The organism is Mesorhizobium sp. M0051 (genome assembly GCF_040323235.1).
GTDB lineage: Bacteria > Pseudomonadota > Alphaproteobacteria > Rhizobiales > Rhizobiaceae > Mesorhizobium.
The window spans coordinates 56,462-111,366 of sequence record NZ_JAMYUT010000014.1 but is presented as its reverse complement, the minus strand read 5'-3'; the positions used below and the strand labels follow the sequence as shown (position 1 = coordinate 111,366).

The following is a 54,905-nucleotide window of genomic DNA, read 5'->3' as shown; positions in this document are numbered from 1 at the left end:
GGGCAAGCGCGGCGCGGACCTTGGCATAGCCGCGTTCGTTGTGGATCGAGGCAACCTCGAAATGCGGTTGGTCGGCAGCGTCGCCGAGCACGAAGAGCCGCCATTTCCGGATCAAACTCGGACTGAGATACTGGCGGATGAAGGACTCGTCGCGGTGATCTGCCCAGGCGTCGAGCAGGACCTCTAGCCAGTTGCCGCGGCCGGCGAAGTCGGGAAACCAATCGCGGTCCTCGGCCGTCGGTTCGGTCGAAATGCGCTTGATGTCCTGCATCATGTCGAGGCCGAGAGCGTAAGGGTTGATGCCCGAAAACCGCGGATCGTCGTAGGCCGGCTGGAAGACCACGTTGGAATGATTCCGCAGGATTTCCAGCATGGCGCCTTCACTGATCTGGCCGCGATCGTACAGCATGTTCATCAGCGTATAGTGGACGAAAGTGGCGCAGCCCTCGTTCATCACCTGCGTTTGTCGTTGTGGGTAGAAATATTGTGCTATGACGCGAACGATCCTGACGATCTCACGCTGCCAGGGCTCCAGGACCAGGCTGTTCTTTTCCAGGAAGTAAAGCAGGTTTTCCTCGGGAAGGTTGAGCGATTTCTTCCGCTCCGGGTCTTCTCTCTTGTCGTTAGCCTTTTGCTGCGACGGTGGCAGCGTACGCCACAGATCATTATAGGTTTGCTCTTCGTATTCGAGGCGCTCGCGAAGTCCTTCACGCTGCCGTTCCGACGACAGCTTCGGCGGCCTGTGATAGCGGAACACGCCCTGTGCCATCAGCGCATGGGCGGAATCAAGGACAGCCTCTACGGCGGCGAGGCCATGCCGCTCCTCGCAACGGACAATGTAGCCCTTGGCGAAATCCAGGTAGTTGAGGATCGCCCCGGCGTCCGTCCACTGCTTGAACAGCTGGTTGTTCTTGAAGAAATGATTATGCCCGAGCGCAGCATGGGCCGTCACCAAGGCCTGCAGGGCCATGGTGTTTTCCTCCATCAGATAGACGATGCACGGATTGGAATTGATGACCAGTTCATAGGCAAGCCCTCGACCGCCCTTACGATAGAGCAGGTCGTGGTGGAGGAAATGTTTGCCGAAAGACCAGTGACGGTACATCAGTGGCATGCCGACCGATGAATAGGCGTCGAGCATCTGCTGGGACGAGATGATCTCCATCTGCACCGGGTAGGTGTCGAGATGAAGCTCTTCGATCGCGATTGCCTCGATCGTGTCATAGGTCCTCGACAATGTCTTGAAATCCCAATCGGACCCTGAAAAAAGCAGGCTGGATTTACCGGCTTGTCTGGCCATTGAATCCCCTCATGCAACCTTGAGGGAAGCCGGCTGTCTGCCGAAGAGTTGGCGAAAAACCGGGTAGATATCCGCGGGCGTGGCGATGCGGCTCATCTGGAAGTTCGACCATTTCAGGTCGATTTCGCTATAGGCACGCCATAGCGATGTCCCGTTTTCGGTCGAGCCGAAGATATGGGCTTCACGCTCGTCGATGATCTCGACATAGGCAAAATACTGGCACAACCGCATGAGCTTGCCGTTGAGCAATGCTATGCATCGCTCGGAATCGCCGCCGAAATTGTCACCGTCGGAGGCCTGGGCAGCGTAGATGTTCCACTCGTGGGCGGGGTAACGTGCATCAATAATTCGGTGCATTTCCTCCAGCGCGGTGGAAACGACAGTGCCGCCACTTTGCGTGTTGTAGAAAAATGTTTCCTCATCGACCTCCTGGGCCAGATGCGTGTGGCGGATGAAGACGATCTCGATGCGCTCGTAGCGCCGTTTCAAGAACAGGTGCAGCAGTACGAAGAAGCGCTTTGCCAGATCCTTTTCGCGTTCACCCATCGAGCCGGACACATCCATTAGGCAGAACATGACGGCATTGGCATTCGGCACAGGTCGGGGATCGAAGCGGTTGAAGCGGATGTCGACCGGATCGACATAGGCAATTCGCCTGCGCCGCCGCTCCAGCCGGTCAAGCTCCTCCCTCAATGCCGCAATGCGCTGGCGCGCCGCCACGCTGGATGGCACCAACTCAAGCGCGGCGATTTCCTTGAGGATCGCGTCCAACTCCTCCTGCTTAGGACGCCTCAGCGCAATGCGGCGGCCGTGGCTGTTACGCATGGTGCGCACAACATTGATGTTGGTCGGTGAGCCGGTGGCGGCGAAGCCAGCCCGGCGCGACTTGAATGCAAGGATCTCCTTGAGGTTGAGCTTGACCATATCTGGGAGTTCGAGATCCTCGAAAAAAAGATCGAGCACCTCTTCACGCGACAGCACGAAACGAAAGTCGTCTTCAGACGCTGTATTCCCCGCGGACGCCCCTCCCGCGCCGCCGCCGCCGGGCTTAGGGAGCAGATCTCCAGGAGAGAAATGCCTGTTGCCCGGCAGGATGTGCTGGCGCCTGCCGCTGTTGCGGGCGTTGTTGAAACTCGGTTCGTCAGTGCCGCTCTCCGGCATGGGCACGGCGTGCTCGGCATCGGCGTCGGCGATCCTGCCGGTGCGGATCTGATCGCGTATGCTCCGCTTCAGTTCCTCGCGCGCACGCCTGAGAAAGCGCTGGCGATTGCCGAGGCTCTTGTCCTTCGGGTTCAGGCGACGGTCGATGAAGATCGGCATGGAACCACCCGGGCTCTCTCAACCCGCCCTGTTCACCCGCATGTACCAGTCCACAAGGCGACGCACCTGCCGCTGGGTGTAGCCGCGCTCGACCATGCGCTGCACGAATTCATTGTGCCGCTTTTCAGTGACGCTATCTTGCTTGGAGCCGAAGCTGATCACCGGCAGAAGGTCTTCGACCTGGCCGAACATGCGCTTCTCGATGACTTCCCGCAGCTTTTCGTAACTTGTCCAAGCCGGGTTGCGGCCATGGTTTCTTGCACGGGCGCGCAATGTGAACTTCACCACCTCGTTGCGGAAGTCCTTGGGATTGGCGATGCCGGCCGGTTTTTCGACCTGCGACAGTTCATTGTCCAGAACCTCGCGATTGAGGATTTGACCGGTGTCGGGATCCTTATAGTCCTGATCCTCGATCCAGGCATCGGCATAGGCGATGTAGCGATCGAAAAGGTTCTGGCCGTACTCGCTGTACGATTCCAGATAGGCCTTCTGGATTTCGTGGCCGATAAACTCGGCATACCGCGCCGCCAGCTCGGACTTGATGAATTCCAGGTAGTCCGCTTCCGTCTCCTTCGGAAACTGTTCGCGTTTGATTGCCTCCTCGAGGATGTACATGAGATGTACGGGGTCGGCAGCCACCTCCTCGGTGTCATAGTTGAAGGTCTGCGACAGGATCTTGAAGGCAAAACGCGTGCTGACGCCGGCCATGCCCTCGTCGACGCCGGCGGCATCGCGATATTCCTGAACCGGTTTCGCCTTGGGGTCGATTTCCTTGAGGTTCTCGCCGTCATAGGCGCGCATCTTGGTGTAGAGCGGCGAATTGTCGTGCTTGGCCAAGCGGGTCGAGACGGTAAATCGGCTGAGAATGTCCAGCACCTCGGGGGCACAGGAACTGTTGGCCAATTCGCTCTCCCGCAGCAGCTTTTCGTAGATATGTTTCTCTTCAGTTATCCGCAGACAATACGGCACCTTGACCACGAGGATGCGATCGAGGAAAGCCTCGTTGTTCTTGTTGTTCTTGAACTGCTGCCATTCCGACTCGTTGGAATGGGCCACGATGATGCCTTGATAGGGGAAGGCACCGAAATTCTCGGTACCGTTGTAGCTGCCCTCCTGGGTCGCGGTCAGCAGCGGATGCAGGACCTTGATGGGCGCCTTGAACATTTCGACGAACTCGAGCAGGCCCTGGGTGGTTCGGTTCAGTCCACCACTGTATGAATAGGCGTCCGGATCGGACTGGCTGAAATTTTCCAGTTGCCTGATATCGACTTTGCCGACCAGGGCCGAGACATCCTGATTGTTCTCGTCGCCAGGCTCCGTCTTGGCGATGGCGACCTGGCGCAGCCGCGAAGGCTTCAACTTGACCACGCTGAATTTCGAAATGTCGCCGGACAATTCGTCAAGTCGCTTGGCCGCCCAGGGTGAGATGAGCCCGTTTAGACGGCGCCGGGCTATCCCGTATTTATCTTCCAGCAGGTCGCCCATGCGATCGGGATTGAAAAGGCCGAGTGGCGATTCGAAAACCGGACTGACCTGGTTGCCGGCCTTCAGCGTGTAGATCGGGCGTTCCTCCATCAGTCTCTTCAGCCGTTCGGCCAGAGAGGATTTGCCGCCGCCGACAGGGCCGAGGAGGTAGAGGATCTGTTTGCGCTCCTCGAGTCCCTGGGAGGCATAGCGGAAATATCCGGCAATGCGCTCGATCGTATCCTCCATGCCGTAGAAGTCGGAGAAGGATGGATAGATCTTGACGGTGCGGTTCGAGAAAATGCGGCCTAGTCGCTCGTCCTTGCTGGTGTCGATCAGGTTAGGCTCGCCGATTGCCTCGACCATCCGTTCAGGCGCCGAGGCATACATCGATTTGTCCTCCCGGCAGGCAAGTAGGTACTGCTGGAGACTGATTTCCTCCTGGCCCTCGTTCGCATAAATCTCCGAAAACAGGTCGAAGACGTCGGACTGATTCTCGCGCATGATATTCCGCCCTCAAAGCCGTTCTGGCTGCCGGATGGTTCCTCAATCTATTCAACTATCGGAGTGCGTTGTGGTTCCCATCACATGAAGGAGAGAACGTGCGCCTGGCATCGGCGCGGAACAGCACCCGATGTGATTGGAATGCGTATCCAACAACTTAGGGTGGTGATGGTCGACTGAGGCGTCAAGGACAAAAATTGATTTCGTGAACTGAACCGTGAGCGTAGTGCATTTGACGTGGCGTGACCTGTGGCCCGATACGGGTTCGATGAGCCTGATCGATCTGGTCTCCTCTACAGCGGATGAGCGTCCAAAAAGGTTGAGAGCCCATTCGCGGTTCGGATCGATGGTCGATCGCCGAACCGGATCCATGTGCCATACTCAACTGGACGCTTGTGCCGCCCGCTGGCACTCTTGGTCGACATGGTCGGGAGACCACGATGATCGATCGACGAAGCTTCATTCTGGCTTCCGTGGCGGCGATGCTGCCGTCGGGAGCATCGGCCGTGTGGCGCTTGCGCCAACCGGCGCCAAAAACTTTCGACTACGGGCCAGCCAAGCTCGATATCTATGCGCCTGATGATGCAACCGGCCTGCCGGTCGTGTTCTTCGCCCACGGCGGCACCTGGCAATTCGGCAAACGCAGCCAGGTCAACGCCAAGCCGGCTTTCCTGCTGGCCAATGGCTTCTGCTTCGTCTCCATCGATTACCGGATGTTGCCTGAGGCCGATGTCGCCACCCAGGCCGGTGACGTCGAAATGGCCTATGCCTATATCAGAGCCAACATCGCCCAGCATGGCGGCGACCCCAAGCGCATTGTGGGCATGGGTCATTCGGCCGGCTGTCATCTGATTGCACTGAGCGGCATGCGCGGCGGGTTGCCGGACGTCGCTGCCTTGCTTCTCGATGACACCCGTGCCTACGATCTTGCAGCGCTCGCCAGGAATGGCGGCATGGTCCGGGCCTATGCTCGGGTCTTTTCCGACCCCTCGCAATGGGCCGCACTTTCACCGGCCAGCTACGTCGACGGCCGCAAGCATCCGCCGACCTTCATCGCCTATTCGCGAGCGCCAGGCCGTGGCGAAGCCTCGAAGACTTTTGCCGAACGCCTGCGCGCCACCGGCACCGAGGTCACCCTGTTCGACGGCAGCGCCTATACGCACATGTCGATCAATCGCGATTTCGGCGAGGACGGCGACGCGCTGACCGCGGCCGCGCTGGCATTCCTGAAATCGACGGTCGGCTGATCGAGGCTCGTGCGTCAGAGCTTTTTACCGTTTCACGGAAACGGCAAACCGCTCTAACTCTTTGTTTTAACGCAATGCCGGACGGAAAACCGCTTCGCACTTTTCCTGGGATTGCTCTAGCTACTGGATCAGACCACGTGCGAACGGCTCGGCGCATTGCTGGACAGCGCGCTATCTCAACCCGGACCGTTTCTGTTCGAGGTGGGCTCTGAGCGCGGCGAAAAGCGGGCGGCGGAACCGAGCTACCAGCGGGTCTTTTCGCCGGGCGCCGCCGGTTCGATCGCCAGCGCATGCACGCCGGCCTTCAACTCGTCGGCAAGCAGTTCATTGACGGCGCGATGGCGGTCGATGCGGCTCATGCCGGCAAAGGCGGATGAGACGACGCGCACGCGAAAATGCGTCTCTCCTGTGCCGTCATAGGCGCCATGATGGTCGGAGCCGTGGTGATGGTGGCCGGCATGGAGATGGCTCTCGTTGATGATGACCAGCCGGTCCGGCGAAAACGCCTTGTTGAGCTTGTCTTCCATGGTCGTCTGTATGGACATCGCCGTATTCCTTCACCACATATGGCCGGCATATCTGCCCGCAAAAACCGGAATCGGTCTGCGCAAAAGCCGCTGCCGCTCAACAAAATCCGCCATTCGCCTGTTTTATGCCGCGATTCAGCGGTTAGGGCGATCATCGCGAAAATGTCAATTCTTGTTTCGCATCTGCGAACGCCCCATAAATGGGTAAGATGAAGCCGTACCCCAAATATTTCGAGAAGATTCGCGTCCGCCCCGACAAGGACGCGGAGCTGAAGTCGCACTCGCCGATCTGCCAGTGGGACGGCTGCAAGGAGGCGGGCACACATCGCGCGCCGGTCGGGCGGATGAAGGAAGGCGAGTATTTCCGCTTCTGCTTCGACCATGTGCGCGAATACAACAAGGGCTTCAACTATTTCTCCGGCGTGCCGGACACCGAGGTCGCGCGTTTCCAGAAGGAAGCGATGACCGGCCATCGGCCGACCTGGAAGATGGGCGCCAACGGTGCCTCGACGCGGTCGTCGCCCGATATGGCGCAGATGCGTTCCGGCCGCGCCGGCTACTACAATCGCATGCGCGACCCCTTCGACCTGTTCAAGGGGCCGAAGGATCCGCGCGAGGCGCGCGAGCGCAAGGCCAAGCCGCTTGAGGCCAAGGCGCTGGAAACGCTTGGCCTTGATACAAAGGCGACTGGCAAGGAAATCAAGGCGCGCTATAAGGAACTGGTGAAACTCCACCATCCGGATGCGAATGGTGGCGACAGAGGTTCGGAAGACCGGTTCCGCGATGTGCTGCAGGCCTATCGCGTGCTCAAACAGGCGGGCCTGTGCTGAGCGACCATACGGTTCGCGTCGTTTTCCAACTTTCATAAGGTTGGAAAAGGCTCTAAGACCGCCCCCGGACAAAATCGATTGCCGGCGAAATCAGGCTTTTCGCCCGTGGAGACGTTGAGAGATATGAACAAGGTCGATCGCGACATCGCCAACCTGCCCGACACGACGGTGTCGGTGAAGGAGAAATTCGGTTTCGAGTCCAAGATGGTGGTGCCGGCCTATTCGGTGACATCAGAGCATGTGCCCGACATCGACCCGGACTATCTCTTCGACAAGAACACGACGATGGCGATCCTGGCGGGCTTTGCCTATAACCGCCGAGTCATGGTGTCGGGCTATCACGGCACCGGCAAGTCGACCCATATCGAACAGGTCGCCGCCCGCCTCAACTGGCCCTGCGTGCGCGTGAACCTCGACAGCCATGTCAGCCGTATCGATCTCGTCGGCAAGGACGCGATCGTCGTCAAGGACGGGCTGCAGATCACGGAATTCCGCGACGGCATCCTACCCTGGGCCTACCAGCACAATGTCGCGCTATGCTTTGACGAATATGACGCCGGCCGTCCGGACGTGATGTTCGTCATCCAGCGCGTGCTGGAATCGTCGGGCCGGCTGACGCTGCTCGATCAGAGCCGGGTCATCCGTCCGCATCCGGCGTTCCGGCTGTTCTCGACCGCCAACACGGTCGGCCTCGGCGACACCACCGGCCTCTATCACGGCACCCAGCAGATCAACCAGGCGCAGATGGACCGCTGGTCGATCGTCACCACGCTGAACTACCTGCCGCACGACAATGAGGTTGCCATCGTGCTGGCCAAGGCCAAGCACTATCGCGACGGCAAGGGCAAGGAAATCGTCAACAAGATGGTGCGCGTCGCCGACATGACGCGCTCGGCGTTCATCAATGGCGATCTGTCGACAGTGATGAGCCCACGCACCGTGATCACCTGGGCCGAAAATGCCGAGATCTTCGGCAATATCGGCATGGCGTTCCGCCTGACCTTTCTCAACAAATGCGACGAGCTGGAGCGTTCGTTGGTGGCCGAGTTCTATCAACGTGCTTTTGGGGAGGATCTGCCCGAGAGCGCCGCGAACGTGGTGCTGGGCTAAAGCAGAGTCTCGATGGCGGGTCCGGGCGACAACACGCGCAACAAATCGAAGACGGGGTCTGAAGCCGACAGCTTCAAGCGCGCCGTCACCGTCTGCATGCGCGCCATTGCCGGCGACAAGGAGCTTGAAGTCGGTTTCGCCAAGGATAGGCCGGCACTCGCCGGCAGCCGCGCGCGCCTGCCCGAACTGCCGAAGAAGGCTTCGAAGACCGACATCGCGATCACCCGCGGCCTCGGCGATTCGATGGCGCTGAAGCGTGCCTGCCACGATGTGCGCATCCACACTAAGCTGGCGCCGGATGGCAAGGCGGCCCGCGCCATCTATGACGCTGTCGAGCAGGCTCGTGTCGAGGCGATCGGCTCACGTGCCATGCAAGGCGTCGCCGACAATATCGGCTCGATGCTGGAAGACAAATACGCCAAGGCCAATCTCGTCGACGTGAGGGACAAGGCCGACGCGCCGATCGAGGAAGCACTTGCGCTCATGGTGCGCGAGAAGCTGACCGGTCGGCCGATCCCGAAGAGCGGCCAGCGGCTGGTCGAACTCTGGCGGCCCTGGGTCGAGGAAAAGGCCAAGGCGGATCTCGAGGGACTTTCCGCCAAGCTCGGCGACCAGCAGGCTTTCGCCCGCGTCGTGCGCGAGATGCTCGCCTCCATGGAAATGGCCGAGGAACTCGGCGACGAGCAGGAGACGGAAGACTCCGAGGACAATGACGACAACCAGCCGCAAGGCGACGAGCAAAGCGAGGAGGGCGGCGAAGAGGATTCGGGCTCCGAGCAGTCGCAGTCCGAGGATGCCGAGGCTTCGGCCGATGACGAGCAATCGGCCGAGACGGAAGCGTCCGATGCCACCGCCGACGATCTGTCCGACGATGACGATGCGGACGCCGAGACGCCCGGCGAGGCGCGCCGCAACGACAACCCCTTCACCAATCTGCCGAAGGAAATCGACTACAAGGTCTTCACCACCGCTTTCGATGAGACGGTCGGTGCCGAGGAACTTTGCGAAGAAGAAGAGCTCGACCGACTGCGCGCCTTCCTCGACAAGCAGCTTGCCAATCTGTCTGGCGTCGTCGGCCGCCTGGCCAACCGGCTGCAGCGCCGGCTGATGGCGCAGCAGAACCGCTCCTGGGATTTCGACCTGGAAGAGGGTTACCTCGATCCGGCGCGGCTGGTGCGTGTCGTTATCGACCCGATGCAGCCGCTGTCCTTCAAGCAGGAGCGCGACACCAAATTCCGCGACACGGTGGTGACGCTGGTGCTCGACAATTCGGGCTCCATGCGCGGCCGGCCGATCACGGTCGCAGCCACCTGCGCCGACATATTGGCGCGCACGCTGGAACGTTGCGGCGTCTCGGTCGAGATCCTCGGCTTCACCACCCGAGCCTGGAAGGGCGGGCAGGCGCGCGAGAAGTGGCTGAAGGACGGCAAGCCGCCGAACCCCGGCCGGCTCAACGATCTGCGCCACATCATTTACAAATCCGCCGACCATCCATGGCGACGGGCACGGCGCAATCTCGGCCTGATGATGCGCGAGGGCCTGCTCAAGGAAAACATCGACGGCGAGGCGCTGCTGTGGGCGCACAACCGGCTGATCGCCCGCCCGGAGCAGCGCAAGATTCTGATGATGATCTCGGACGGCGCGCCGGTCGACGATTCGACGTTGTCGGTCAATCCTGGCAATTATCTCGAGCGCCATCTGCGCGCCGTCATCGAGCTGATCGAGACGCGCTCGCCGGTCGAGCTGCTGGCCATCGGCATCGGCCACGACGTCACGCGCTATTATCGCCGCGCCGTCACCATCGTCGATGCCGAGGAACTGGCCGGCGCCATGACCGAGCAGCTGGCTTCGCTGTTCGCCGAGGAGAGCGCGAAGGATACGCGGCGTGGCGGCATGCGGCGCGCCGGATGATCTCTAGGCGCGGCGGCTTTCAGCAGACGATTTTCGCCGCCATCGCCCTGCTTTCCGGCGTGGCTTCGGCAGCAGCCGGTTCGCTCGGCTCAAGTTCGGTCGAACCGGTCGAAGTCTCGGCCAGGTCAATCGCCGAATTCCACATTGGCGGCGCCGACAAGCAGTTCGGTCCGCTCGAATTCGTCGGCGGGCTGGAGACGACCTCGCCAAGTCGCGATTTCGGTGCGCTGTCGGCGTTCCGATTCCTGAAAGCCGGCGGCGATTTCATCGGCGTCGCCGACACCGGGTTCTGGTTCTTCGGCACGGTGGTCCGCGACGCCGACAAGCGGCCGTCCGGCATCCAGAATTTCCGCATGCAGCAGATGGTCGACGAAACCGGTCGGCCAATCGACAAGAAGTGGGAGGTCGATGCAGAAGGCCTCGCGGTCAAGGACGGCGTTGCCACCGTCGGCTTCGAGCGCAACCACCGCGTCGCACAGTTCAAGATCGATCCGGCCGACATGAAGGCGCCGTTCAAGCAGCTGGATTTCGTGGTGCCGGCCGGGGAACTGCGCCAGAATCGAGGCTTCGAAACCGTCACCCACGCCAATGCCAACGGCCAGCATGAGGGCGGTCTGGTCGTGGTCTCCGAGAAGAGCCTCGACAAGGCCGGCAACATCTATGCCGCCATCATCGAAGGGCCGCATAAGGGCGTCTTCACCGTCAAGCGCAACGGCGACTTCGATATCACCGACGGCGCCTTCCTGCCGGATGGCGACCTCTTGCTTCTGGAGCGCAGCTTTTCGATGGCCAGGGGCGTCAAAATGCGGCTGCGACGCATTTATGGCGAGAGCGTCGAAAAGGGTGCGGTCGCCGACGGGCCGGTGCTGCTGGAAGCCGACATGGGCTACCAGATCGACAATATGGAAGGGCTCGACGTCTGGACCCGCGACGATGGTGCGCTGATGGTGTCGCTGATTTCCGACGACAACCACTCGATCCTGCAGCGCAACCTCTACCTGGAATTTATTCTCCACCAGGATTGAGCGCGCACCGACCTGCGATCAATAGAGCTATGACAGCGTCCGGTCAGGTTCGTGAGCCATTGGTGGCTATCCAGATAACATGGCGCGCGCCACGCTTGCCGTTAGCGCGTGTGTTGACCTCCTCGACCGCGAAGCCGGCCTGCTTCAGCCGCCGCGTGAAGCCGCTGTCGGGGCCTTGCGACCACACCGCCAGCACTCCGCCCGGCTTGAGGGCGGCGCGAGCAGCGCCGAGGCCCTGCAGGCTGTAAAGCGCATCATTGGATTTGTGGACAATGCCTTTCGGGCCGTTGTCGACGTCGAGCAGGATGGCGTCCCAAGCCGCGGGGCCCGACTGTATCAGCTGCCCGACATCAGTCCCGTGGATAATGACACGCGGATCGTCAAGACAGCCGCCAAAGATTTCGGTCATCGGGCCGCGTGCCCAGGCGACGACCGCCGGCACCAGCTCCGCGACGACAATGCTGGCATCATTGCCGAGTTCTGCGAGTGCGGCGCGCAGCGTAAAGCCCATGCCAAGCCCACCGATCAGGACCCTTGGCCGCCGATGGCCGGCAATCCGCTGGCAGGATAGTTTTGCCAGCGCCTCCTCGGACCCGCTGAGTCGGCTGTTCATCAGCTCGTTGGTGCCGAGCATGATCGAGAATTCGGAACCGCGCCGCTTGAGGCGAAGTTCCTGCGCACCATCCGGGGTCTTCGCCGAATCGAGCTGGACCCAGGGAATCATGATCTTTGTCCGACCATGATCTTTTCCGAAAACCCCGTCCCACTTTTCGGGATCATGGTTTAAGCCGCGACTGCCGGCTGGCTCCAGCGGGCAGCGAGCAGCCGGTAGGGGATCAATGCCACAACGGCGATGATCAGCTTCACACTGAGATCGCCGAGCGCCCACGAAATCCAGCGCATGGCGTCGACATGGAAGACGCCCATCAGCGGTGCTGTTTCGAGCGCAAAGCTGTCGTTCGGACCAGCGAAGGCAAACGCGGCCGAGAACGCGACGGTGAAGAAGACGGCGGTATCGAACACGGATCCGACCAGCGTGCCGACGATTGGCGCGCGCCACCAGCTCTGCCGGCGCAGCCGGTTGAAGACGGTCACGTCGAGCAATTGCGCGGCAAGGAACGCCGCGCCGGACGCCGCCGCGATCCGCACCAGCCGGTCGGCGGCGGTCTCGAACTCGATCAGGCCGTGACGGAACAGGAAAGGCGGGACGAGGATCGAGCAGACCACTGCCGTCATGAAGCCGACAAAGACGATCCTGCGCGCCACGGTTGGCCCATAGCGGCGATTGGCGAGGTCGGTGACCAGGAAGGAGAACGGGTAGGTGAAGGCACCCCAGGTCAAAAGGTCGGCCAGTGAGAGGCCGCCGACCTGGCCCTGCATCGGGAACTGCACGAGAATGTTCGAAGCCACGACTACAAATGCCATGGCGGCCACGAATGGCAGGTATCGCGAGAAGGAAGTCATTTTTTTATCCTGGGTAATGGAACCAGCGGAGCGCATGCCGAAACCGGATCACGCTCGCTCGTATTTGAGCATCGGGTTGCCGAAACCTTGCGGGCTCGATCCGATGTTCAGGCCAACAAGAGGTTGGCCAGGGCGGTCGTCCCCCGCCTTTGAACGATATCAGGCGGCGACCTGCTCGGCGATCTTCTTGGCGATCTGCTTCTTCAACAGACGCGCACGCTGCGACAATTCCTTGACGTCGGCCTTGGCCAGGAAGGCGTCGAGACCGCCGCGATGTTCGACCGAACGCAGCGCGTTGGCCGAAATGCGCAGGCGCACATTCTGGTTCAGCGCTTCTGAAATCAGCGTCACGTTGACGAGATTCGGCAGGAAGCGACGCTTGGTCTTGTTGTTGGCGTGGCTCACATTGTTGCCGGACATGACTGCCTTGGCAGTGAGTTCGCAGGTGCGGGACATGATTCTAACCTTCAGTTCTCGGGTCTGCCAAACATTCAAGCCCGCGCCGGGTGGCGCGCGGTTCTGGTCAGGCGGCCTTATGGAAAAGTTGGCGTTCCATAGTTGCATTTCGCCGAGGCGTCAAGCTCCGGGTTCCCCACGGATGCGCCCGGCATTTCATATTAAGGCCGGAATTCATCCTATAAGCGGTCTCATAGGGACATGCCAGACCGGAGTTGCCCGCCTCCGGCCGAAAATCAAGGACCGGATCCCGTCATGCTTCGTTTGTCTCTTGCCCTTGCTGCCCTGCTTGCGATTGCCTTGCCATCCGCCGCGTCCACTGCCTCGCCACAGTCATTCAAGGGAGAGTACACGGTCTCGTTTCTAGGCCTTTCGATAGCAAAATCAACGTTTTCCAGCCGCTATGAGAACGGCGCCTATGCGATCGAAGGAAGCGTCACCGCCGCGGGTCTGGCCAAGCTGTTCGACGACACGCGCGGCACGATCTCGTCGAAAGGCACGATTTCTGGCAAGAAGATGGTGCCGCAGGCGTTCCGTGCCGATTACACCTCTGGAAAGAAGGCATCGACGGTCGATATCCGCTTTGCAGATGGCGCGGTCACCTCGACGCAGGTCGTTCCGGCGCCGGGCAAGCGCGACCCCAAGAGCTGGGTGCCTATCGGTGCCGGCGATTTGGTCTCGGTGCTCGATCCGATGGCCGCGACGGTGATCCATGCCGACAGTCTCGACCAGGTCTGCGGCCGCACGGTGAAGTTCTATGACGGCGAGATGCGTGCCGATCTGTCACTAACCTACGCTTCGAAGGGGACGATCTCGGTGCCGGGTTATAAGGGCGACACCATCACCTGCCGAATGGGTTTCGAGCCGGTGGCGGGCTATCGCAAGGGCCGCAAGGCGCTGAATTATCTTAAGAACCGCAGCCGCATGATGGTGACGTTTGCACCGCTCGGCCAAACCGGCGTATATGCGCCGATCCGCGCCACGGTGGGCACGCAGATCGGCACCTTGACCATCAGCGCCAGGCGTTTCGAGGCAGTACAGTAGGGCAGGCGCCATACGCGCGCCACTGGAGGCGGAATGGGGCGCGCAACACTGATTGGCTTTTCGGCGGTCGCCATGTGGGCGTTGCTGGCGCTGCTTACCGATGGATCGGGCCAGGTGCCGCCATTCCTGCTGTCGGCGATCACCTTCTCGATCGGCACCGGGGTCGGGCTCATCGCGCGGCTGTTCATGCCGGCGCCCGACAAGAGCCAGAAAATACCACTGCAGGTCTGGCTGATCGGCATTGCCGGCCTGTTCGGCTACCACTTCTTCTACTTCACCGCGCTGCGCAATGCACCGGCGGTGGAAGCGAGCCTGATCGCCTATCTGTGGCCGTTGCTGATCGTGCTTGGTTCGGCGCTGATGCCGGGCGAGCGCCTGGCATGGAACCACGTCGTCGGCGCGCTGCTCGGCCTTGCCGGCACCATGCTGATCGTCACCAAGGGCGCCGGCATCGCCTTCGACGCCCGCTATGCTTACGGCTATGCCATGGCCGCCGTTTGCGCTGTGATGTGGTCGTCCTATTCGTTGTTGTCGCGGCGCTTCCCGTCGGTGCCGAGCAGCATCGTCACCTGGTTCTGCGCCGCGACCGCGGTGCTGTCGCTCGCCTGCCATTTGACCCTGGAACAAACGGTTCTGCCTGACGGCGCCGGCCAGTGGCTGGCCGTGGTCGGCCTTGGCCTGATGCCGGTCGGCGCTGCCTTCTATGCCTGGGACATAGGCGTCAAGCGCGGCAACATCCAGGTGCTGGGTGCTGCAAGCTATGCCGCGCCACTGCTGTCGACGCTGGTGCTGATCGCAGCCGGCGCCGCCGAGCCGTCACTGCGCATTCTTGCCGCCTGCGTGCTTATCACCGGCGGCGCGGCTCTGGCGGCAAAGTCACTGTTTCTGCGCAAGCCCGCCGTGACCGAGAGTGGAGCGCGGGCATCCGCAAGCGGAGCCGGGGCATCCGAAGGCGGAGCCCGGGCATGACGATGCCCTTCCCGGGCGGCATTGACGCCAATGCCAACGCGACGCTGATCTTTTCGCTGGCTGCTGCGGTGATCTATGCCTTCACGCTCGGGATGCCGCCGACGCTCGCCCGCTCGGCGGCAAAGACGCTTGCCGTGGCGATGCTTGCCGTGCTGGCGGCGCTGCAAGGCGGCCCGTTGCTGCTGGTCGCAGCCCTTGCGCTCAGCGCTGTTGGCGACGCCTTTCTGTCGCGCGACGGCGAAAAGGCGTTTCTCGGCGGGCTCGCCAGTTTTCTTGTCGCCCACATTGTCTATGCCGTGCTGTTCCTGCGCAGCGGCGGCGGCTTGGAGTTGCTGGGCGCCGAATCGTGGCGTGGGGCGATCGCGCTGGCCATGCTGGTGTTTGCGATCGTCATGCTGGCGGCGCTGTGGCGGCGCGTCGGCCCCGGCCTTCGTGTCCCTATCGCCGTCTATGTCGCTGCGATCCTCGCGATGGGTGTTTCGGCGCTGACGACAAGCAGCGTCTGGATTCTCGGCGGCGCCGTGTTGTTCATGGCGTCGGACGGGATGCTCGCCGCGGAGAAATTCCTGGTGGCCGCCATCTCGCCGCACCGCAGCTGGATGCGCTTTGCCGTCTGGTTACTCTATTACGCAGCCCAACTCGCGATCACGCTAGGCTTCTTATTGAATTGAGTTAGGATTGTTTCGGTTGCCAGCCCGGCTCGGCCAGCTCAAACGCCGCAAACTCAAAGCCCGGTGCGACGGTGCAGCCGACCAGCGTCCATTCGCCCAGGCTACGCGCCGATTGCCACCAGCCCGCGGGGACGACGATCTGCGGCCGCTCACCGGCTGGGAGATCGATGCCAAGCACCTGCTCGATAACGGCGCTGCTTTGTTCCCACATCGACAGCGCCAGCGGGGCACCGGCATGAAAATGCCAGACCTCGGCGGCGTCCTTGACCCGGTGCCAGGCAGACACCTGATGCCGTTCCAGCAGGAAATATATAGCGGTCGAATGGCCGCGCGCGCCGCCAGCGTCATCGCGAAAGGTCTCGGCGTACCAGCCGCCTTCCGGATGCGGCTTCAGGCCGAGCGTCGCGATGATTTCGGCGGAGCTGGTCATGGCTTCGACGATATCACCGGACTCTAGAAATTGTCCTTGCGCTTGCGGATTTCGGCAAAGACCTCGGCGTCCGAAGCTTTCTCCAGTCCAAGATGCTTGCGGACAGAAGGATCGTGCCAGCGCAGGAAGGGATTGGTCGACAGCTCCTCGCCGATCGTCGTCGGCAGCGTGGGCTTGTCGGCGGCGCGCAACGCCTCGATCTTGGCAGCGCGTTCTCTCAGCGCCGAGTTGGTCGGATCGACGGTCAGCGCGAAACGGGCGTTGGAGAGCGTGTATTCGTGGCCGCAATAGATGACCGTTTCAGCCGGAAGTGCCGCCAGCTTCTTCAGCGAATCGTACATGACCGGCGGCTTGCATTCGAACAGCCGTCCGCACCCCAGCGCAAACAGCGTGTCGGCGGTGAACGCCACTTTCGATCCAGGCAAATAGTAGGAGACGTGGCCGGCAGTGTGGCCGGGCGTGGCGATCACCTCGATCTTTTCATCGCCAAGATGGAGAACCGAGCCGTCTTCGACCGTTTCGTCGATGCCTGGGATCTTGGCCTTTTCCGCTTCCGGGCCGACGATGCGCAGCTTGAAGCGCTCCTTCAGCGCCAAATTGGCCTCGACATGGTCGACATGGTGATGCGTGGTCAGGATCATTGTCGGCGTCCAGCCGGTACGTTTGAGCGCGGCCAGGATGGGCGCTTCCTCGGGCGCGTCGATGATCGCGGTTTGGCCGCTTTTGGGGTCGTGCACCAGAATGCCGAAATTGTCGCTGCGGCACATGAACTGTTCGATTTCGACCGGCATCGCATCTCTCCATTATCGCCGCAGACATAGGGCGCTAGCGGGCCGCTGTCATCCCGGTTATCGATGCATTTATTGAAACCCGACGACATCACGGCTACATCCCTGCCATGCATTCCGACATCGTCGATCTTCGCTCCTTCTATTCGACAACACTCGGCCAGTTCGCCGAGCGTTCGATCACCATGGCGTTGTCGTCGATATGGGCAGCCGTGCCCAACGAGCGGCTGGTCGGTCTCGGCTACACCTTGCCTTGGCTGGAGCGCTTCGGCACCGATGCCGAGCGGGTCTTCGCCTTCATGCCGGCAACGCAGGGCGCCGTAGTCTGGCCGGCGACGGGGCCGACGGCGACGGCGCTGGTCTTCGACGAGGAACTGCCGCTGGTCGATTCCTGCATCGACCGCATGCTGCTCGTCCATTCGCTCGAACATGTCGAGAACCCGCGTGAGACGCTGAACGAGATCTGGCGTGTGCTGTCGCCGGCGGGTCGGGTGGTCATCGTCGTCCCGAATCGGCGCGGCGTCTGGGCGCGCTTCGAGCACACGCCGTTCGGCAATGGCCGGCCTTTTTCGCGTGGACAGCTCACCGAATTGCTGCGCGAGGCGAATTTCACGCCCGCGTCCTGGTCCGATGCGCTTTTCTTCCCGCCATCGCGGCGGCGCTTCATGATGCAGTTCCACAATGTGCTCGAACGCGCCGGCCGGCGGCTGTGGCCGATCTTTTCCGGGGTCATCGTCGTCGAGGCGCAGAAGCGGCTCTATCAAGGCGTGCCGGTCGCCCAGCGCGCCTCGCGCCGCGTCTTCGTGCCCGTGCTGTCGCCGCATGGCGCCACCCGGCTTGGCCGTCGCAACGAGGTCGGGGATACCAAGTCATCGGTTGCGCGGGTGACGGCTTCGTGATCGGGGCAAGAGTGCCTGGCGTCGGTTCCCTGCCTATCTGTCGCAAGTGGAGTGACAGCGCACCTGGCAGTCCATTTGGACGACGGATGCCTGCAAGTCTCTCCAACCGGTTTCAGCACTGAACGCAAGGACCTCGGACATGGCTGATCAACCGGACTATGCCGCCATCGTCCAGCCGGTTGTGGTGGCGGTCGAAGCCAGCAGCCTGAGCGACCAGGTGGCGACGATCAGGAGGGCGCTGGCGGCATCGCCGGTTCGCAAATGGTTGCTCTGGACAGCGGTCGGCATGATGGCCGTGATCATCGCAACGTCGATCGGCCAGGTTCTGCTCAACCGCTGGAATCAGCCTTTCTACGACGCGCTCGCGCGGCGCGACATGGCGGCCTTCCTGCACCAGCTTCTCGTCTTTGCGGCAATAGCCGGTGGACTTCTGGTGCTCAATATCGGCCAGACCTGGCTCAACCAGATGATCCGGCTGAAGCTGCGCGAGGCGCTGACGCTGGATCTGATCGACCAGTGGACGCGGCCCGCGCGCGCCTTCCGGCTGGCCAATGCCGGTGCCATCGGCGTCAATCCCGACCAGCGCATGCAGCAGGATGCGGCGCACCTCTCGGACCTGTCGACCGACCTCGGTGTCGGGCTGCTGCAGTCATGCATCCTGCTCGTGTCCTTCGTCGGCGTGCTGTGGGAGCTGTCCTCAGGCTTCGTGTTCCACATCGGCGGAACCGCACTGGCCATACCGGGCTACATGGTCTGGGCCGCCATTCTTTATGCCGGCACCGCCTCCTGGCTGAGCTGGCTGGTTGGACGCCCGCTCATCAGCCTGAACAGCGACCGCTACACACGTGAAGCCGAGCTGCGCTCCTCGATGGTGCGCGTCAACGAAAATGTCGATGCCATTGCGTTGTACCATGGCGAGCCCGATGCCAGGCGGCGGCTCGAACTCGATCTCGGCACGGTGCTAGGCGCCATGCGGCGCATCTACAGCGCACAGATCAATCTAGCCTGGGTGACCGACTCTTATGGCTGGATCACCGTCGTCGCGCCAATCCTGGTCGCCTCGCCGGTGTACTTCGCAGGTGATATCAGTTTTGGCGGATTGATGATGGCGGTCGGGGCCTTCAACCAGGTCCATTCGTCGCTGCGCTGGTTCATCAACAACATCGGCAGCATCGCCGATTGGCGCGCCACGCTGATGCGCGTCGCCGATTTCCGCATCGCTCTCGACGAAATCGATGTGCTCCACGACACGGAAAGGCGCATCGAGTTCGGCGACAACGCCAATGGCAACCTGACTTTCGAGAAGCTCGAAGTGGCCTCGCCGGAGGGCTGCACGAGGCTCGCGGACCAGCATGTCGAAATCCGTCCCGGCGAGCGCGTCATGGTCATCGGCGAGGCGGGCGCCGGCAAGACGCTGTTCTTTCGTGCCATTGCCGGCCTGTGGCCATGGGGAAGCGGGCGGATCGGCCTGCCGGCGGCAGAAACCCTCATATTCGTGCCGCGCGTCCCTTATTTCCCGACCGGCACGTTGCGCGAGGTGCTTGATCACCCGAACGGACCCGCGCCGGCGAGTGACGCCGACATTTCGAAGGTGCTTGCAGAGGTCGGTCTTGAATGGCTGTCGTCGTCGCTCGACCGCGCCGGGCGATGGGACCACGAGCTGGGCGATGACGAACAGCGCTCGCTGGCCTTCGCCAGACTCGCCTTGCGGCAGCCGAAATGGGTGATCATCGATGAAGCACTGGATGCATTTGACGGCCCGTCGCTACGGCGAGTGCTGGCCATGCTCGAGAAGCGTTTGCCTGGGACTGCGATCCTCAACATAGGGCGCGGCCTGCACAACAATCAGTTCTTTCCGCGCGCGTTGACGATCGTCAAGGATACCGGCGCTCCCGCTCTGAAGCCCGCCCGCGTCAGGGCCGGCGCCATCGAACCGCCGCCAGTCGCTGCCCGCCGCAAGGCATAGACCGATGTTCATGTTCAGAGCGGTTCATCGTTTCACGGAAACGCCGATCCGCTCCAATCGTTTGTTTTGACGCAAATCCTAGGGGGAAGGCGCTATGCGCTTTTCCTGGGAAGGCCGTCCGATGCTTTTCCCAGAATTCCTCCGCGCAAAGCTTTATTCTGCCGTGATCGCGCCGCAAGCTTGTCCAGAGGAACAACCCTGGCGACGGCCATGCTTGATGCTTTGCGCCTGCTTGCCTGTCTTGCCTGCGCCCAGGCCGCCGCCTCGCCGCCGGATGCGCCGGCCGTCGACGTCGAGTTGGTGCTTGCAGTCGACATATCGCTGTCGATGGACGAAAAGGAGTTCGCCCTGCAGCGCGCCGGTTATGTCGAGGCGCTGCGACATCCTGACTTTATCAAGGCTGTTCGCGCCGGCGCCACCGGCCGGATCGCGCTCACCTATTTCGAATGGGCCGGCACGGTGCGTGACGACGCGGTCATCGGCTGGCAGATCATCGACAGCGCGGAGAGCGCCAACCTCTTTGCCGACAAGGTTGCGGCCCGCCCGTTCCGCAGCTTCCGCGGCACCTCGATTTCCGGTGCGCTGGCCTTCGGCACCGAGCTTTTCGATCACACTTCTTTCAAGGGCGAACGGAGCGTCATCGATATTTCCGGTGACGGTCCGAACAATATCGGGCCGCCGGTCACCGCCACGCGCGATGCGGCGACCGCAAAGGGCATCGTCGTCAATGGATTGCCAATCCTGATCAGTCCATCACCCACCTTCAGTCATCTCGACCAGTATTACGCGCAGTGCGTGAGCGGCGGGCCCGGTTCCTTTGTGCTGCCGATTTATGCGGCCGCCGAATTTTCGACGGCCATCCGGCGCAAGCTGATCCTCGAAGTAAGCGGCAATCAGGACGAGGCGAGAATCATGCCCGTCGACGTGGCGACGCCGATAGACTGTCTGCAGGGCGAACGGGATAGGCGGTTCTTGTCCGATCCGTATTTTCCGGAACTCGACCGGTGAGCCTTACTGGAACTTGTCGTGCATGTCGTAGTCTAGAACCGGTGGACACTTTTAGGCGACATGCAATTAGGCCGGTCGGGCGCCAAACTTGTCGCGGAACTCGTTGTAGAGATCGCGGCGCCAGCGCCGGCCGTGAATATAGCCGTGCATCAGTTCCGGCAGCGTGTAGCCGAGCGATTTCGACGAGCGATTGGCCATGTAGCCCTCAAATGCTTGAGGTATCCGGCCCCTGAGAATATCGGCGATAATCTGCCGCGAGATCATGTATGGCGGAATATGCGGGTAGGCGTCGGCAATATGCGGATGTTTGCCCATCAGGTTCGCATAGGCTTCGACATAGCCGTCACGGCGGCCTGAAATGGAGTTTTCCGAGTTGTATTTCGTCCAGTCGATGTCTTCGGACAACCGAGCGCCATGACGGCGCGCTAGCCGCAGCAGCAATTCCCGGTCCTGCATCCGGGTGATGTCGCTGTCATAACCGCCAATGCCCAGCAAGGCCTCGCGGCGAGCGGTTATCGCGGAGCCGGCGATGAAGATCGTCTGTGCGACCAGCGTCCGTTCCAGCATCGTCGGGCTCACGAACGCATCGCGATTGATGCAATTGGTGGCGCGATTGCCCTTCAGGGACACAAAAGAGCTGATCAATACCTGAAGTGCGGAATTGTCGTCGAAGCGGGCCAGGGTTCGTTCAAGCCGGTGCGGCAGGTAAACGTCGTCCGAATCGAGGAATGTCACCACGGGCGCCCGGGCCCGCTCGATGCCGGCATTCCTGGCGGCATTGGCGCCTCGCCATTTCGCACCGACATAAATCAGCCGCGGGTCTTGAATGCGGGCAAGTGCCGCCTCGGTTCCGTCGGTCGAGCCATCGTCAACGACAATATGCTCGAGCCTTGGCATGCTTTGGGAAAGCACGCTTTCCACGGCGCGCAACACCGTTTCGCGCCGGTTGTGGGTCGGCGTGATGACGGTAACGAGAGGTGTCGGATCTATGATCCCGGCCATGTCGTGTCAGCTGTTTCCCTGCGCAGAGCTGCGCGTCTATCCAGGACTTTTCGATTCTTGGAACGGTCGAATGGATCGAACTTCCTTTCCGCGACATCTCGTAGTCGATACGACGCTACAAAAAGCAACTGCCCGTGTCATCCACTTTACCGATACTCGACCCGCGCAAGCCAACGAATTCCCGTTATTAGCGCTCCATTTGCAACAGCATTGCCGAACAGAGCATTTACGAATCACCACGGAAGCGGCCTGCCGCTGCGGACAGCATATATTCCATTACCTCGGACGTAATCGTATTGTGCTCGGCGTTTCGACAGATTGCCTTGGGAGGCTGGCTTGTCGGCTGCCCTCCAAAGGGAAATTCAATCATGAGCGGAGGCCGATGGGGCTCGCCGACTGCGTCGAATATGCGCACAAGGCCACGGATGTCCTTGGCCAAACGTGAACTCTATTGCGACAAAGCGATATGCCTCAATTTTGGTTTATGAAGAGCGTCGGCTAGCTGTGCTCGACATAGTCAGGCAGCTTCTCAATTTTATCACCTACCATACCGGTGGCGAAGCTAAACTGGCCCCAGAATGCCAATCCATAAAATATCTGACCGACAATCAGGGAGAACGGAATTTGCCAAAGCGGCATCCCTGTGTCCCGAGCATGGCCCACAACGCGTCGTGTTGTGCGCCACGACATGGTGAACCACCGGCTGAAAGACTTGGCTACCCGTCGCATGCGGCCGGGCGAGGCAAGGTCCACAAATTTCCGGTCGGCATCGCGACCTGTTACCAAGGCGCGCCAGACAAAGAACCGCAAACCCCGCGGCGCATAGTGGTAGACGCGTGCGTTGACATTGCGAATCTCGTGACCCTGGCGTTGCAGATTACGCATCAGCAGGGTGCAAGAGACCTTGAAGCCATTGTTCTCCGGAAAAGGATTTTCCGCAAACCCGCTCCGGCGAAGGGCTACATTGTTCGCATTGATCGCCCGTTTTGAAGCAAATCGTCCGTCTCCGTGCGCCAAAGGGAAAAACCAGATCAGCGCAAACGTTCTCGACGCGAAATCGTCATGCAAAAGATGCGTAAATCCGTTTACGCAAATAACGCGGGGATCCTTAAAGGGCTCAAGAATCGTTGAGAGCCATCCCGATTCTGCAACCGTGTCGGAATCGGTCAGGACAACTACATCTGAATCCGCTTTCCGGATGCCATTGTTCTTGAGCTCATAATATCGACCGCCAGGGCAGGCAACAAAGGTCAAGTCGGCAACCTGCGCCAACTGCGGCGCTTCTCCCTTGATGTCGCTGTGAAGGGATTCCGCGTCGTCGTCCGTACCGGCGTGGGATATGATAACATCCGGTCTGGTGAAGCCGATCGACGAAACCGCAGCTATCTCACGCGCCAACGCGTTCAGCCCAACGCCGACTTCGTCCCAATCGACGGATCTAGCGTTCTCCATTTCCACGACGAGCGAATATGTTGTGGACTCTTCGTTTATCTCTGCGCCGGCCATTTATCAGCTTCCATGTGACTACACTCTACTCGTCCCAGTATAGAGGCAATCCTTGTCGATCAAGCGACGGCGTGTCGCAAGCTACCGCTTCAGCAAGAACACCGCCTGCTGGCCGAAGAAATTCCAGAACCACCACGGCATCGACAGACCGATCTTCTGGCCGTTGGCGTCGAGTGCCGTCGCCTTCTCCACTGTCGCACCGAGTTCGTCGCACAGATTGACGAAGTCGCGGATGGTGCAGAAATGGATATTGGGCGTGTCGTACCAGGAATAGGGCAGGTCCTTTGTCACCGGCATGCGACCCTGGATGAATAGCGACAGGCGCACCCGCCAATGGCCGAAATTGGGAAAGGATACGATGGCGCGGTTGCCGATCCTGAGCAGTTCGTCGAGCACCAGCTTCGGGTTGCGGGTGGCCTGCAGCGTCTGCGACAGGACGACGAAGTCAAAGCCCTTGTCGGGATAGAATTCGAGATCCTTGTCGGCATCGCCCTGGATGACCGAGAGGCCGCGCGCCACGCATTCGTTGACGCCGCGCTGCGACAGCTCCAACCCACGGCCGTCGACCTGCTTGGTGTCCTGCAGCAATTCGAGCAGCGAGCCGTCGCCCGAACCGACATCGAGCACGCGGGACTGCGGCGGGATGAGATTGGCGACGACCTCGAGGTCGACGCGCTGGTCGCGGTTGACACTCATGATGCCGCCTCCTGCGTGGAGCATGATCCTGGACAGACCAGTCCGCAACTTTCCAGGGTCATGCGCTGAGCCCTCTCGCCCGGGCCGCCGAGCCGATGAAGCCGTTGATGGCGGCAAACAGTTCCGGCTCGTCCAGCAGGAAGGCATCGTGGCCGCGATCGGTCTCGATCTCGACGAAGGACACCGAGGCGCCGGCGGCGTTCAGCGCATGCACGATCGAGCGGCTCTCCTCGGTCGGAAACAGCCAATCCGACGTGAAGGACACCAGGCAGAAGCGGGTTTTGGTACCGGCAAAAGCGTCGGCCAACCGGCCGCCATGGTCGGCTGCAAGGTCGAAATAGTCCATCGACCGGGTCATGTAGAGGTAGGAATTGGCGTCGAAGCGATCGACGAAGGTCATGCCCTGGTGGCGCAGATAGCTTTCGATCTGAAAGTCGGCGTCGAAGCCGAAGGTCAGCGCTTCGCGATCCTGCAGATTGCGGCCGAATTTCCGGTGCAGCGCGGCCTCCGACAGATAGGTGATGTGGGCGGCCATGCGCGCCACCGCCAAGCCTTTTTCCGGGCGTTTGCCGTGCTCGAAATATTTGCCGCCATGCCAGTCCGGATCGGCCATGACAGCTTGCCGGCCGACCTCGTGGAATGCGATGTTCTGCGAGGAATGGCGCGCGCCGGTAGCGATCGGCAGCGCCGAGAAGACGCGCTCCGGATAGCTCGACGCCCATTCCAGCACCTGCATGCCACCCATCGAGCCGCCGAGCACGCAGAAAAGCTTTTCGATGCCGAAATGGTCGATCAGCATCTGCTGCGCGCGCACCATGTCACGGATGGTGATGATCGGCAGGTCGAGCCCATAGGGCTTGCCGGTGATGGGATTGGTCGAGGCCGGGCCGGTGGAACCAAGACAACCACCGATGACGTTGGAGCAGATGACGAAGAAGCGGCTGGTGTCGATGATCTTGCCGGGGCCGATCAGCACTTCCCACCAACCCGGCTTGCCGGTCACCGGATTGGTGCTGGCGACGTGCTGGTCGCCGGTCAGGGCATGGCAGACGAGGATAGCGTTGGAGCGGGCGTCGTTCAGCGTGCCATAGGTCTGGTAGGCGATCTGGAACGGCGACAGCAGCGTGCCAGCGTCGAGCTTGAGCGGCTTGTCAGGCCCAAAACGCAAGACCGGGCTCGACGGCTGGTCGGCCTCGTTGTTGGTTTTGCGAGCACGCAGAGCGGCCATTGCATCCATCTCACACCTTGATCCCTGCACCGTGCTTTTCGAAAATCGATGCCGATGCGGTGTCCGGCCGGCGCGGGCAATAAAAAACCGGCATTGCAGTCGCAAAGCCGGTTACAGGATGCAAACGGCCCTTTAGCAAGTTGTTTAACGTGGCTGCAAGCCGACCGGCCAAATCACCACGGTAGTTCGTACCCCCTTCTAGGGCTGCGGCAGGCCGGCGTCAACGGCCAGCCATTGTCCGGAGGCGGTCACCTCTCGACATTGCGGGCCACGGCTTGTATTTCCGCTGCGGCTTCCCTGAGGAAGCGTTCTCGACGGATTTTGCGACATGAGCCAGACACCGGACAAGGCACGTCCAACCCCGCGCGCGGGCATCATGGACATCGACGCCTATGTGCCGGGTAAGAGCACGGCGCCTGCCGGCGTCGCCAAGGTCTACAAGCTTTCGTCGAACGAGAACCCGCTCGGTTCCTCGCCAAAAGCGATCGAAGCCGCGCGCGAGATTGCCGGAAAGCTCGACGTCTATCCCGACGGCACCGCCAGGCGGCTGCGCGAAGCGATCGCCGAAGTGCACGGTCTCAACCCGGCCAACATCATCTGCTCGAACGGTTCCGACGAGATCCTCGGCCTGCTGGCGCAGACTTATCTGGCGCCCGGCGACGAGGCTGTCATCACCGAACACGCCTTCATGGTCTACAAGATCTACATCCAGTCGGCGGGTGCCGTTCCGGTGACGATCAAGGAAAAAGAGGAGCGCGCCGACATCGACGCCATCCTGGCCGCCATCACGCCGCGCACCAAGATCGTGTTCCTCGCCAATCCCAACAACCCGACCGGCACCTATGTGCCGTTCCAGGAGGTGCGCCGGCTGCATTCCGGTTTGCCAAGGCATGTGCTTCTGGTGCTCGACGCCGCCTATGCCGAATATGTCCGCCGCAACGATTACGAAGCCGGCATCGAGCTGGTCGGCAGCGCCGAGAACGTGGTGATGACCCGTACTTTCTCGAAGATCGGCCTTGGTGGAGCGCGGATCGGCTGGATGTACGCGCCGATGCATATCGTCGACGCGATCAACCGCGTGCGTGGCCCCTTCAACGTCAATGCAACGGCGATCGAGGCCGGCATCGCGGCGATCCGCGACCGCGCCCATGTCGAGCGCAGCGTCGCGCACAACGAGACCTGGCTGGCATGGTTGAGCGAGGAGTTCACCAAGCTTGGGCTGCGGGTGACGCCGAGCGTCGGCAATTTCGTCCTTATTCATTTTCCCGAGGACAACAAGCATTCCGCAGCTGCGGCGGACGAGTATCTAACGGCGCGCGGCTATATATTGCGGCGCGTTTCCGGCTACGGCTTTCCCAACGCGCTGCGCATGACCGTCGGCACCGAAGAGGCCAATCGCGGCGTTGTCGCCGCACTCACGACATTCCTGAAAAGCTAGAACACCATGACATCACCGATGTTTGAAAAGATCGCGCTGGTCGGCATCGGCCTGATCGGCTCGTCGCTGGCCCGCGTCATCCGCCGCGAGGGGCTGGCTGGCCGCGTAGCCATCTCGACCCGCAGTGCCGCGACGCTGGCGCGAGCGAAAGAACTTGGGCTGGGTGATTCCTACACCACCGATGCGAGCGAAGCGGTCAGGGATGCCGATCTGGTCATCGTCTCGGTGCCGGTCGGCTCGTCCGGCACGGTCGCCGAGGAAATTGCGCCTTCATTGAAGCCGGGCGCGATCCTCACCGATGTCGGCTCGACCAAGGCATCTGTCATCGCGCAGATGCAGCCTTATGTGCCAGCCGGCGTTCACTTTATTCCCGGTCATCCGCTGGCGGGCACAGAGAAATCCGGCCCCGATGCCGGGTTTGCCGACCTATTCGACAATCGCTGGTGTATCTTCACGCCGCTGCCCGATACTGACCCGGACGCGCTGGAACGGCTGTCGGAATTCTGGCGCCGCTGCGGCGCCAACATCGACACGATGGATCCTCAGCATCACGACATGACGCTGGCCATCGTCTCGCATTTGCCGCACATCATCGCCTACAATATCGTTGGCACCGCCGATGATCTGCAGTCGGTAACCAAGTCCGAGGTGATCAAGTATTCGGCTTCGGGCTTCCGCGACTTCACCCGCCTTGCCGCTTCCGACCCGACCATGTGGCGGGACGTATGCCTGCACAACAAGGATGCAATCCTCGAAATGCTGGCGCGGTTCTCGGAAGACCTAGCGTCGTTGCAACGCGCGATTCGCTGGGGTGACGGCGAAAAACTCTTCGACCTGTTCACCCGCACCCGCGCCGTGCGCCGCTCGATCATCGAGGCCGGCCAGGACATCGACGTGCCCGATTTTGGCCGTCAGGCGGTCGAACACCCGGCCAAGACTTAAATTCGTTTCAGGCAGGCCAGGTCGCCGCAACCATCGCCAGCGTCTCGGCTCTATTCGGTGCACCAAGCCTGCCGCCGAAGCGCAGGCATTTGAGCGCGGCGGCCGCACTGGCAAAGCGCAAAGCATGCTCGACGGGCATGGCTTCCGCCAGGCCGACGGCGAAGGCGCCGTGAAAGACATCGCCGGCGGCGAGCGTATCCACCGCCTTGATCCTCGGCGCCGCGACATGACGCACACAGCCTGCGGAACGGTCGTGCCACCAACTCCCCGCCGCGCCGCCAGTCACCGCGACAAAGGCGTCGGTGCGGCTGGCGAGATCGGCGCAAGCCGTTTCCGGGTCGAGCGCCTGGCCGCAGACAATGCGCGCCGCCGGCTCCGAAGCGACGATGTGCGAGGCGAGCGGCAACAGCTGTTCCAGGACCTCCAGCGGCGCGGTGTCGGCATCGAGGATCGCCGGGCGGCCGATGGCGCGTGCCGCATTCAGCGCAAGTGCTGCCGCACCCGGCCAGCGGACATCGACCAATACGGCGTCGAATGCCATGAGGTCGGCGAGCGGCAAGGCTTCGGGATCGGCCTGCGCAAGTCTGTCATAGAACGGCACGATGATGCGCTCGCCATGCGCATCGACCAGGATCGAGGCCAGCGCCGAGCGAGCGCCCCGACGCGGCGGACATAGGCGCAATCGACACCTTCGGCTTCGATCGCGGCAACGAGATGGTCGCCGACGGGATCGTCACCCGCACTAGCCCACAGCGACACCTCGGCGCCCAAGCGGTGCGCGGCGCAGGCAGCACTGGTGGCCATGCCCGAGGCGATCTGGACGCCGTCGGAGGCGATGAATTTGCCCTGATGCGGGGGCAGTGTCTCGACACGCAGGATGGTGTCCAGCGTCAGCGCGCCGACGCTCAGAAGTTTTGCCGGTCTGTTCATACAGGGACGCTTAATCGAGTGGCTTGATCTTGCCCAGCGGGATGAAGCCGAGCGAGGCCTTGCCCTTGACCACCTTGAGCGGCATCGATGGCTCGTTGCCAAGCACCGCCAGGGCAGAAAAGCCCTGCTCGATCTGGCTTTTCTGCTCGGGTATGGCGGCGCCGAGGATGGCAGCCACCGCCTTCGGGTCCTTCAGCCTGATCATCAGATCGGCGTTGACCAGGCCCTCGGCATCGACCGAAAGCGGTCCTGAAACGGTGATGCGCGCCGTGCCCGACGACAGGTAGAGGTTGCGGATTTCGATTGCCTGGCCGCGCAGGCTTCTCACCTGCGTGCCGATCAGTGCAATGCCGTTCTTCAGCGTCGCGTCGCCGCTGGCATCGAGCGCCGGCAGCACGCGCCCGCCGATCGCGCCGGGATTGATCTCGAGATCGCCGAAACTGCCGAGATAGTCGATGTCCGCCCCATTCGGCTGCAGTTGGCCAGCCGCCTTGCCGGCGCTGAACAATTGCACCGGATCGGTATCGTCGGCCGGATCGGTCTGGCCGGACAGGCCCTCCGCCTCCAGAGCAATCCGCTGCGGTAGTGGCCACCACAATTTGACGTTGGCCTGCAGGTTGTCCCAGTCGATCCACAACGGCGCCATGCCTGGCACGGAAGTCCTGAGCGGGCCGCGCAGATTGGCAACCGGTGACAGAGGCTGGATGATCTGGGCGGCTGCGTTGAAACTGCCGGCCGAAGCGGCGACGTTCCTGGCATCGTCCTCGTAAGCCAAATTGTCGCAGGAGACCGTAAAGCTCAGGGGATAGCCGCTGACCTGGAGGTTGTCGCAGCCGGCTTCGACGCCAGTTTTGTTCAGCGTGGCAACCGCCTTGTCGGCCTCGCTCCTTACCCGGTTGGCCAGATAGAACCAGCCGCCGCTGTAGATGGCAAACAGCACCACGACGAAGGCGGCAAGCCAGATCAGGCGGCGAAGGTTACTCGGCTGGCGTTCGTCACTTGACGTCATGCTTTGGCTCTCGTTAACGCATGGGTGTTGCGGACGGACAGTCGATCCCGCCGACAATAGGTAGACAGAGACGAATAGGTAGACGGGACAGGCTAAAAAACTCCGGTCCCGGCACGGTGTTGGCATTCTTTGCAATCAGGCGCGGCGATATGGGCGATTTTTGGGTGTTTGGCTATGGTTCGTTGATCTGGCGGCCGGGTTTCGCGCATGTCGAGACACAGCGCGCCCGCCTGCATGGGTATCGCCGGTCGCTCTGCGTCTATTCCTTCGTGCATCGCGGCACGCGTGAACGGCCGGGGCTGGTGCTCGGCCTCGACCGTGGCGGCTCCTGTGTCGGCCTGGCGTTCCGTGTTCCCGGCGACTTGCGCGACGAGGTCATCACCTATCTGCGCGACCGCGAGCTGGTCACCAATGTCTATCTCGAGCGCTTGCTCAAGATTCGTCTCGACGGGGGCCGGACTGTCGAGGCGGTGGCCTATATCGTCGACCGCCAGCACGTGCAGTATGCCGGCGCGCTCGACGCGGCGGAGGCGGCGGCCATGGTGCGTGGCGCGGTCGGCCAGTCCGGCGTCAACGAGGATTATGTGCTCAGCACACTGGAGCATCTCGAGGCGCTAGGCATTCGCGACCATTGGCTGGAGGAAGTCGCCAGGCGGGTCGCGCCTTTGTGAAGCTGCCTCTGCGGAAAAAGGCGGCCAGGCCTTTGACCTCGATCGGCCAAGACCTAGCTTTAGGCTCCGAACCTCAGCCCGCGGGCAGCATTCGCCCGCCCAATCATTCCGGAGATACGCCTTGCAGAAACGCCGTCTCGGTCGTACCGATCTTTCCATCGCACCGCTGGTTCTGGGCGGCAATGTCTTCGGCTGGACCGCCGACGAGAAAACCTCGTTCGACCTGCTCGACCGCTTCATCGGCGCCGGCCTCAACGCCGTCGATACGGCGGATGCTTATTCGCGCTGGGTGCCCGGCCACAAGGGCGGAGAGTCGGAAACCATTATCGGCAAGTGGATGAAGGACCGCGGCAATCGTGACAAGGTCATCGTGGTCACCAAGGTCGGTTCGGATATGGGACAGGGCCATAAGGACCTGTCCGCCGCATACATCGAAAAGGCCGTCGACGCATCGCTGAAGCGGCTGCAGACCGACACCATCGATCTCTATCTGTCGCACTGGCCGGATCCGACGACGCCCTACGAGGAAACCCTTGGCGCCTATGAGAAGCTGCTCGCCAAGGGCAAGATCCGCTATGCCGGCTGCTCGAACCTCGACGCCGCCCAGTTGCGCGCCGCACTCGATGTGGCGAGCCTGCGCGGCCTGCCGCGTTACGAAGTGCTGCAGCCGGAATACAATCTCTACGACCGCTCGTCCTTCGACGGCCCACTGCGTGATCTCTGCGTGGCCGAGGACATCGGCGTCATCACCTATTTCAGCCTTGCCAAGGGTTTTCTCAGCGGCAAATACCGCAGCGAGGCCGATCTTGGTCAGAGCCCGCGTGGCGGCGGTGTGAAGGACTATCTCAACGCGCGCGGATATCGCATCCTTGCGGCACTGGACGCGGTCTCGGCCAGGCATTCGGCCAAGCAAGCGGAAGTCGCGCTTGCCTGGGTGATCGCGCGGCCCGGTGTGACCGCGCCGATCGCCAGCGCCACCAGGCCCGACCAGATGGACAGCCTGATCAAGGCGGCGTCGCTGAAATTGAGCGCCGACGATATGGCCGAACTCGACAAGGCGAGCGGCTGAAGCTTTCGGCGACCGCTCCTCGCACGAACGTCCAAGACGACCCTCTTGTCTTGCCATAGCCTTCTTTGCACGGGGGCAAGGCAGAGGTGCAGATGACGGAGCCGCTTCTTTCGCAGCTGGACCTTTGGCGTCAGCTGGTCGCGCTGGTGCTTGCCGCCACGATCGTCATGGGCAGCCCAGGGCCGGCAACGATAAGCGTCACCGCCGTCGGGGCCGCCTTCAGCCTGCGCCACTCGCTGCGCTATGCCGGGGGGATCATCCTAGGCACGATCGCCGTGCTGCTGGTCGTGGCGACCGGGGTCATGGCGGTGCTCACGTCGATGCCGCGGTTCGCACCGCTGCTGGCCGTCGCTTCAGCGGTCTACATCCTCTATCTCGCCTTCAAGATCGCTACGGCGCCGCCCTTGGCGGCACGCGCCGCCGAGGCTAACATGGCTGGCTGGGTTCCTTCTCGCGGTCGCCAATCCAAAGGCCTATGTGGCGATCGCCGTCGTGTTCGCCTGGGCTTCGTCGAAACAGGGCGTCGCTGAGCTCGGTCCATGGCTGAGGCTGACGGTTCTCGCCCTGATGATCGTCGCCATCCATGCCGTGTGGCTCGTCGCGGGAGCAGCGTTCGCGCGCTTCCTGCGCCAGCCGGCGGCATCGCGGATTATCAATCTGGTCTTTGCCGCGACGCTGGTGTTGACCACTGCGCTGGCCGTATTCGGCTGAGAACTGCCGGCCGGAGACTTCGGCTCAGGCTTTGGTTTTTGCGGCGTGATCCAGCTCTTGCAGCCTTTTCACCGCTGTCGGTGGCAAGGCAGGTGGGTTCGGGCCGCGCGCCGCCTCGATCAGGAACTGGTCGCAGGCGGCCTCGGTCTCCCCGATCAGCCGGGCCATGAATTCGTCCTTGCTCAGTCCCGGTGGAATCGGCGGCAGGAAGCGTGCCCTGATCGTGCCGGGGTAGCGCAGGAATTTCCGGCGCGGCCAATAAAGGCCGGCGACATGGGCGACCGGCACCACCGGAACACCAAGCTGCGCATAGATTTCGACGATACCGTATTTGTAGGCCGGCTCGTCGCCCGGAGCCCGGCGCGTGCCCTCGGGGTATATGATCAGCTGGCGAGGGTTGCGCGCCATCTCCTCCTTGGTCGCGGCGACCACGGCCTTCAGCGCCTTCGAGCGGCTGCCGCGGTTAACCGGGATCATCCGCATCTTCATGATGTACCAGCCGAAGAACGGGATCCAGGTCAGCTCTCGTTTCAAGATGTAGAGCGGGTCCTGGAGGAAGGGGAAGAAGGCGATCGCGTCCCAGAACGACTGGTGCTTGGGCGCCAGGATGAAGGAGCCTTCTGGCAGGTTTTCCTGGCCGGTGATGTCGCTCTTCGTTCCAGCGATCTTGTCGAAGAGCCACATCGAGGTGCGCGACCAGAATTTCGGCACGAACCAGGCGCGGTGACGGGGGGACAGGAAATAATAGGGGGTCCAGAGGATCATCTGGATGATCAGGTTGACGTAGAAGACGAAATTGAACGTCAGTGATCTGGCATAGAGCATGGGGGAGGTCCGGTGAGGAGGTGAGCGTTGGTTACACCAAGCGCGGGGAAAAAGGAAACAAGGCGATGCGGCTCATTCACCACGCCGCCTGCGCCAGGCGTTCCCGCAGGCGAGGAGCGGCGAAGTCGAGGAAGGCGCGCAGTTTCACCGGCAGCCGGCCCTGGCCGGCGTGTACGAGATTTACCGGCCACGGCTGCGGTTCGAAGTCCTGGAGAACCGCTCTGAGGGCTCCTGACCGCACAGCGGCTACGATCTGGTAGGAAAGTACCCGTGTTATCCCGATGCCGGCAATCGCAGCGTCGATCGCGGCCTCAGCGGTGTTGACGCGGAGCCTTGAGCGAACCTGGATTGGAAGGTCGGTCTTCTCCACCGAAAAGGTCCAGGTGGCGAGGGAACTGAGACCCTCAAATGTAATGCAGCTGTGCGTCTCAATATCTCTGGGGGTTTTCGGCGTGCCGCGTTCAGACAAATAGGCGGGGCTTGCGCAGACAACACGACGGATGGAGCCAAGCCCTGTGGCAACCATGCGCGAGTCCGGCAGCCGGCCGATGCGGATTGCGAGATCGATATGCTCCTCGGCCAAATGGCTTATCGCGTCGCCGAGCGTCAGGCGAATGTCCACTTGCGGGTAGGCGGCGAGAAACGCGGTGACGACTGGCAGCACGTGAAGGCGGCCGAAGACGATCGGCGCGGTGATGATCAATTCGCCCGTCGGGGCGCTGTACTCGCCGCCGGCGACCCGCTCGGCCTCGCCGACCTCGTCGAGAATGCGGCGGCATGCGGCGAGGTAGGCGTCGCCCGCATCGGTCAGCGTCAGCCGCCGCGTCGACCGGTTCAGCAGGCGTGTCTGAAGATGACGCTCTAGGTCGGAGACCTTGCGGCTGACCGTGGCAAGTGGAACGCCCGAACGGCGCGCGGCAGCGGACAAACTGCCAGCCTCGACCGTGGCAACGAAAAGGGACATGGCTTCGAGGCGGTCCATTGTTTATTCCAGAAATTGGAAGGATAGATTGCAATTATGGCATCTACATCTGCAATGTGAAAGGATGCATATAAGACGGGCACCTCAAAAGGAAATCGTCATGCCCCGCATCGTTACCCTGTCATCCATTGCCGCCGCTCCAACAGCCGCGCAACCCATGCTGCACGCTGTCGAGAAGCAGCTCGGTGTCGTGCCGAACCTGTTTAGGATGGTTGCAAACAGCCCGGCCGCGCTGGAAGGCTACCTCGGCATGTCGGGGGCGCTTGCCAGGGGCCGCCTGCCGGCGCCAACGCGCGAACGTATCGCGCTCGCGGTCGCCGAGGTCAATGGTTGCAGCTACTGTCTTTCCGCCCACACCTACCTCGGCAAGAACCTCGCAAGGCTCGACGACGCCGAAATGATTGCCAACCGCCACGGCGGTTCCACCGATCCCAAGGCGGGCGCGGCTGTCCGTTTCGCCGCCAAGGTCGCCCACAGCCGCGGCCATGTCGGCGACGAGGACCTCGCAGCCGTCAGGCTGGCAGGCTATGACGATGGTGAGATCATTGAGATCGTCCAGCACGTCGCCCTGAACGTCTGGACCAACTATATCAATGAGGTTGCCCGGACCGAGATCGATTTTCCGGTTGTTTCTGCCCGTGATGCTGCCTGACTCCGGAAAGGCCAGGCGGTGTCCGCCGGTCTCCGCCACGCATGCCGCAGAGGAATGTCATGTCTGAGAGCCGACCACCGCTTCCGCCGTTCACAGCCGAGACCGCCGCACAGAAGGCGCGCATGGCCGAGGACGCCTGGAACTCCCGTGATCCGGCACGGGTCGCGCTCGCCTACACAATGGACAGTCGCTGGCGTAACCGGGCTGAATTCCTGCAAGGGCGCGATGCCATCCAGGCGTTTCTGACGCGCAAATGGAGCCGCGAGCTTGACTATCGGCTGATCAAGGAGGTCTGGGCCTTCCACGCCAACCGGATCGCGGTGCGCTTCGCCTATGAGTGGCGCGACGACAGCGGTTCATGGTTCCGCAGCTACGGCAACGAGAACTGGGAATTCGACGAACACGGGCTGATGCGCCTGCGCATCGCCAGCATCAACGACCTGCCGATCGGCGAGGCTGACCGCAAATATCACTGGCCGCTCGGTCGGCGGCCGGATGACCACCCTACACTGTCGGAACTCGGGCTTTAGAGCAATTCCAGGAGGCTTTCGATGAACGCGCATGCTTTCACCAGCGACGTCGCCTTCACGCCGACGGTCAAGGCGATCCAGGCCCGCAAGGGCTCACGCCAATCCTATGCCCGCGTCGAGGAGCGTGGCGGCTGGCAAGCTGCCATCACCCCCGACCTTGCCGCCTTCATCGAGATGCAGACCAGCGTCTTCCTGGCGACGGCCAATGGCGATGGCCAGCCCTACATCCAGCACCGCGGCGGGCCGGTCGGCTTCCTCAAGGTGCTGGATGAACACACGATCGGCTTCGCGGATTTTGCCGGCAACCGGCAGTTCATCACGCAGGGCAATCTGGCTGACAATCCGCAGGCCTTCCTGTTCCTGGTCGACTATATGCATCGGCAACGCATCAAGCTCTGGGGCACGGCGCGCGTTGTCGAGAACGATGCCGAACTGCTGGCGAAACTGATGCCGCAAGATTACAAGGCACGTCCCGAGCAGGTCATCCTGTTCACGATCACGGCCTGGGATGCCAATTGCCCGCAGCATATCCCGCAGCGTTTCGAGGCGGCCGACGTGGCAGCGGCACTCGGTGAACGGGACAGGCGCATCGAGCGTCTTGAACAGGAGGTCGCACGGCTCAAGGGGGTGTCGGGCGCGGCTGCCAGGGCCGCCAGGGCAGGCGCGGCCGCCAGGGCAGGCGCGGCCGCCAGGGCAGGCGCGGCCGCCGGGGAATGATGGTTCAGCCGCCGGCTGCGGTTTCGGCCAGCGCGATGCCGTTGGGCGTCGGCTTGACCGGGACGATGCCACGCGCCAGCGCCAGCAAATATTTGTTGTACTCGGTGAACAGCACGCGCAATGCCCGCGGCTTGGTCAGCCAGCCGCCATTGTCGAGGTTGGAATTGACCACCGGATAGGGCTCAAGCTTGGCGCCATGCAGCAGCCGGCCCATTTCCAGCAGACTGCGCGGCATATGATAATTGTTGGTGACGAGGATCACTGTGCCATAGGCATGGCTCTCGACCCATTTGGCGCTTTCCTCGGCATTGCCGATCGTATCGAGCGCGGCACGGTCGATGTCGACGCAGCAGGAGAACAGCCTGACGTCGCCACCGGTCGCCGCCTGCAACTGGCGACGGCTGGCGGAAGGATGCACACCGCTGATCAGCAGCCGCTCGCCCTTGCCTGACGCCAGCAGGTCCATGGCCGCATCGAGGCGGGATTGGCCGCCGGTCAGGACGATGATCGCATCAGCCTTGGCTGGATTGGCAGGCGTCGTCAGGTGGCTGACCTTGTTTGCGAACCAGCCGAAGCCGCCGGCAAACAATGTCGCGAGAACGAGCAAGGAGAGAGCGGATATACGCAACGCAGCCTTTAGACGGCTCATCGTGCGGCGGTCATGCGAACGGGCAACCACCACTGGCATCTGTCCAGCCGTACCGGTCGTATCCCGTGCGTCCATCGCCATATGGTTAATCCTGAAATGCGGACTTGGGTAGGTAAAAGACGCACTTTGCGTTACGCGAATTCTCCATTCGTGATCATCTTGCCTCGTCAGCCTGCATCCGGTTGGCGAACATCGATGTCGCTGAGATAGGCGACTACGGTGGCGTGCGAGGTTGCCGCCGTCAGCCCGCCGATCACCAGCACCATCAAGACGACACCGAGATACCCAGCCGAGCCGATAGCGAAATTGCCGAACAGGGCGGTTGCCTGGTCGGCCTGCGGCGTTGCCATGTTGCGCGACGACCACCAGGAAAAGACGATGAAGACGAGTACCGCCGCGGCACCGCCGGCCGCCGCTCCCTTCATGCCAGTGACCAGGAAATGCCGGCGGAATTCGCGTGCGATGAAGCGTGCCTCGGCACCGACGAAATGCAGCACCTCGATGATGTGGCCATTGCCGGCCATGGCGCCGCGTGTTGCGAACACCACGGTCAGCACCGTCGCCGACAGCATCAACGCCAGCACGGCGATGCCGATGGTCACCGTGGTGCGGGCCATGGCAACCAGCCGGTCGACCCAAGTGCGGTGATCGTCGAGCGAGGCACTCGGCAGTTTCGGCGTGATCGCGGCGCGCATCGCGGCGAAATCGGGTGGGCTGCTTTCGTCGATGGTGACGATGATCAGGCGCGGCACCGGCAATTCGTCGATGTTGAGGCCTGAACCCAGCCACGGTTCCAACAGCCTAGCGGTCGCCTCGCGATCGATGATCCGGGTTGCCTTGACGCCGGGAAACTCGCCGGCGATCTGTGAGGCCCGGGCAAGGGCTGCCTCCATGTCGAGGCCGTCGACCGGCTTGATCTGGATCGTCGCCTCGCGCGAAATCTGGTTCTCCCAGACGGACGCGGTGTCGCGCACAAGCGTCACCGCGCCGAAGGTCAGGCAGGACAGGAATGTCATGATGGCGATGACCAGCACCAGCGCCCGGCCGGCGATGTTCTGCGCCGGCACGATCGGTGCCATCCTGCGCTGGGTGCGGGGCCCTGCCTTCGCCGCCTCGGCGTCCTGGTCTCGTTCCACAAGATGTTCGGCGGACAGTTCAGTCATAGATGTCCAGCCTTCCGCCGGCCAGGATCATGCGACGCGCGTCGACCTGTTCCATCAAGCCGAGATCGTGGGTAGCGATCACCACGGCGGTCCCGAGACGATTGAGCTCGATGAACAGACGCAGCAGGCGTCGCGCCAGCGGCGGATCGACATTGCCTGTCGGTTCGTCGGCCAGCAGGATCTCCGGCTGCTCGATCAGTGCTCGCGCGATCGCGGCGCGCTGCTTCTCGCCGCCGGACAGAACCGGCGGCAACACATGCATGCGTTCGCCCAGCCCAACCCACTTCAACAGCTCGGTGACATCGGTGCGGTAGCTTGCTTCCTCGCGCCCGCGCACGCGCAGCGGCAGCGCGACGTTCTCGTAGGTGGTCATGTGATCGAGTAGGCGAAAGTCCTGGAACACGACGCCGATGCGCCGCCGCAGATGCGGCAGTTCGGAGCGCGAGATACGTGACCGGTCCTTGCCGAAGATGGTGATCAGCCCGCGCGTCGGCTTCAGCGACATGAACAGCAGGCGCAGCAACGTCGTCTTGCCGGCGCCCGAAGGCCCACTCAGGAACTGGAAGGAGCGCTCCGGAATGTGCAGGGAGATGTCGCGGAGGATTTCCGGACCCATGCCATAACGGAGGCCGACATTTTCGAAGCGAATCAATTTCGGCGACCTGAAATTCGGCACGGCGGCGAGCCGGCCTGTTCTGGGTAAAGACCATCGGCCGGCATGGTTAACCGGCGGTTAATTCCTGGGCTCTTTCGGCTCGTCACGAGGGCTCCGGTGGGGAAGCGTTAACCATTTGTGTTTACGCAAAAGAAACGAAAAGCGAACACGTGCTGCAATGCTGGGGCCATGATGGCTGACGATCGAACCGCGCGCCCGGTTTCCGGCGAAATCATGACCGATCCGGCGGCAATTGCCGCTAAGGACCGGTTCATGCGTGGTCCCGCTGCCGACGTCGTCGATGCCGATTATGTGGTGATGCCGCGTCTTGTCCCCGCCGTGGAAAGCGTTTCGCCGCTGCCGCGTGCGATCGTCACACCGGCCATCGAGGGCATGGACATGCTGCGCAAGCCCGAGGCCCCGGCGGAACGGCCGCCGGCCTCGCGCGGCGGACCGATCTTCTGGATCGCCGGCGTCGGCGCCGCGTTGGCCGCTTTCTGGGTCTCCGGCGGGCATGCGCTGGTGCGCCAGGCGTCGTTCCTGTCCAGCGCGCAGCCCTCGGCGCTCAGCATTTCAGGCGTCACCTCACGCGTCGACGCGTCGGGCCCGAACCCAGCGCTGTTCGTCGATGGCGAGGCCGTCAATGATGGCGCGAAACCGGTGCAACTGCCGCCGCTCGAAATTCGGGTGACGAGCAATGACGGGCGCACAACCCGCTATACGTTGGGGACATCCGGCCGCTCGCTGGCGTCGGGCGAAAGATTCGGCTTTGCCAGCCGGCTCGACGTGCCTAAGTACGGCGTAAGAGCCGTCTTAGTCACTTTCGCTCAATAGGCGACTACCGAGGAACACCAATGCCAATCGTACGCGGCAAGGACATCGAAGTCCTGTTTTCAGCATCGGCGATCGCCCGGCGCAACCTCGAACTCGCCAAGGAGATCGCCGGCCACGACTATCACGATCTGCTGGTGATCTCGGTGCTGAAGGGCTCGTTCATCTTCGCCGCCGATCTCATCCGTGCCATGCACGATGTCGGCTTGTCGCCGGAGGTCGAGTTCATCTTCATCTCCAGCTACGGCGCGGGCACCACCAGCGGCGAGGTGAGGGTGCTGCGCGACATCGACAACGAGGTCACCGGCCGCGACGTGCTGTTGATCGACGACATTCTCGAATCGGGCAAGACGCTAAGCTTCACCCGCGACCTGATGCTGTCGAGGGGCGCAAAAAGTTGTTCCATCGCCGTGCTGCTCGACAAGCGCATGCGTCGACAGACCGCACTCAACGCTGACTATGTCGGCTTCGACTGTCCCGACTATTTCGTCGTCGGCTACGGTATGGATGTCGCGCACGCTTTTCGCGAACTGCCTTTTGTCGGCGTCGTGAAAGGCGATGTCTGAGCGACTTCCAAAAAGATCCGCCGACCGTGGCCGCTTTCAGGAAAAGTCAACTTTTCGCGGCCAAATATGCCGGCCATGGCAAAGCTTCTGATCGTTGAGGACGATGAGTCCGTCCGCACCCTGGCCGCCCGCGCGCTTGAACGCGCAGGGCATGCGATCGAGGTCGCGGCGGACGGCGCGCAAGGGCTTTCACTGATCCAGGCCGCAAAAGGCGGCTACGATCTCGTCGTCTCCGACATCCGCATGCCGGAGATGGACGGCATCGAGATGGCGATTGCGGCGTCGGCCCTTTTTCCGTCAATGAAGATCATGCTGATGACTGGCTATGCCGACCAACGCGAGCGCGCCGAGGAGTTGGACGGCGTTATCCTCGATGTCGTGCAGAAGCCCTTTACGCTGGCCGAAATCCGCTCGCGGGTCGAACGGGCACTGATCTGCTTCGCCTGATCAGGCTGGATCGGCAGCAGTGAGCACGGGTGGAGCGCTCTTGCGCCGTTCGGTGTTGAGGGCCAGCAGGCCGGCGCCGATGATGAGGGCTGCGCCAATGACGGTCGTCGACCGCGGGACCTCGGCGAAGAACAGGAAACCCCACAGCGGCGACCACAGGATGCCGGTATATTCGAAGGTGGCAACGCGGTTGGCCGGCGCCATCCGATAGGCCTGCGACAGCAGGATCATGCCGGCGGAGGCGACGATACCGCAGGCCGCCATCTTGAGAAAATCCGGCAGTGTCGGCCACAGCCAGGGCCGCACCAGGAATTCCACGCTGGGGTGGACGGCATGGGTGATGCCGGCAAGGTGGAACACGCCGGCAACGACAGCGGCGCCAACCAGATAGGCGCCGTTCTGATAGAAGGCCATGACGGTCGACGATTCGGTGTCGCCGATCTTGCGGGCCATGAGTTGCGAGAAGCCATAGAGCGCCGCCGAGCCCAGCGACAGGAGTGCTGCCATGTCGAACAGTCCGGTGCCGGGGCGCAGCATCACGAGCACGCCAAGCAACCCGATCAACACGGTCGCCAGCGTCTGCCACGAGACGCGCTCGCCGAGATACGGCCCGGCCAGCGCCATGATGAACAGCGGCGCCATGAAATAGAGCGCCACCGCATCGGCCAGCGGCAGAGCGGCGATTGCCAGATAGTAGACCGTATAGGAGGTGAACTGGATGAAGGCGCGCATGGTCAGCATGCCGAATCGCTTCGACAGGATCGCCCGCAGGCCGACATCGGCATGGACCAGAACAATCAGGATCGGCAGAGCGACGATCGAGCGGATCGCCATCACTTCGGTCACCGGATAGCCGCTCGATACGGCTTTGACGAGCGGGTCCTGCAGCGAGAAGACCAGCACGCCCAGGCACAGGCTCAGGATGCCGCGCACCATCCGATTCTGCATCTGCATCCAAGCTCCTGCGTATACGATCCGAAGCTGTCGCTTGCGGGTAAAAAGAACCCGCCACCGTTTCGGGCAGCGGGCACGAGTGAGGACTCTTGATTGGTCCGCGGCTGATTTCGCAGCCGCATATCCAATGGGTGAGGCCACTATCATCCTGGGTTTGACATGTTGCAAACGAATTGAAATGATACCAGCGATCAAATTTCCTTATGGCTGATTTCATGCGACCGACCCTCGACAGCGACCTCCTGCGCACCTTCGTGGCAATTGCGGAGGCGGGCAATTTCACCAGGGCAGCGGAGCAGGCCGGCCGCACTCAGTCTGCGGTATCGATGCAGATGAAGAAGCTCGAAGAGCTGATCGGCGACAGCTTGTTCGAGCGCGGTTCGCGCGGCGTCGCGCTGACGCGGCGCGGCGGCGAACTCATCGTCAATGCCCGCCGCATCGTCTCGCTGCTCGATGAGACGGCGGCTTCGATGGCGGCGGCGCCGCTTGGCGGGCCGGTGCGCATCGGCATTCCGGAGGAGTATGGCCACGCTATCCTGTCGCGCGCGCTCGGTGCGTTTTCGAAGCGTCACACGCAGGTCGAGGTCACGGTGCGCTATGCGCATTCAGGGGCACAGATAGCGGCGCTCGCCGCCGGAGAACTCGATCTGTGCGTAGTGTTCGAATGGCAGGATCCTGCCGGCGGCGAAGTGCTGATGCACGATCCGACCGTGTGGGTGACATCGACCCTGCACCATATGCATGAGGAGCAGCCTGTGCCGATCGCGCTCTACAACCGGGCCGGCTGGTGCAAGGACTTCGCCATCAAGTCACTGGAGCAGCGCAATCTTGCCTATCGTGTCGCCTATACCAGCGACACCACTGGCGGCCTCAAGCTCGCCGTCACCTCCGGACTGGCGATCGCGCCGATTTCGCGCAGCAACATCCCAAGCGGCTGTCGCGAACTGACGGCCGCGGACGGGTTCGGCGACATCGATTCCTCGAATGTGGTGATGCACCGCAACCCCAATGCCTCAGGTGAGGCGATCGACGGCATGCAGGAGGCAATCCGCGAAGCGTTCGTCAACAGGCAGGATCAACCCGCGGCATCCTCGTAGAAATGCAGGCGGTTGCCGAATGGGTCGGCGACCGATACCTCACGGGTCTTCCATGGCGTCTCTTCCAGGCCCGGCCTGGCGAAGCGGTATTTTTTGCCGATCAGTTCGCGATGCAGTGCGGTGATGTCCTCGACCTTGATGCGCATGGCAATGCCGGGTGCACCGTCGCCGTGATGTTCGCTGAGATGCAGGACGCAGCCGTCGCGGCCGACCGCCATGTAGAGCGGTGCGTCGTCTTCGAAGCGATGTTCCCACTGCACCTCGAAACCGAGGAAGCCGACATAGAATTCACGCGCCTTGGCAATATCGAAGATGCGCAGGATGGGGGTGACGGCGCCAAGTTTGGGCATGGTGGTGCAACCGTTCGAGAGGGTCTTCAGGTGGGGTGGAGGCGGGGCGGCAATCCCTATGTCTTGTCGCAATTCCGGACGGAAAACCGCTTCACACCTTTCTTGAAATTGCTCTATTTCAACTCCAGCAGCCGTTCCAGATAACTGCGTTCGATGTCGGGGCTCAGCGCGTTGCCGAGCCGCTTGCGGATCGCTTCCAGAATCTGACGGGCACGCTGCACGTCGATCTCGTCGGGCACCTTCACCGAATCGCCGAAGTCGGGACCCTGGCTGGCGCGCGGCCGGCCGAGCGGATCACGATCGGCGTTCTGCTGGCGACCGCCTTTCTCGCTGCCGCCCTGGTCGCCTTGCATGGCTTGCATCTGCTTCATCATGTCCTTGGCGCCCCTGCGCAGCGCTTCCAGCGCCCGGCCCTGATGGCCGACGGCCGCATCGCCTTCGCCCTCGCCGAGCGCCTGTTCGGCATTGCCCATCGACTTGCCGGCCTCGCCAAATCCTTCGTTGGGCTGCATGCCCATGCCTTCAAGGCCCTTCTTCAGCTGCTCGAGGTCGCTTTTCAGCTGGCCCTGACCTTGCTGCAACTGCTTCAGCGCATCTGCGAATTCCTGCGGTGTCATCGGCTTCGGCTGGCCGCCCTCGTTCGGCTTGCCGTTTTCGCCGGATTGACCTTGTTGCTCGTCCTGGCCGAGCTGTTCGTCGCGGTTCTGTCCGCGCTGGCGTTCGCCGCGCTGCATCTGGTCCATGCGGAAGGTATCGTTCATCATCTCCTGCTGGCGGCGCAGGATATCGCCGAGCTTGTCCATCTGCTGGCGCATCTCGCTGTCCTGCTGGCCGCCTTGCTGCTGCCGGCCGGCCTGCAGATTGTTCATCATGTCCTGAAGTTGCGACAGCAATTCCTGCGCCTTGTCGCGGTCGCCCGACTTCGCCAGATTCTCGATCTGGTCCATCATGCGGTCGATATCGCTCTGGCGCAGTTCCTGCCCGTTCTGCTGCATTTGCGGGGCGTTGGGATTCTGCTTGGCGCGCTCCGCGAATTCCTGCAGGAACTGGTTCATCGCCTCGCGCAGTTCCTTCATCGCCTTTTCGATTTCAGCGTCGCTGGCACCATTCTTGATGGCGTCCTGCAGTGCCTGCTGCGCCTGGCGCAGCCGCTTTTCCGCGGCCGAGAGGTTGCCTTCCTCGATGCCGAGCGCAATTTCCCAGAGATAGGAGACCTCGTTGCGCAATTGATCGTCGCTGTCGGCCATCTTCAACCGGCTGCGGGCGCTCATGATGGCGAGATAGTGGGACATGTTGTCGAATGTGTCTTCCGGCCGCAGCGTGATGGCGTCCATCAGGTCGAGCACGCGCGGCTTGGTATTGGCGTCGAGCGCGAGCAGGCGGCGCTGCTCGATCACGGCCCGTGCCAGCGGATTGGCGAATGGCCGTTCCGGCATCGGCAGCGTCTTGGTTTCGCTCGATGCAGTGTGGCCGGCGTCGTCGGTGGCAACCAGCGTCAGCTTTATGCTGCTGCCGGCCCAGACATGTTCCGTCAGGTCCTTGGAGGTCCTGGCGGCATTCGACTTGCCGCCGCGGCGCGGCAGCGAAAGCGGCATTTCGGGCGGACCATAGAGCGGATGGGCATTCGGTGCCTGTTGATCGGCAAGCGCGAAAACCGCCTTGGCGGTGGCGGCGCCATAGTCGTCGTCGATCTGGTAGTTGAGTTCGAAGGCGCCGTTGGCGGCGCGCTTCGGCTCGCCGACGAAGCGGATCTGCGGCGGCTTGTCGGCTATGACCGCAAAGGCCCAGCGGCCGAGCTGATCCTCGCCCGATGTCAGCGTCAGCGTGCCGTCACCGGTCAGCTTGCCGGTGAACTGGCGTATCTTGGACGGCGTTGCCGGGCTTGCCGCCGGCTTGGCCGTGGCGGCGGCCTGCGGGCCGGCCGGGTCGATGGCGCGGGAATTGCCACTCTTGTCGGCGTAGGCAAGCGTTTCCTCGCCCGAACCGCCGGTCACGCGCAACGAAACATCGCTGCCTTCGGGAATGGTGAAGGTCGGGGTCGCCTGGTTGGCGTCGGCCGTCAGGAAGATCGGCGGCTTGCCGGTGTAGGCCGGTGGCGTCACCCAGGCGTCGATGCGCGGCGGCACGGCATCATGTGCGCCATGGGCTTTGAACCCGTCGCTGATCCTGCCGCCCGTCGGCCCGAAGGAGAAGGCGAAGGCGGTAACGAGCAAAAGTGCTGCCACCGCGCGCAGCCCCCAAGGGTCGCGTTCCGGCACGCGCGTGCGCGGCAGGTCGGCGCCGAGGCTGTCAAGCTTTCCGGCCATGCGCTTCTGGTGCTCGCGCCAGAGCGCCTGCGAGAAGCTGCTTTCCCTGCCGCTAGGCCGGTCGGTCTGCACCAGCACGGGGCTGTGCAGCAATTGATTGGCCGCCTCGATGCGGCGGTCGATTTCGGCGGCACCAGGGATGCGCAAGAAACGCAGCGGGTAGAGCGCGGCCAGTGCCGCGATCGCGAAGGCGGCGACAAGGCCGATGCGCGCCATATCCGGCAGCCGGGTGAAGATACCGAGCCATGAGGCGCTGAGGAACAGGCTGGCGACGATGACGAGCGGAAGCAGCAACGGCCAGCCACGCTCGACCATCATCGAGACCCGCGTCGCCAGCCGGCTCAAGGCGAGGCGCCCGGCCAGGCCGCGGTTGCCGTTGAAGGTGGGTCGTTGCGTCATCGGCCCTTCCTCCTATTTCATCCCGAAAGAACCGGGATGGGACTCTGTCTCCTGCATGATCTGTCCGGAAACCGGATTCCCTTTTGGGGTCATGCTGTGGGCGGGCAGGATAGCCCAAGCCTCACGACTCGAAGAATACCAGCAAACACGGCAAAGGCGAGGCAGTTTGCGAAAACGTGAAGGCCGCCGTTATAGTTCCACCGGTTGCAGCCAGAAAGTTGCGGGGTTGGCATTTGCCCCGCAGACCAGCACCGCGACGCGTTCGCCCGGCACCGGCGCATAGCGGCCGGACAGGATCGCGGCAAAGGCGGCGGCGCCACCCGGCTCGGAGATGATGCGCACCCGGTTCCACAGCGCCTTTTGCGCGGCGATGATGTCGTCGTCGCTGACCAGGATCGAGCGTTCGACAAAGGCCTCGGCGATCGGGAACATCATCTCGCCGACACGCTTTGGCGCCAGCGAATCGGCGGCGATGCCCTCTGCTGGCGCATCGACGGGGTGCCCGGCTTCAAACGCCCGGTAAAGCGTCGGCGCCCCTTCCGGCTCGACGGCGACGATGCGGATGCGGCCGGCAAACCAGGCAGCGATGCCGCCGATCAAGCCGCCGCCGCCGACAGCGACCAGCAGCGTGTCGATGTCGGGCAAATCGCCCTCGATTTCCAGCCCGAGCGTGCCCTGGCCGATCAGCGTCTCCTGTTGGTTGAAGGCATGGATCTGCAAGGCGCCGGTTTCCTCGGCGAAGCGTTCGCTGGCGGCCAGTGCCTCGGCATAGCGGGCGCCGCCGACAATCAGATCGGCGCCGTAGGAGCGGATCCGCTCCAGTTTGGCCGGCGGACTCACTTCTGGAACGAAGATGGTCGCCTTGTGGCCAAGCCGCATGGCGGCATAGGCGACGGCAGCACCATGGTTGCCGCCCGACGCGGCGACGACACCGGCCTCGGGAACCGGCCGTTCCAGGAGATTGGTGAAGGCGCCGCGTGCCTTGAACGAGCCGGAGTGCTGCAGGCATTCGAGCTTCAGGTCGATCGTCAGCGGCGGCCGGTCGAAGTCGGCCATGTCGACGCGCAGCACCGGTGTGCGCCTGATATAGGGGCGGATGCGCGGTTCCATCGCGGCAATGCGCTCGCGTGTGACGGTGTTGCCGTTCGCCATGATCTGCTCCCTGTGACGGGTAAGTATGTTTCCGACACCTCTATGCGAGCCAATCGGGCACGGAATCCAGCCCGATCAGGTCGTCATAGGTCAGGCGCGGACGCACGACGTGGAAGCGGTCGCTATCAACCAGCACCTCCGGCACCAGCAGGCGAGTGTTATAGGTGCCGGCCTGCACCGCGCCATAGGCGCCTGCGGTGAAGACGGCAATCAGGTCGCCGGCCTTCAGCCTGGGCAGATCGCGGTCGAGGCCGATATAGTCGCCGGTCTCGCAGACCGGGCCGACCACGTCGGCCATCATGCGCGGCGCGTCGGCAGGCGGCTGGACGACCGGACGGATGTCGTGGAAAGCATCGTAGAGCGTCGGCCGGATGAGATCGTTCATGGCGGCGTCGACGACCAGGAAGTTCTTGGCGTCGCCCTCCTTCACGAAGATCACTTCCGAGACGAGGATGCCGGCATTGCCTGATATCAGCCGGCCCGGCTCGAACATCACCTTCAGCCCGAGCTTGGTGACATGCTTCCTGACGATCTGGGCATAGGCATCGGGGAGGGGCGGCGGGTTGTTGTCGACGCGGTAGGGAATGCCGAGGCCGCCGCCGAGATCGATATGCTCGATGGCATGGCCGTCAGTGCGCAGCGCGCCGACCAGATCGACAAGCAGGGCGAAGGCGTCGTCGAAAGGCTGCAGCTCCGTGATCTGGCTGCCGATATGGGTGTCGATGCCGGTGATCTTGATGCCGGGAAGCTTTGCCGCGCGGGCGTAGACTTGACGCGCCCGCTGCCACGGAATGCCGAACTTGTTCTCGGCCTTGCCGGTGGAAATCTTCTTGTGGGTCTTGGCGTCGACATCGGGATTGATGCGCAGCGAGATCGACGCCACCTTGCCAAGCGCCACGGCTCGGGCCGATAGCAGCTCGAGTTCAGGCTCGGATTCGACGTTGAAGCACAGGATGCCGGCGGCAAGGGCAAAGTCCATTTCGCGCGCGGTCTTGCCGACGCCCGAAAACAGGATCTTGCCGGCCGGGATGCCGGCGGCCAGCGCCCGGCGCAATTCACCTTCCGAAACCACGTCGGCGCCGGCGCCGAGCTTCGCCAGCGTCCGCAGAACGGCCTGGTTGGAATTGGCCTTCATGGCATAGCAGACCAGCGCGTCGAGCCCGGCAAAGGCCTGCGCGAACACCCGGTAGTGCCTGGTCAAGGTGGCCGTCGAATAGCAGTAGAACGGCGTGCCGACCTGTGCGGCGATATCGGGGATCGCCACGTCCTCGGCATTCAGCACGCCGTCGCGGTAGTCGAAATGGTTCACGAGAGTGGTTCCGGGAAGTTGGAGCGCGATGAGATCGGGTTTAGAAAGACCAACCCCAGCCTCATCGGTTCTAGATCAGCGGGTCGAGGATGAACTTCTTGTCCACGACCGGTTTTTCCGGCTCCGGCGGCACAGGCTGATGGGCCTTGGAGGCATCCTTGCGCGCTTGCACGGCTGCCTCATAGGGCGTGTCGAGACCGGCCCTCCTGCCGCAGGCCGAAACGGCCGCCATCGCCACCAGAAGCGCGAGCGTCACCAAAATCCTGCTTCCGGTCATCGATCCATCCGTCTGAAACTTTTGCCAGCCGCCGCTTTTAGCCGAGTTCTCGGCGTATTGCACCCCGAGATATTGCTGGCTGCAATATGAGCGATATTGCTGGCCGCAATATCCGGCATCACGCTTTCGCCAGTCGCTTTTTCCAGGCGCGGATCTGCTTCCTCACTTCTGACGGCGCCGTGCCGCCGAAACTGGTGCGGCTCTTGACCGAGTTCTGCACAGCCAGCACCGAAAATATGTCCGCCGTGATGCCGGGATTGATCGACTGCAAATCCTCCAGCGAAAGCCTCTCCAGCCCGACCTTCTTCTCTTCGGCCAGCGCCACCGCCCGGCCGGTGATATGATGTGCCTCGCGGAATGGCAGGCCGAGCGTGCGCACCAGCCAGTCGGCAAGATCGGTCGCTGTCGCGTGGCCGGAGCCGGCGGCCTTTTTCATCGCGGCGGCGTTGACCGTCATGTCCGAAACCATGCCGGTCATCGCCGCCAGCATCAGGTCGAGCGTCTCGGCGGCGTCAAACACCGATTCCTTGTCTTCCTGCATGTCCTTACCGTAGGTCAAAGGCATGCCCTTCATCACCGTCAGCAGGCCGACCAGATGGCCGGTGACGCGGCCGGTCTTGCCGCGCACCAGTTCGGCGGCATCGGGGTTCTTCTTTTGCGGCATGATCGAGGAGCCGGTGGAAAACGAGTCCGACAACCTGACGAAGCCGAACTGCGGCGTCGACCAGATGATGATCTCCTCGGCCAGCCGCGACAGATGCGTGGCGCAGATCGCCGCCATGCCGAGGAACTCCAGCGCGAAATCGCGATCAGAGACGCTGTCCAGCGAATTGCGCATCGGCTCGCGGAAGCCGAGCGCCTTGGCGGTCCGGTAGCGGTCGATCGGGAAGCTGGTGCCGGCGAGGGCCGCGGCGCCGAGCGGGCTTTCGTCCATCCGCTCGATCGCATCGCGCACGCGCGACAGGTCACGCGAAAACATTTCGACATAGGCCATGCAGTGATGGCCGAAGGTCACCGGTTGCGCCGCCTGCATATGGGTGAAGCCCGGCATCACCGTCGCCGCATGCTCCTCGGCCCGCTCCAGCAGCGCCTTGATCAGCCCTTTCAACGCCTCGGCGACGCGAAAGCACTCGTCCTTGACCCACAACCTCAAATCCACCGCCACCTGGTCGTTGCGCGAGCGTGCGGTGTGCAGCCGGCCGGCGGCCGGGCCGATCAGGTCGGCAAGGCGGGCCTCTATGTTCATGTGGATGTCTTCGAGCCGGGTCGAGAACTCGAAGCTTCCGGCCTCGATCTCATTCAGGATCGTGTTCAGCCCGTGAGCGATTTTTTCTTGATCGGCCGCCGAAATAATGCCCGTCTGCGCCAGCATCTCGCTATGGGCGATCGAGCCTTTGATGTCCTGCGCATAGAGTTTTCGGTCGAAGGAGATCGACGCGTTGATCGCTTCCATGATCGCGGCCGGACCCGAGGCAAAACGTCCGCCCCACATCTGGTTGCTGGTCTTCTTGTCGCTCATGGCTATAACCCGTGATTCGGAGCACTTCTGAGAAAATGGCAGACGGTAATAAATTCTTCCCGGCCCCGCGCCTGATCCTCGCCGCCTTGGTGGCGGGCGCGCTGGCCGGCGCGGTCGCGGTATATGTCAGCGAGAGCCGGTCTGGCAACAATGCACCGGCACAAGCAGCCGTCGGTGACAGCAAGGACGATGTCGCCTGCGCCGCCAAGAGCGACCGTGCCAAAAAGATCGCGGCCTCGGCCACCGGTGAAGTCGCTGCACTGTTGCCGGCCGATCCGCCGCAATCCTTGAAAAGCCTCGCCTCTAACGGTCCGGACGGCAAGCCGATGACGCTTGCCGACCTTGCCGGCAAGACCGTGCTGCTCAATCTCTGGGCGACATGGTGCGCGCCGTGCCGTGCCGAAATGCCGGCGCTCGATGCACTGCAGAAGGAAAAGGGCAGCGACGCCTTTCAGGTGGTCGCCGTCAATGTCGATGCCGGCGACGATGTGAAGCCGAAGAAGTTCCTCAGGGATACCGGCGTCGCGACGCTCGGCTACTACAGGGATTCGACGATGGCGCTGTTCAACGACCTCAAGAAGCGCGGCCTGGCGCTCGGCCTTCCCGTCACCATGCTGATCGACGGCGAGGGCTGCCTGCTCGCCCATATGAACGGCCCGGCCGAATGGTCGGGGCCGGATGCCAGGAGACTGGTCGAGACGGTGCTCAAACCCGAAAGCCTTTAGAGCAACTCACCGTTTCACGGCTGCTGCAGCTGTAATCAGCATTGTCATACCCGAAAACCAGCTTGGCGGAGCCCGGTCCTGAAGACGGTCCCTGCGCTGTTCGTTGTCGCGCTAAGTCGGCTAACGCCATTGCTTTGCCGTAGTCTGTTACGGGGAGGCGAGCATTGCTTCAGGCAGAGATGAAGTTCATCGATCTGCAACAAAGCCGTTGTCTGATTGTCATGACCGACACATATTGCCTGTGCGGGAGTGCCCCTTTCGCCAATGACAAACGGGAGATGAAACATGAAGTCCTTCGGCTTCGCGGCCGGTGTTGCCGCCACCTTTACGCTGCTTTCCACCGCCTCCGCTTTTGCTGTCACGCAGATCAGCTGGTGGCACGCCATGACTGGCGCCAATGCCGAGGTCGTCGACAAGATCTCCAAGGATTTCAATGCCAGCCAGAGCGATTATGAGCTCGTTCCGGTGTTCAAGGGCACGTATCCCGAGACGCTGAATGCCGGCATCGCCGCCTACCGCGCCGGCCAGGCGCCCGACATTATCCAGGTGTTCGACGTCGGCACCGGCGTGATGATGGCAGCCGAAGGCGCAATCAAGCCGGCAGCCGATGTATTGACCAGCGCTGGAATGACCTTTGACAAGAGCCAATACCTGCCAGGCATCGTCGGCTATTATTCGAAGCCGGACGGCACCATGCTGTCCTTCCCCTACAACTCCTCTTCGCCGATCCTTTATTACAACAAGGACATCTTCCAGAAGGCTGGTCTCGACGTCGGCAGCCCACCCAAGACCTGGAATGAGGTGTGGGAAGATGCCAAGAAGATCAAGGCGAGCGGCGCGGCCGCCTGCGGCTACACCTCGACCTGGCTGACCTGGATCCATCTGGAGAATTTCGCTGCCTGGAATGATGTGCCATGGGCCACCCAGCAGAATGGCTTGGCCGGCGGCGATGTCGAACTCAAGATCAATGCGCCGATTTTCGTCAATCACTTCCAGGCGCTCGCAGACCTCGCCAAGGACGGCACCTTCAAATATGGCGGGCGCACCTCCGAAGCCAAGCAGATCTTCCTTGCTGGCGAATGCGGGATCATGACCGAATCCTCCGGCGGGCTCGGCGATATCGTCAAGTCCGGCATGAATTACGGCATCGGCCAATTGCCCTATGACAGCGACGCCAAGGGCGCGCCGCAGAACACGACGCCGGGTGGCGCCAGCCTGTGGGTTTTCGCGGACAAATCCGACGAGGAATACAAGGGAGTGGCTGCTTTCTTCGCCTATTTGTCGAAGACCGACGTGCAGGAGTACCTGCACCAGAAGTCGGGCTATTTGCCGGTAACGCTGGCGGCCTATGAAGCGACCAAGAAATCCGGTTTCTATGACAAGAACGTCGGTCGCGAGACCCCGATCCTGCAGATGACGGGTAAGGCGCCGACCGACAATTCGAAGGGCGTACGTCTGCCGAATCTGCCGCAGGTGCGCGATATCCAGAACGAGGAGTTCGAGAAGATGCTCGCCGGCCAGCAAACCGCGCAGCAGGCGCTCGACAATGCGGTCACACGCGGCAATGCCGCGATCAAGGAAGCGCTGGGGAACTAAAGCGGGCGCAAAAGTCCTTGTTCTACTGCGCACCCACCGTCCTGTCAGGGATCTCCCCCCGGAGAGGGGGAGATTTGCTGTGATTTCGCCAATTGTCGATGCTGCCGAATCCGAAACGTCCATCAATGCCACCTTTGACAGAGAAGGGCACCATATGGTGCCACCCGACTAACCAGCCCGGAGTGGCTCCTTGACCCCTCGCGTCGTCTTTCCCAACAAGGTCCTCCCCTACCTCTTGGTGGCACCGCAACTTGCCATCACGCTCGTCTTTTTCTACTGGCCGGCCGGTCAGGCGTTCTATCAGTCCATGCTCAGGCAGGACCCGTTCGGACTGAGGACCAGGTTCGTCTGGTTTGCCAATTTCAGGAAGGTGCTTGCCGATCCAGCCTACCTCAACTCGATCAAGGTGACGGTGGTGTTTTCCCTTGCGACCGCTATCGTCGCCATGTGCGTGGCACTCCTGCTCGCGGTCATGGCAGAGAAGGTGGTGCGCGGCAAAGGTCTTTACCGCACGCTGTTGATCTGGCCCTACGCGGTGGCGCCGGCGATTGCCGGTATGCTGTGGCTGTTCCTCTTCAATCCGTCGATCGGGTCGCTGGCCTACATGCTGAGAAGTTTCGGCATCGCCTGGGATCCGCTGCTCAACGGCACCCACGCCATGATCCTGCTGGTGTCCGCCGCTGCCTGGAAGCAGATCAGTTACAATTTCCTGTTCTTCGTCGCAGGCCTGCAGGCGGTGCCGAAAACCTTGATCGAAGCGGCGGCCATGGACGGGGCCGGCGAGACCAAGCGATTCTGGACCATCGTCTTCCCGCTGCTTGCGCCGACGACCTTCTTCCTGCTGGTCGTCAACACCGTCTATGCCCTGTTCGACACGTTCGGCATCGTCCATGCCGTCACCGGCGGCGGTCCGGGCAAGGCGACTGAGACGCTGGTTTACAAGGTCTACAATGACGGCTTCGTCAATCTGATCCTCGGTGACTCGGCGGCGCAGTCGGTCATCCTGATGATCATCGTGATCTCGCTCACCGCCATCCAGTTCCGCTACGTGGAACGCAAAGTCCATTACGGCTGAGGCAAGCGATGATCGGTCAGTCCTCGTCTCGCATTTTCCTCGCCCATGCCGTGCTCATCCTCGGCATATTGATCGTCGCCTTCCCGATCTACTACACATTCGTTGCCTCGACGCAGACGCTGCAAACGATCCTTAAGCCGCCATTGCCGCTCCTGCCCGGCGATCAGTTCTGGAACAATTATAGCGAAGCGCTGTTCGGCGGTGTCGGCCGCATCGGCGGCGTCAGTGTCGGTCGATTGCTGCTCAACACCACGGTCATGGCGCTCGGCATCGCGGTGGGGAAGATTTTCATCTCGATCCTGTCGGCATATGCGATCGTGTTCTTCCGTTTTCCGCTGCGGATGGTCTTCTTCTGGCTGATCTTCATCACCCTGATGCTTCCCGTTGAGGTGCGCATCCTGCCCACCTACAAGGTGATGGTCGATCTCGGCATGATCGACACCTACGCCGGCCTGATCATCCCGCTGATCGCCTCGGCCACCGCCACATTGCTGTTTCGACAGTTTTTCATGACAATTCCAGGTGAACTCGTGGAGGCGGCGCGTGTAGACGGTGCAGGGCCGTGGCGCTTCTTCTTCGATATCCTGTTGCCATTGTCGCGCACAAACATTGCCGCGCTGTTCGTCATCCTCTTCATCTATGGCTGGACACAGTATCTATGGCCGTTGCTTGTCACCAACAGCAACAACATGAATACGATCGTCATCGCGCTCAGGAAGATGGTCTCCTTCGCCGATGCCGATACGCAATGGCACCTGGTCATGGTCACAGCGATGCTGGCCATCGTGCCGCCGATCCTGGTCGTGGTGCTGATGCAACGCTGGTTCGTTCGCGGCCTAGTCGATTCCGAAAAGTGAGAAGCTGATGGCGACCGTCGATCTGAAGGACGTTAAGAAGGTCTACCCGAGCGGCTTCGAGGCCGTGAAGGGGGTTTCCATCGCCGTTCCCGACAAGCAGCTTTGCGTGCTGGTCGGCCCATCCGGCTGCGGCAAGTCCACGCTGCTCAGAATGATCGCCGGGCTCGAAACCATCTCCTCGGGAACGGTTGCGATCGACGGCAAGATCGTCAACTCCATCGGCCCGACCGAGCGTGACATCGCCATGGTGTTCCAGAATTATGCGCTCTACCCGCATATGAAGGTCTACGACAATATGGCCTACGGGTTGCGCAACCGCGGCACGCCGAAAGACGAGATCGACAGCCGGGTCCGTTCGACGGCGAAGGTGCTGGAACTTTCAACACTGCTCGACCGACGCCCGCGCGAGCTGTCCGGCGGCCAGCGCCAGCGGGTCGCCATGGGCCGTGCCATTGTGCGCAACCCGCGCGTTTTCCTGTTCGACGAGCCGCTCTCCAATCTCGATGCCAAATTGCGCGGCCAGATGCGGGTCGAGATCAAGAACCTGCAGCGCTCGCTCGGCGTCACGTCGGTCTATGTCACCCACGACCAGCTCGAGGCGATGACGCTGGCCGACATCCTCGTTGTCATGAATGCCGGACTGGTCGAGCAGATGGGGGCGCCGCTCGACGTCTACGAGAAACCGGCTTCGACGTTCGTCGCTTCCTTCATCGGCGCGCCGCCGATGAATCTCCTGGCGTTGACCGCAGGCTCCTCGGGCCCGATGCTAGCTGACGGCACGGCGATTGCCTTCGCGCCTGAGCAGGCAAGAGCCGCGACAGTCGGTTTTCGGCCCGAGGATGCCGACGTTACCTTCAATGCGGAGGCGCCGTCCGGCGCACTCGTCCTGCCGGCGCTGGTCGCGGCCGTCGAACCGGTAGGTGCCGAGAGTTTTCTTCACTGTGCCGCGGGTGGCAGCAGCATCATCGTGCGTGTCGCTGGTCGCGCGACCGCTACGGTCGGCAATCAGTTGCGCGTGGTTGCCAAGGCAGAAAAGCTGCATTGGTTCGATCACGCCGGAAAGCGCGTCGGCTAATCCGAACGATATGTCCTACGCGTCGGCGTTCAGGCAAAGACATGCGCCTTTCCCGACACGGT

Annotated in this window: 55 protein-coding genes, 2 pseudogenes and 1 riboswitch (2 of these 58 running past the window's edge); of the genes and pseudogenes, 29 read left to right on the top strand and 28 right to left on the bottom strand. The window is 62.3% G+C overall.

All coding sequences use genetic code 11. The features are described 5' to 3' along the window. The 3 genes in view from NKJ90_RS16570 to NKJ90_RS16560 are tightly spaced (at most 18 nt apart) and all read right to left on the bottom strand, a layout consistent with a single transcriptional unit that may run on beyond the window. Positions 1-1,300, bottom strand: the 5' portion of a protein-coding gene (locus NKJ90_RS16570) for a SpoVR family protein (RefSeq protein ID WP_023757269.1). 242 nt of this gene lie to the left of the window's left edge; only the first 1,300 of its 1,542 coding nucleotides appear in the window; its start codon is at positions 1,298-1,300; its stop codon lies off the left edge, out of view. A gap of 9 nt (positions 1,301-1,309) precedes the next feature. Continuing rightward, positions 1,310-2,620: a YeaH/YhbH family protein gene (locus NKJ90_RS16565; RefSeq protein WP_352486365.1), complete on the bottom strand. Its 1,311-nt coding sequence runs from the start codon at positions 2,618-2,620 to the stop codon at positions 1,310-1,312. A gap of 18 nt (positions 2,621-2,638) precedes the next feature. Beyond that, entirely contained in the window at positions 2,639-4,588 is a 1,950-nt protein-coding gene (locus NKJ90_RS16560; RefSeq protein ID WP_023757267.1) for a PrkA family serine protein kinase, read from the bottom strand. A 440-nt stretch (positions 4,589-5,028) separates the two neighbouring features. Between NKJ90_RS16560 and NKJ90_RS16555 the strand changes: the two genes are divergently transcribed. Further along, positions 5,029-5,835: an alpha/beta hydrolase gene (locus NKJ90_RS16555; protein WP_023757266.1), complete on the top strand. Its 807-nt coding sequence runs from the start codon at positions 5,029-5,031 to the stop codon at positions 5,833-5,835. A 242-nt stretch (positions 5,836-6,077) separates the two neighbouring features. Here the strand turns inward: NKJ90_RS16555 and NKJ90_RS16550 are convergent, their stop codons facing one another. Then, positions 6,078-6,380 (bottom strand): BolA family protein, encoded by a 303-nt coding sequence (locus tag NKJ90_RS16550; protein ID WP_023757265.1) that lies wholly within the window; start codon positions 6,378-6,380, stop codon positions 6,078-6,080. Positions 6,381-6,562: 182 nt separating this feature from the next. Here NKJ90_RS16550 and NKJ90_RS16545 point away from each other — a divergent pair, with 182 nt between their 5' ends. From NKJ90_RS16545 to NKJ90_RS16530, 4 genes are all read left to right on the top strand, one after another. After that, on the top strand, positions 6,563-7,192 hold the full coding sequence (locus NKJ90_RS16545; RefSeq protein WP_032906956.1) for a J domain-containing protein: 630 nt from the start codon (positions 6,563-6,565) through the stop codon (positions 7,190-7,192). 123 nt (positions 7,193-7,315) lie between these two features. Next, complete coding sequence (cobS, locus tag NKJ90_RS16540) at positions 7,316-8,302, top strand: cobaltochelatase subunit CobS (protein WP_023757263.1); 987 nt, start codon at positions 7,316-7,318, stop codon at positions 8,300-8,302. 12 nt (positions 8,303-8,314) lie between these two features. Further along, complete coding sequence (cobT, locus tag NKJ90_RS16535; RefSeq protein WP_023757262.1) at positions 8,315-10,213, top strand: cobaltochelatase subunit CobT; 1,899 nt, start codon at positions 8,315-8,317, stop codon at positions 10,211-10,213. Next, positions 10,210-11,238, top strand: coding sequence for an esterase-like activity of phytase family protein (locus tag NKJ90_RS16530; RefSeq protein ID WP_023757261.1), 1,029 nt, complete (start codon positions 10,210-10,212; stop codon positions 11,236-11,238). The genes cobT and NKJ90_RS16530 overlap by 4 nt, the downstream gene beginning before the upstream one ends. Positions 11,239-11,281: 43 nt before the next feature. On the opposite strand, the gene NKJ90_RS16525 is transcribed toward NKJ90_RS16530, so the two are convergent. The 3 genes from NKJ90_RS16525 to rpmB form a co-directional block, all read right to left on the bottom strand. Further along, positions 11,282-11,962 carry a spermidine synthase family protein gene (locus NKJ90_RS16525; RefSeq protein WP_352486363.1) on the bottom strand — a complete coding sequence of 227 codons (681 nt, stop codon included), beginning with the start codon at positions 11,960-11,962 and terminating at the stop codon, positions 11,282-11,284. Between the two features lie 59 nt (positions 11,963-12,021). Then, the gene (locus tag NKJ90_RS16520; protein ID WP_023757259.1) at positions 12,022-12,702 is read right to left on the bottom strand and encodes a queuosine precursor transporter; all 681 of its coding nucleotides are present in this window, start codon (positions 12,700-12,702) and stop codon (positions 12,022-12,024) included. Between the two features lie 159 nt (positions 12,703-12,861). Continuing rightward, complete coding sequence (gene rpmB, locus NKJ90_RS16515) at positions 12,862-13,158, bottom strand: 50S ribosomal protein L28 (RefSeq protein ID WP_023757258.1); 297 nt, start codon at positions 13,156-13,158, stop codon at positions 12,862-12,864. 255 nt (positions 13,159-13,413) lie between these two features. On the opposite strand from rpmB, the gene NKJ90_RS16510 reads away from it, so the two are divergent. From NKJ90_RS16510 to NKJ90_RS16500, 3 genes are read left to right on the top strand one after another with little or no spacing between them, the layout of a single operon-like run. Next, positions 13,414-14,202: a DUF3108 domain-containing protein gene (locus NKJ90_RS16510; RefSeq protein WP_023757257.1), complete on the top strand. Its 789-nt coding sequence runs from the start codon at positions 13,414-13,416 to the stop codon at positions 14,200-14,202. A gap of 33 nt (positions 14,203-14,235) precedes the next feature. Further along, positions 14,236-15,171, top strand: coding sequence for an aromatic amino acid exporter YddG (gene yddG / locus NKJ90_RS16505; protein ID WP_023757256.1), 936 nt, complete (start codon positions 14,236-14,238; stop codon positions 15,169-15,171). Continuing rightward, entirely contained in the window at positions 15,168-15,842 is a 675-nt protein-coding gene (locus tag NKJ90_RS16500) for a lysoplasmalogenase (RefSeq protein ID WP_023757255.1), read from the top strand. The genes yddG and NKJ90_RS16500 overlap by 4 nt, the downstream gene beginning before the upstream one ends. A 1-nt stretch (position 15,843) precedes the next feature. Here NKJ90_RS16500 and NKJ90_RS16495 read toward each other — a convergent pair whose 3' ends face one another. Both NKJ90_RS16495 and gloB read right to left on the bottom strand, forming a co-directional pair. Continuing rightward, complete coding sequence (locus tag NKJ90_RS16495) at positions 15,844-16,272, bottom strand: cupin domain-containing protein (protein WP_023757254.1); 429 nt, start codon at positions 16,270-16,272, stop codon at positions 15,844-15,846. Between the two features lie 23 nt (positions 16,273-16,295). Next, on the bottom strand, positions 16,296-17,063 hold the full coding sequence (gene gloB / locus NKJ90_RS16490; protein ID WP_023757253.1) for a hydroxyacylglutathione hydrolase: 768 nt from the start codon (positions 17,061-17,063) through the stop codon (positions 16,296-16,298). 107 nt (positions 17,064-17,170) lie between these two features. Between gloB and NKJ90_RS16485 the strand changes: the two genes are divergently transcribed. The 3 genes from NKJ90_RS16485 (at position 17,171) to NKJ90_RS16475 (ending at position 20,933) form a co-directional block, all read left to right on the top strand. Then, positions 17,171-17,959 (top strand): class I SAM-dependent methyltransferase, encoded by a 789-nt coding sequence (locus NKJ90_RS16485; protein ID WP_023757252.1) that lies wholly within the window; start codon positions 17,171-17,173, stop codon positions 17,957-17,959. Between the two features lie 139 nt (positions 17,960-18,098). Continuing rightward, positions 18,099-19,925 (top strand): ABC transporter ATP-binding protein/permease, encoded by a 1,827-nt coding sequence (locus NKJ90_RS16480; RefSeq protein ID WP_023757251.1) that lies wholly within the window; start codon positions 18,099-18,101, stop codon positions 19,923-19,925. 210 nt (positions 19,926-20,135) lie between these two features. Next, entirely contained in the window at positions 20,136-20,933 is a 798-nt protein-coding gene (locus NKJ90_RS16475; protein WP_023757250.1) for a DUF1194 domain-containing protein, read from the top strand. A gap of 66 nt (positions 20,934-20,999) precedes the next feature. Here NKJ90_RS16475 and NKJ90_RS16470 read toward each other — a convergent pair whose 3' ends face one another. Then, positions 21,000-21,935: a glycosyltransferase family 2 protein gene (locus NKJ90_RS16470; RefSeq protein WP_023757249.1), complete on the bottom strand. Its 936-nt coding sequence runs from the start codon at positions 21,933-21,935 to the stop codon at positions 21,000-21,002. 70 nt (positions 21,936-22,005) lie between these two features. Here NKJ90_RS16470 and NKJ90_RS16465 point away from each other — a divergent pair, with 70 nt between their 5' ends. After that, positions 22,006-22,380: a hypothetical protein gene (locus tag NKJ90_RS16465; RefSeq protein ID WP_156938474.1), complete on the top strand. Its 375-nt coding sequence runs from the start codon at positions 22,006-22,008 to the stop codon at positions 22,378-22,380. 53 nt (positions 22,381-22,433) lie between these two features. Here NKJ90_RS16465 and NKJ90_RS16460 read toward each other — a convergent pair whose 3' ends face one another. From NKJ90_RS16460 to metX, 3 genes are all read right to left on the bottom strand, one after another. After that, the gene (locus NKJ90_RS16460) at positions 22,434-23,441 is read right to left on the bottom strand and encodes a glycosyltransferase (RefSeq protein WP_245266408.1); all 1,008 of its coding nucleotides are present in this window, start codon (positions 23,439-23,441) and stop codon (positions 22,434-22,436) included. Positions 23,442-23,522: 81 nt separating this feature from the next. Further along, complete coding sequence (gene metW / locus NKJ90_RS16455; RefSeq protein ID WP_023757246.1) at positions 23,523-24,137, bottom strand: methionine biosynthesis protein MetW; 615 nt, start codon at positions 24,135-24,137, stop codon at positions 23,523-23,525. A 58-nt stretch (positions 24,138-24,195) separates the two neighbouring features. Further along, entirely contained in the window at positions 24,196-25,365 is a 1,170-nt protein-coding gene (metX, locus tag NKJ90_RS16450; RefSeq protein WP_031259577.1) for a homoserine O-acetyltransferase MetX, read from the bottom strand. A 112-nt stretch (positions 25,366-25,477) separates the two neighbouring features. Next, positions 25,478-25,555: riboswitch (SAM riboswitch) on the bottom strand. Positions 25,556-25,693: 138 nt separating this feature from the next. Between metX and hisC the strand changes: the two genes are divergently transcribed. Next, a complete protein-coding gene (gene hisC, locus NKJ90_RS16445) occupies positions 25,694-26,803 on the top strand; it encodes a histidinol-phosphate transaminase (protein ID WP_023757244.1) in 1,110 nt (369 codons plus the stop codon). 6 nt (positions 26,804-26,809) lie between these two features. Beyond that, entirely contained in the window at positions 26,810-27,745 is a 936-nt protein-coding gene (locus NKJ90_RS16440) for a prephenate/arogenate dehydrogenase family protein (RefSeq protein WP_023757243.1), read from the top strand. Positions 27,746-27,752: 7 nt separating this feature from the next. Here the strand turns inward: NKJ90_RS16440 and NKJ90_RS16435 are convergent. Both NKJ90_RS16435 and NKJ90_RS16430 read right to left on the bottom strand, forming a co-directional pair. Then, positions 27,753-28,675 (bottom strand): annotated as a pseudogene (locus NKJ90_RS16435) (sugar kinase). 10 nt (positions 28,676-28,685) lie between these two features. Then, positions 28,686-29,684 (bottom strand): DUF2125 domain-containing protein, encoded by a 999-nt coding sequence (locus tag NKJ90_RS16430; protein ID WP_023757242.1) that lies wholly within the window; start codon positions 29,682-29,684, stop codon positions 28,686-28,688. 149 nt (positions 29,685-29,833) lie between these two features. Here NKJ90_RS16430 and NKJ90_RS16425 point away from each other — a divergent pair, with 149 nt between their 5' ends. The 3 genes and pseudogenes from NKJ90_RS16425 to NKJ90_RS16415 all read left to right on the top strand — a co-directional run bounded on the left by NKJ90_RS16425 (position 29,834) and on the right by NKJ90_RS16415 (position 32,135). After that, positions 29,834-30,355: a gamma-glutamylcyclotransferase gene (locus tag NKJ90_RS16425; protein WP_023757241.1), complete on the top strand. Its 522-nt coding sequence runs from the start codon at positions 29,834-29,836 to the stop codon at positions 30,353-30,355. 121 nt (positions 30,356-30,476) lie between these two features. After that, the gene (locus tag NKJ90_RS16420; RefSeq protein WP_352486360.1) at positions 30,477-31,424 is read left to right on the top strand and encodes an aldo/keto reductase; all 948 of its coding nucleotides are present in this window, start codon (positions 30,477-30,479) and stop codon (positions 31,422-31,424) included. Between the two features lie 92 nt (positions 31,425-31,516). After that, positions 31,517-32,135 (top strand): annotated as a pseudogene (locus tag NKJ90_RS16415) (LysE family translocator). A gap of 24 nt (positions 32,136-32,159) precedes the next feature. On the opposite strand, the gene NKJ90_RS16410 reads toward NKJ90_RS16415, so the two are convergent. Together NKJ90_RS16410 and NKJ90_RS16405 are read right to left on the bottom strand one after the other, a co-directional pair. Continuing rightward, positions 32,160-32,960, bottom strand: coding sequence for a lysophospholipid acyltransferase family protein (locus NKJ90_RS16410; protein WP_023757240.1), 801 nt, complete (start codon positions 32,958-32,960; stop codon positions 32,160-32,162). Positions 32,961-33,036: 76 nt separating this feature from the next. Next, positions 33,037-33,942: a LysR family transcriptional regulator gene (locus NKJ90_RS16405; RefSeq protein WP_023757239.1), complete on the bottom strand. Its 906-nt coding sequence runs from the start codon at positions 33,940-33,942 to the stop codon at positions 33,037-33,039. A 100-nt stretch (positions 33,943-34,042) separates the two neighbouring features. On the opposite strand from NKJ90_RS16405, the gene NKJ90_RS16400 reads away from it, so the two are divergent. The 3 genes from NKJ90_RS16400 to NKJ90_RS16390 are packed head-to-tail and all read left to right on the top strand — an operon-like array spanning position 34,043 to position 35,841. Continuing rightward, a complete protein-coding gene (locus NKJ90_RS16400) occupies positions 34,043-34,594 on the top strand; it encodes a carboxymuconolactone decarboxylase family protein (protein WP_023757238.1) in 552 nt (183 codons plus the stop codon). A gap of 59 nt (positions 34,595-34,653) precedes the next feature. Further along, complete coding sequence (locus NKJ90_RS16395; RefSeq protein ID WP_023757237.1) at positions 34,654-35,124, top strand: nuclear transport factor 2 family protein; 471 nt, start codon at positions 34,654-34,656, stop codon at positions 35,122-35,124. Between the two features lie 21 nt (positions 35,125-35,145). Beyond that, entirely contained in the window at positions 35,146-35,841 is a 696-nt protein-coding gene (locus NKJ90_RS16390) for a pyridoxamine 5'-phosphate oxidase family protein (protein ID WP_352486358.1), read from the top strand. A gap of 4 nt (positions 35,842-35,845) precedes the next feature. Here NKJ90_RS16390 and NKJ90_RS16385 read toward each other — a convergent pair whose 3' ends face one another. The 3 genes from NKJ90_RS16385 to ftsE form a co-directional block, all read right to left on the bottom strand. Further along, positions 35,846-36,571, bottom strand: a complete 726-nt coding sequence (locus tag NKJ90_RS16385; RefSeq protein ID WP_023757236.1) for a YdcF family protein — start codon at positions 36,569-36,571, stop codon at positions 35,846-35,848. Positions 36,572-36,657: 86 nt separating this feature from the next. Continuing rightward, a complete protein-coding gene (locus NKJ90_RS16380) occupies positions 36,658-37,653 on the bottom strand; it encodes a cell division protein FtsX (RefSeq protein ID WP_023757235.1) in 996 nt (331 codons plus the stop codon). Beyond that, positions 37,646-38,305: a cell division ATP-binding protein FtsE gene (ftsE, locus tag NKJ90_RS16375; RefSeq protein WP_023757234.1), complete on the bottom strand. Its 660-nt coding sequence runs from the start codon at positions 38,303-38,305 to the stop codon at positions 37,646-37,648. Before ftsE ends, NKJ90_RS16380 begins: the two co-directional genes overlap by 8 nt. A 192-nt stretch (positions 38,306-38,497) precedes the next feature. Between ftsE and NKJ90_RS16370 the strand changes: the two genes are divergently transcribed. From NKJ90_RS16370 to NKJ90_RS16360, 3 genes are all read left to right on the top strand, one after another. Next, entirely contained in the window at positions 38,498-39,142 is a 645-nt protein-coding gene (locus NKJ90_RS16370; RefSeq protein ID WP_023757233.1) for a cadherin-like beta sandwich domain-containing protein, read from the top strand. Between the two features lie 20 nt (positions 39,143-39,162). After that, positions 39,163-39,705 carry a hypoxanthine phosphoribosyltransferase gene (gene hpt / locus NKJ90_RS16365; protein ID WP_023757232.1) on the top strand — a complete coding sequence of 181 codons (543 nt, stop codon included), beginning with the start codon at positions 39,163-39,165 and terminating at the stop codon, positions 39,703-39,705. Positions 39,706-39,780: 75 nt separating this feature from the next. Then, positions 39,781-40,152: a response regulator gene (locus tag NKJ90_RS16360; RefSeq protein ID WP_023757231.1), complete on the top strand. Its 372-nt coding sequence runs from the start codon at positions 39,781-39,783 to the stop codon at positions 40,150-40,152. Here NKJ90_RS16360 and NKJ90_RS16355 read toward each other — a convergent pair whose 3' ends face one another. Then, on the bottom strand, positions 40,153-41,100 hold the full coding sequence (locus NKJ90_RS16355; RefSeq protein WP_023757230.1) for a DMT family transporter: 948 nt from the start codon (positions 41,098-41,100) through the stop codon (positions 40,153-40,155). 221 nt (positions 41,101-41,321) lie between these two features. Here NKJ90_RS16355 and NKJ90_RS16350 point away from each other — a divergent pair, with 221 nt between their 5' ends. Continuing rightward, positions 41,322-42,203 carry a LysR family transcriptional regulator gene (locus tag NKJ90_RS16350; protein ID WP_023757229.1) on the top strand — a complete coding sequence of 294 codons (882 nt, stop codon included), beginning with the start codon at positions 41,322-41,324 and terminating at the stop codon, positions 42,201-42,203. Here the strand turns inward: NKJ90_RS16350 and NKJ90_RS16345 are convergent. The 6 genes from NKJ90_RS16345 to argH all read right to left on the bottom strand — a co-directional run bounded on the left by NKJ90_RS16345 (position 42,182) and on the right by argH (position 49,515). Further along, positions 42,182-42,553, bottom strand: a complete 372-nt coding sequence (locus NKJ90_RS16345) for a glyoxalase superfamily protein (RefSeq protein ID WP_023757228.1) — start codon at positions 42,551-42,553, stop codon at positions 42,182-42,184. The genes NKJ90_RS16350 and NKJ90_RS16345 overlap by 22 nt on opposite strands. Positions 42,554-42,666: 113 nt before the next feature. Beyond that, positions 42,667-45,258 carry a TIGR02302 family protein gene (locus NKJ90_RS16340; protein ID WP_023757227.1) on the bottom strand — a complete coding sequence of 864 codons (2,592 nt, stop codon included), beginning with the start codon at positions 45,256-45,258 and terminating at the stop codon, positions 42,667-42,669. Positions 45,259-45,447: 189 nt separating this feature from the next. Then, the gene (locus tag NKJ90_RS16335; RefSeq protein ID WP_023757226.1) at positions 45,448-46,410 is read right to left on the bottom strand and encodes a threonine/serine dehydratase; all 963 of its coding nucleotides are present in this window, start codon (positions 46,408-46,410) and stop codon (positions 45,448-45,450) included. Positions 46,411-46,450: 40 nt separating this feature from the next. Then, positions 46,451-47,719: a diaminopimelate decarboxylase gene (gene lysA / locus NKJ90_RS16330; protein ID WP_352486356.1), complete on the bottom strand. Its 1,269-nt coding sequence runs from the start codon at positions 47,717-47,719 to the stop codon at positions 46,451-46,453. 70 nt (positions 47,720-47,789) lie between these two features. Continuing rightward, complete coding sequence (locus tag NKJ90_RS16325; protein ID WP_023757225.1) at positions 47,790-47,996, bottom strand: hypothetical protein; 207 nt, start codon at positions 47,994-47,996, stop codon at positions 47,790-47,792. A 118-nt stretch (positions 47,997-48,114) separates the two neighbouring features. After that, the gene (argH, locus tag NKJ90_RS16320) at positions 48,115-49,515 is read right to left on the bottom strand and encodes an argininosuccinate lyase (RefSeq protein WP_023757224.1); all 1,401 of its coding nucleotides are present in this window, start codon (positions 49,513-49,515) and stop codon (positions 48,115-48,117) included. A gap of 35 nt (positions 49,516-49,550) precedes the next feature. Here argH and tlpA point away from each other — a divergent pair, with 35 nt between their 5' ends. The 5 genes from tlpA to ugpC all read left to right on the top strand — a co-directional run bounded on the left by tlpA (position 49,551) and on the right by ugpC (position 54,843). Continuing rightward, positions 49,551-50,240: a thiol:disulfide interchange protein TlpA gene (gene tlpA, locus NKJ90_RS16315; protein ID WP_352486355.1), complete on the top strand. Its 690-nt coding sequence runs from the start codon at positions 49,551-49,553 to the stop codon at positions 50,238-50,240. A 285-nt stretch (positions 50,241-50,525) separates the two neighbouring features. Continuing rightward, complete coding sequence (gene ugpB / locus NKJ90_RS16310; RefSeq protein ID WP_352486353.1) at positions 50,526-51,836, top strand: sn-glycerol-3-phosphate ABC transporter substrate-binding protein UgpB; 1,311 nt, start codon at positions 50,526-50,528, stop codon at positions 51,834-51,836. A gap of 190 nt (positions 51,837-52,026) precedes the next feature. After that, a complete protein-coding gene (gene ugpA, locus NKJ90_RS16305; protein WP_023757221.1) occupies positions 52,027-52,911 on the top strand; it encodes a sn-glycerol-3-phosphate ABC transporter permease UgpA in 885 nt (294 codons plus the stop codon). Positions 52,912-52,919: 8 nt separating this feature from the next. Further along, a complete protein-coding gene (gene ugpE / locus NKJ90_RS16300; RefSeq protein ID WP_352486351.1) occupies positions 52,920-53,768 on the top strand; it encodes a sn-glycerol-3-phosphate ABC transporter permease UgpE in 849 nt (282 codons plus the stop codon). A 7-nt stretch (positions 53,769-53,775) separates the two neighbouring features. After that, positions 53,776-54,843 carry a sn-glycerol-3-phosphate ABC transporter ATP-binding protein UgpC gene (ugpC, locus tag NKJ90_RS16295; protein ID WP_023757219.1) on the top strand — a complete coding sequence of 356 codons (1,068 nt, stop codon included), beginning with the start codon at positions 53,776-53,778 and terminating at the stop codon, positions 54,841-54,843. A 29-nt stretch (positions 54,844-54,872) separates the two neighbouring features. On the opposite strand, the gene NKJ90_RS16290 is transcribed toward ugpC, so the two are convergent. Next, a protein-coding gene (locus NKJ90_RS16290) for an ABC transporter ATP-binding protein (protein WP_023757218.1) crosses the window boundary here: on the bottom strand, positions 54,873-54,905 show its 3' end. Its footprint extends 1,050 nt past the window's final position; 33 of the gene's 1,083 nt are visible here — the last part of the coding sequence; its start codon lies beyond the right edge, outside the window; its stop codon occupies positions 54,873-54,875.

Coding starts and splice junctions, on each gene's coding strand:
- NKJ90_RS16565 (WP_352486365.1), bottom strand. CDS start 2,620: ATGCCGATCTTCATCGACCGTCGCCTGAACCCGAAGGACAAGAGCCTC.
- NKJ90_RS16560 (WP_023757267.1), bottom strand. CDS start 4,588: ATGCGCGAGAATCAGTCCGACGTCTTCGACCTGTTTTCGGAGATTTAT.
- NKJ90_RS16555 (WP_023757266.1), top strand. CDS start 5,029: ATGATCGATCGACGAAGCTTCATTCTGGCTTCCGTGGCGGCGATGCTG.
- NKJ90_RS16550 (WP_023757265.1), bottom strand. CDS start 6,380: ATGTCCATACAGACGACCATGGAAGACAAGCTCAACAAGGCGTTTTCG.
- NKJ90_RS16545 (WP_032906956.1), top strand. CDS start 6,563: ATGGGTAAGATGAAGCCGTACCCCAAATATTTCGAGAAGATTCGCGTC.
- cobS (WP_023757263.1), top strand. CDS start 7,316: ATGAACAAGGTCGATCGCGACATCGCCAACCTGCCCGACACGACGGTG.
- cobT (WP_023757262.1), top strand. CDS start 8,315: ATGGCGGGTCCGGGCGACAACACGCGCAACAAATCGAAGACGGGGTCT.
- NKJ90_RS16530 (WP_023757261.1), top strand. CDS start 10,210: ATGATCTCTAGGCGCGGCGGCTTTCAGCAGACGATTTTCGCCGCCATC.
- NKJ90_RS16525 (WP_352486363.1), bottom strand. CDS start 11,962: ATGATTCCCTGGGTCCAGCTCGATTCGGCGAAGACCCCGGATGGTGCG.
- NKJ90_RS16520 (WP_023757259.1), bottom strand. CDS start 12,702: ATGACTTCCTTCTCGCGATACCTGCCATTCGTGGCCGCCATGGCATTT.
- rpmB (WP_023757258.1), bottom strand. CDS start 13,158: ATGTCCCGCACCTGCGAACTCACTGCCAAGGCAGTCATGTCCGGCAAC.
- NKJ90_RS16510 (WP_023757257.1), top strand. CDS start 13,414: ATGCTTCGTTTGTCTCTTGCCCTTGCTGCCCTGCTTGCGATTGCCTTG.
- yddG (WP_023757256.1), top strand. CDS start 14,236: ATGGGGCGCGCAACACTGATTGGCTTTTCGGCGGTCGCCATGTGGGCG.
- NKJ90_RS16500 (WP_023757255.1), top strand. CDS start 15,168: ATGACGATGCCCTTCCCGGGCGGCATTGACGCCAATGCCAACGCGACG.
- NKJ90_RS16495 (WP_023757254.1), bottom strand. CDS start 16,272: ATGACCAGCTCCGCCGAAATCATCGCGACGCTCGGCCTGAAGCCGCAT.
- gloB (WP_023757253.1), bottom strand. CDS start 17,063: ATGCCGGTCGAAATCGAACAGTTCATGTGCCGCAGCGACAATTTCGGC.
- NKJ90_RS16485 (WP_023757252.1), top strand. CDS start 17,171: ATGCATTCCGACATCGTCGATCTTCGCTCCTTCTATTCGACAACACTC.
- NKJ90_RS16480 (WP_023757251.1), top strand. CDS start 18,099: ATGGCTGATCAACCGGACTATGCCGCCATCGTCCAGCCGGTTGTGGTG.
- NKJ90_RS16475 (WP_023757250.1), top strand. CDS start 20,136: ATGCTTGATGCTTTGCGCCTGCTTGCCTGTCTTGCCTGCGCCCAGGCC.
- NKJ90_RS16470 (WP_023757249.1), bottom strand. CDS start 21,935: ATGGCCGGGATCATAGATCCGACACCTCTCGTTACCGTCATCACGCCG.
- NKJ90_RS16465 (WP_156938474.1), top strand. CDS start 22,006: ATGGATCGAACTTCCTTTCCGCGACATCTCGTAGTCGATACGACGCTA.
- NKJ90_RS16460 (WP_245266408.1), bottom strand. CDS start 23,441: ATGGCCGGCGCAGAGATAAACGAAGAGTCCACAACATATTCGCTCGTC.
- metW (WP_023757246.1), bottom strand. CDS start 24,137: ATGAGTGTCAACCGCGACCAGCGCGTCGACCTCGAGGTCGTCGCCAAT.
- metX (WP_031259577.1), bottom strand. CDS start 25,365: ATGGCCGCTCTGCGTGCTCGCAAAACCAACAACGAGGCCGACCAGCCG.
- hisC (WP_023757244.1), top strand. CDS start 25,694: ATGAGCCAGACACCGGACAAGGCACGTCCAACCCCGCGCGCGGGCATC.
- NKJ90_RS16440 (WP_023757243.1), top strand. CDS start 26,810: ATGACATCACCGATGTTTGAAAAGATCGCGCTGGTCGGCATCGGCCTG.
- NKJ90_RS16430 (WP_023757242.1), bottom strand. CDS start 29,684: ATGACGTCAAGTGACGAACGCCAGCCGAGTAACCTTCGCCGCCTGATC.
- NKJ90_RS16425 (WP_023757241.1), top strand. CDS start 29,834: ATGGGCGATTTTTGGGTGTTTGGCTATGGTTCGTTGATCTGGCGGCCG.
- NKJ90_RS16410 (WP_023757240.1), bottom strand. CDS start 32,960: ATGCTCTATGCCAGATCACTGACGTTCAATTTCGTCTTCTACGTCAAC.
- NKJ90_RS16405 (WP_023757239.1), bottom strand. CDS start 33,942: ATGGACCGCCTCGAAGCCATGTCCCTTTTCGTTGCCACGGTCGAGGCT.
- NKJ90_RS16400 (WP_023757238.1), top strand. CDS start 34,043: ATGCCCCGCATCGTTACCCTGTCATCCATTGCCGCCGCTCCAACAGCC.
- NKJ90_RS16395 (WP_023757237.1), top strand. CDS start 34,654: ATGTCTGAGAGCCGACCACCGCTTCCGCCGTTCACAGCCGAGACCGCC.
- NKJ90_RS16390 (WP_352486358.1), top strand. CDS start 35,146: ATGAACGCGCATGCTTTCACCAGCGACGTCGCCTTCACGCCGACGGTC.
- NKJ90_RS16385 (WP_023757236.1), bottom strand. CDS start 36,571: ATGGCGATGGACGCACGGGATACGACCGGTACGGCTGGACAGATGCCA.
- NKJ90_RS16380 (WP_023757235.1), bottom strand. CDS start 37,653: ATGACTGAACTGTCCGCCGAACATCTTGTGGAACGAGACCAGGACGCC.
- NKJ90_RS16370 (WP_023757233.1), top strand. CDS start 38,498: ATGATGGCTGACGATCGAACCGCGCGCCCGGTTTCCGGCGAAATCATG.
- hpt (WP_023757232.1), top strand. CDS start 39,163: ATGCCAATCGTACGCGGCAAGGACATCGAAGTCCTGTTTTCAGCATCG.
- NKJ90_RS16360 (WP_023757231.1), top strand. CDS start 39,781: ATGGCAAAGCTTCTGATCGTTGAGGACGATGAGTCCGTCCGCACCCTG.
- NKJ90_RS16355 (WP_023757230.1), bottom strand. CDS start 41,100: ATGCAGAATCGGATGGTGCGCGGCATCCTGAGCCTGTGCCTGGGCGTG.
- NKJ90_RS16350 (WP_023757229.1), top strand. CDS start 41,322: ATGCGACCGACCCTCGACAGCGACCTCCTGCGCACCTTCGTGGCAATT.
- NKJ90_RS16345 (WP_023757228.1), bottom strand. CDS start 42,553: ATGCCCAAACTTGGCGCCGTCACCCCCATCCTGCGCATCTTCGATATT.
- NKJ90_RS16340 (WP_023757227.1), bottom strand. CDS start 45,258: ATGACGCAACGACCCACCTTCAACGGCAACCGCGGCCTGGCCGGGCGC.
- NKJ90_RS16335 (WP_023757226.1), bottom strand. CDS start 46,410: ATGGCGAACGGCAACACCGTCACACGCGAGCGCATTGCCGCGATGGAA.
- NKJ90_RS16325 (WP_023757225.1), bottom strand. CDS start 47,996: ATGACCGGAAGCAGGATTTTGGTGACGCTCGCGCTTCTGGTGGCGATG.
- argH (WP_023757224.1), bottom strand. CDS start 49,515: ATGAGCGACAAGAAGACCAGCAACCAGATGTGGGGCGGACGTTTTGCC.
- tlpA (WP_352486355.1), top strand. CDS start 49,551: ATGGCAGACGGTAATAAATTCTTCCCGGCCCCGCGCCTGATCCTCGCC.
- ugpB (WP_352486353.1), top strand. CDS start 50,526: ATGAAGTCCTTCGGCTTCGCGGCCGGTGTTGCCGCCACCTTTACGCTG.
- ugpE (WP_352486351.1), top strand. CDS start 52,920: ATGATCGGTCAGTCCTCGTCTCGCATTTTCCTCGCCCATGCCGTGCTC.
- ugpC (WP_023757219.1), top strand. CDS start 53,776: ATGGCGACCGTCGATCTGAAGGACGTTAAGAAGGTCTACCCGAGCGGC.